We start from the raw sequence: 57,671 nt of genomic DNA, 5'->3' as shown, positions 1-57,671 counted from the left end.
GGCGATCACCAGCTCGCGGCCCTGACCCAGCGCGGTGGCCACCAGTGCCAGCGCGGCGGCGCAGTTGTTCACCACGAGCGCGGCCTCGGCCGCGGGGACTGCCTCGAGGAGGGCGTCGAGGGCCGCCTCCCCGCGCGGGCCGCGCCGCCCGGTGCGCAGGTCGAGCTCCACGTCGGTCGTCCCGGCCGCTGCGGCGATCGCCTCGACCGCGGCCGGGGACAGCGGCGCCCGGCCGAGGTTGGTGTGCACGAGCACGCCGGTGGCGTTGAGGACCGGGCGGAGGCTGCCGGCCGTCGGCGGCAGGGCGTCCAGGACGGCGGCGACCGCATCGGGGGCGGCGAGCTCGCCGGAGCGGATGCGGCCCTGCACCCGCTGGACGGCGGCCTTGACCAGGTCGCGGCCCAGCCGCTGCTCAGCCGCATGCACCGCCGGTTCGGCGAGCAGGGCGTCGGTGCGCGGCACCGCGCGCCGCGGGTCGTCGCTGCTGCGCTGGTCGGACATCGCACCGCAGCGTAGGCGGGCGAGGGGTATGGCGGAGGCGGACGGGAATCGAACCCGCCTGACCGAGGTACTCGGCCACGTCGGCTTTAGAGGCCGCGGGGGCCACCAGACACCCTGACGCCTCCGCCGCGCAGCCTACGTGCCGGCGTCCGCGGAAAAGTGTCGGAGGTCGCTGCCAGCATCCGTCCCGTGAAGCGCACCGAGTCCCGCTCCGCCGCCCTGCTCCCGCCGGTCACCCTCACGCCCGAGGAGGCGGCAGCCGTCGCCGTGGCGCTGGCCGCCCAGCCCGAGGGCCCCTACGCGGGCGCCGGCCGACACGCGCTGGAGAAGGTGCTCACCGCGCTCGAACCCGATCCCCGCCGCCGCGCGGAGCTGCAGGCGGCCGGCGAGCGCTCCCGGCACCCCGCCGGGCGGGCGCTCCGTCCGCGGCCGGAGGCCCAGCGACCGCCTCGGCTCGTCCTGCTGCCGGGCGGCCGCGCGAGCTAGGCCAGGACTTCACGGGCCGCTCGGTGCCCCGACTCGATCGCCCCGTCGACGTACCCCATCCACCGGGTGGCCGTCTCCGTCCCGGCCCAGTGCAGACGGCCGACCGGCTCGCGGAGGGCAGGGCCCAACTGCGTCCAGGCACCCGGGGGGAAGTGGGCCCCGTAGCAGCCACGTGTCCACGGCTCGGCCGACCAGTCACGATCGACGTAGGACGTCGGGTGCCGCGCGTCGTCCCCGAACGCCCGGACCAGCACCTCGATCACCCGGATGCCGCGCTCCTGCTGGCCGAGTCGTCCGAAGGCGACGCCGTCGGCCCCCTCGACGAAGCCGGTCAGGACGCCCGGCCCACGGCCCGGCGTCGTGGCGTCGTAGGTGACGGACACCGGGCCGTCCAGGCAGAACGCCGACCCGTTCAGTCCCTGGTCGCGCCACCACGGCCGGTCGTAGACGACGTGGAACTTGATGACCGATCCGCCGGGCAGCCGCTGCGTGAGCTGGTCGCGCGCCGGCGGGAGGGCAGGCACGTAGTCCAGGCGTGCGGCGAGCGTCGGGGGGACGGCGACCACCGCCCACCGGGCACGGACCGATCCCCCGTCGAACTCGGCGCGGACGCCGTGCGCATCGTGGGCCAGCCGGCGGACCGGGGTGCGCAGCCGGACGGCGTCCCCGAGGTCGGCGGCGAGCCGGAGCGCGATCTCCTGGAGCCCGCCCTCGAAGCGGTCCTGCTGGGCGCCACCCTCGGTACCCACGAGCGACATCCAGCCGCCGCCCGCGGCGACGTAGAACAACGCATGGAGCAGCGAGAGGTTCGCCGGGTCCGTGGCGAAGATCCCGCGCACCGTGATCCGCAGTGCCGTCCGGGCGTCCGACGACGCGATGTGGGCCTGCATCCAGCTCTCCAGCGTCGAGCCGTCCAGCGCTTCCGCGTCCGGGGTCTGCCAGGGGGCGGCCACGTCGACGGTGCCCGCGAGGGCGTCGAGGGCCGCCATGGCCTCCGTCAGCTCCTCGAAGGCTGCCGTGTCGAGCGCGTCGACCAGTCCCGCCGGCGTCCGCACCGCTGTCCCGTCCGGCCGGATCACCACCTCGTCGCCGGCCGCCGGCTGCGGGAACGTCGGGACGCCGAGACGGCTCGCCAGCCGCGCCAGCTCGTCCTGTCCGGGGCCGGTCCACTGCCCACCGGCCTCCAGCTCCGCGCCGGCCAGCCGGACCGTCTCGGTCCGGCCACCCACCCGGTCGCGGGCTTCCAGAACCACCACGCTCCGCCCGGCGGACAGCACGTCGGTGGCGGCGACGAGCCCCGCGAACCCCGCTCCCACGACGACCACGTCGACCTCGTCCACGGCCCCTCCTCGATGCGGCAACTGGCCCCGGCCCAGCATGGCCTTCCCCGCTGCAGGTCGAGGTCCTCTCCCGCGCGGTGGTCGGCGACGGTGCGCCCTACATTCGGGACCGTGACGATCGCGCCCGCAATCCGGCTCACCCAGTACGCGCACGGCGGCGGGTGCGCCTGCAAGATCCCGCCGGGCGAGCTGGAGGCGGTCGTCGCGGGGCTGACCGCCGGCGGGCCCGCGGATCCCGCCGCCGAGCTGATCGTCGGGCTGGACGACGGCGACGACGCCGCCGTGGTGCGTCTCGCCGGCGGCCAGGGCCTGGTGCTGACCACCGACTTCTTCACCCCGGTCGTCGACGACGCGTACACCTTCGGGCGGATCGCGGCGGCCAACGCGCTCTCCGACGTGTACGCGATGGGCGGCACCCCGGTGGTGGCGGTCAACCTGCTGGGATGGCCGCGCGACGTGCTGCCCGCGGAGCTCGCGGCGGAGGTGCTGCGCGGCGGCCTCGAGGTGGCGCACGAGGCGGGCTGCCACGTCGGCGGCGGGCACTCCATCGACGACCCGGAGCCGAAGTACGGCATGGCCGTCACCGGGATCGTCGACGTCGACCGGATCATCACCAACTCCGGCGCGGTCGCCGGCACACCGCTGAGCCTCACCAAGCCGCTGGGCGTGGGCGTGCTCAACAGCCGGATGAAGGCCACCGGCGAGGTGTCCGAGGAGGCGGTCGCCTCGATGACCGCGCTCAACCGTGCGGCCGGCCAGGCGGCGGTGGACGCCGGCATCCGGGCGGGCACCGACGTGACCGGCTTCGGCCTGCTCGGGCACCTGTACAAGATGGCCCGCGCCAGCGGCGTCACCGCCGTGGTCGACGCCGCCGCGGTGCCCTACCTGACCGGTGCGCGCGAGGCGCTGGCCGGCGGGTTCGTCTCCGGCGGTACCCGGCGCAACCTCGACTGGGTGCGCCCGCACACCGACCTGTCAGCAGTGTCCGAGGACGAGGCACTGCTGCTGGCCGACGCGCAGACCTCCGGCGGGCTGCTGCTGGGCGGCGAGGTGCCCGGCGCACCGGTGATCGGCGAGTTCGTGCCCCGCGGGGAGCACGTCGTCATCGTCCGCTGACGATCCTCGCGGTCGTGCGGCGCGGAGCGTCAGCCCCAGAAGGCGCGGGCGGCCTCGATCGTCGCGGCGGCCTGGGCGCGGCCGGCGCGGGCCGAGGGCCCGCGGGTGGCCGGGTCGAGCACGTTGTTCCCGAAGGCGGCCAGCGCCGCCTCGTCGGCGGTCACCACGTGCACCTCGGCCTCCTTCTCCAGGATCTCGATCTCGCGGTCGAGCCCGGGTCCGAGCAGCCCCCCGGGCATGCCGCGCGTGGGCGTGACCACGAGCACCTTGTCGCAGCCGGCGGCGAGGTCGGCGTTGGTGACCGAGCGCATGCCGCCGTCCATCAGCCGCCGACCGTTCACGGTGACCGGCGGCCAGACGCCGGGGACGGCGCAGCTGGCGGTCACGGCGTCGAGCAGCCGCACACCGGATGAGGCGTCGAAGGGCAGGAACTCGCCGTCCGCGGTGTCCACGGCCGTGATCACGAGCTGCCCCGTCGGCCACTCCGGGTCGCCGATCCGGCCCTCGATGATGGCCCGGCGCTCGGCCTCCGGGACGGCGTCCACCGCCAGCGCGAGCGCACCCAGGCGGGCCCGCGCGTCCTGCTCGCCGGTGGCCCCCTTCATCGCGTCGGCGAAGGCGGTCATCGTCGACACCCCGTCGAACTCGACCTTCATCTCCCCCACCGGCGGGAGCAGCTGCCGCGCGTAGAGGGCCTGCAGGTCACCGTCGAGACGCAGCTGGGCACCCACCACGGAGCCGGCGGACGTGCCGACGACGAGGTCGGCCCCCGTGACGTCGACGCCCTCGGTGGCCCAGCCGCTGAGCAGGCCGAGCTCCCACGCGATGCCGGCGACGCCGCCTCCGCCGAGTACGAGTGCACGTGTCGTCATCTTCGGTGAGCTCCTCAGGTGGGACCGGGAAGAACCGGCTCAGGCTAGAGGGCGCCGTGGTCTCCGCCACACCTGAGGCCCCGACCGCCGGACGTTCATGATCACGGAACCGACCGGTCGCCCGGGCACCGGCACCTGTTCACCCCGGGCCGTCACGGTGCGTCCGTGGCCACTGACCTCGTCGCCGGCGCCCGCACCGGGCCCGCTCCGGCACCGCTTCCCCGGCCACCGGCCCGCCGCCGGGAGCGGCGCGGGCGCGGCCTGCTCGTCGCCGGCGCCTTCCTGGTGCCGAACCTGGTCCTGCTCGGCGTGTTCACCTACCGGCCGCTGATCGACAACGTCCGGTTGTCGTTCACCGACTGGAACATCTCCTCGCCCACGGCCACGTACATCGGCTTCGACAACTACGTCGAGTGGTTCACCAGCTCCGCCAGTCACGCCGTGCTGTGGAACACCGTCGTCTTCACCGCGGCCGCCGTGGTCGGCTCGATGGCGCTGGGCCTGGCGCTGGCGCTCCTGCTGGACCGCCGGCTGTTCGGGCGGGACGCGGTGCGGTCGCTGGTCTTCGCGCCCTTCGTCGTCGCCGGCGCCGCCGTCGGGGTCGCCTTCCAGTTCGTCTTCGACCCCACCTTCGGCCTCGTGCAGGACCTGCTGGGGCGGATCGGGGTCGAGTCGCCGGCGTTCTACCAGGACCCGGACTGGGCGCTGTTCATGGTCACGGTGACCTACATCTGGAAGAACCTCGGCTACACCTTCGTCATCTACCTGGCGGCACTGCAGGGGCGACGGGCGGACCTCGACGAGGCGGCCGAGATCGACGCCGCCTCCACGTGGACGAGGTTCCGCAAGGTCACCTGGCCGCAGTTGCGCCCGGCGACGTTCTTCCTGCTCATCACGGTGCTGCTCAACAGCTTCCAGGTCTTCGACATCATCGACACGATGACCAGGGGCGGCCCCCTGGGCAACGGCACGACGACGATGGTCTACCAGGTCTACCAGGAGACCTTCGTGAACCAGCGGGCCGGATTCGGCGCCACCGTCGCCACGGTCATGTTCCTCATCCTGCTCGTCGTCACCCTCGTCCAGGTCCGCGTCATGGAGCGGGGGCAGCAGCGGTGACCGCCGTCCAGGCCCCTGCCGAGCGCAGCAGCCGGCTCAGCCGCGCGGGCGGGTACGCCGGGCTCCTGCTCGTCGTGCTCGTCGTCGCGCTCCCGCTGTACTGGATCCTGATCTCCTCGCTCAAGGAGCGGCCGGACATCTACACCGTTCCGGTCGGCTGGTTCCCCGACCCGCTCACCGTCGACAACTACTCCGCCGTCGGCAGCGGGGTCGCCTTCACCGACTACCTGCGCAACTCGATCATCATCACCGCGTCGCTGACCGTCATCCAGGTGGTCCTCGGGGTGCTGTCCGCCTACGCCCTCGCGTTCCTGCGGTTCCCCGGCCGCAGCCTGGTGCTGCTGTTCGTGATCGGCAGCCTGATGGTGCCCAACCAGATCACCGTGATCAGCAACTACGCACTGGTCGCGCAGCTGGGCTGGCGCAACACCTTCACCGGGATCATCGTGCCGCTGGCCGGCGTCGCCTTCGGCACCTTCCTGATGCGCAACCACTTCCTCTCGCTCCCCCGGGAGATCATCGAGGCCGCCGAGATGGACGCCGCGGGGCCGCTGCGGATGCTCTGGCGCGTGGTGCTGCCGATGTCGTGGCCGACCCTCATCGCCTTCACGCTGATCACGATCGTCAACGAGTGGAACCAGTACCTCTGGCCACTCCTCATGGCCGACGACGCCTCCGTCGCGCCGCTGCCCGTCGGCCTCGCGCAGCTCCAGGACACCCAGGGACTGACCAACTGGGGCCCCGTGCTCGCCGGCACCGTGCTGACCATGCTGCCGATCCTGCTGATCTTCCTGGCCCTCCAGCGCCACATGATCAAGGGCCTGACGGCCGGCGCGGTCAAGGGCTGACCCCGACTCCGGGCGCCTCAGCCCGGCGATCCCACCGCACCACCCACGACAGGAGCTCCTTTCCCATGACCGCATCGGGACGCCGTCCCCTGCTCCGCCTCACCGGCGCGGCGGCCATCGCCGCGCTCACCCTGACCGGCTGCGCCGGGACAGGCTCTGCCGACGACGCCGGCGCGAGCGGCGACGGCCCGGTCGAGACGTTGACCTTCTGGTCGAACCACCCCGGCGAGTCCAAAGAGGTCGAGACCGAACTGCTCGAGGCCTTCGAGGCCGAGACGGGCATCGAGGTGAACCTGGTGACCGCCGGGAAGAGCTACGAGGAGGTGGCGCAGAAGTTCAACGCCGCCCTGTCCGGCGGCGAGCTGCCCGACGTCGTCGTGGCCTCCGACGTCACCTGGTTCAACTTCGCGCTCACCGACGCGATCACCCCCATGGACGAGCTGTGGGAGGCCGGGGACGTGGACAGCGAGGGCTACGTCGACTCGCTGCGCGAGGACTACGCCTTCGAGGGCGAGCACTACGCCCTGCCCTACGCCCGGTCGACGCCGCTCTTCTACTACAACAAGGCGATGTGGAGCGCCGCCGGCCTTCCCGACCGCGGGCCCGCCACGTGGGACGAGTGGGCCGAGTGGGCGCCGAAGCTCGCGGCGGCCAACGCCGGGATCGCCCCCATGGTCCTGCCCGACGGGAGCAACTACCTCGACTGGTACTTCCAGGGCATGGTCTGGACGTTCGGTGGCTCGTACTCCGACGAGTGGGACATGACCTTCACCTCGGACGAGACGATCGAGGCCGGGACGTTCCTGCAGGACCAGTACCGGCAGGAGCACATCGCGGTCTCCAACGACGCCAACAACCAGTTCGGCGCCGGCCAGGCCGCCGCGCTGATGCAGTCGACCGGTTCGCTCAAGGGGCTCACCAGCGCCGCCCAGTTCGACATCGGCACCGCCTTCCTCCCCGGCCCTCCGCCGGGCTGCCCGACCGGCGGCGCCGGCCTGGCCATCCCCGAGCGGATCTCCGACGAGCGCAAGGAGGCCGCCCTGCAGCTCATCGAGTTCCTCACCAGCACGGACAACACCGTGACGTTCAGCCAGGCGACCGGCTACATGCCGGTGCAGAAGGACGCCGTCGACCACCCGGACATGAAGCCGTTCCTCGACTCGAACCCGAACTTCCGCACCGCGCTCGAGCAGCTCGACGTCACCTCGTCCCAGGACTACGCCCGCGTGCTGCTGCCCGGCGGCGGTGCGCGCATCGGCGCCGGCCTGGACCGCATCACGATCGGCGGCGAGGACGTGGCGAAGGTGTTCGGCGAGCTCGACGAGGAGAGCCGGACCGTCTACGAGCGCGACATCGAGCCGAAGCTGTGAGCGCTGCACCTCGGCCCGAGGAGGGCCCGGCATGGCGGCGGTGACCTTCGAGGGGGCCACCCGGACCTTCCCGCAGAGCGACCGCCCCGCGGTCGACGCCCTCGACCTGGGGATCGGCGACGGGGAGTTCATGGTCGTCGTCGGGCCCTCGGGCTGCGGCAAGTCCACCAGCCTGCGGATGCTCGCGGGTCTGGAGCCGGTCAGCTCGGGGCGCGTGCTCATCGACGGCGTCGACGTCACCGGGCACCGCCCCCGGGACCGGGACGTCGCCATGGTCTTCCAGGGCTACGCCCTGTACCCGAGCATGACCGCGGGCGAGAACATGGCCTTCGCGCTCCGGAACCTGGGCGTCGGCGCCGACGAGATCAGGACCCGTGTGGCCGAGGCGGCCAGGATCCTGCAGCTGGAGGAGCTGCTCGACCGCAAGCCGGCCAAGCTGTCCGGCGGCCAGCGGCAGCGGGTGGCGATGGGGCGCGCCATCGTGCGCGACCCCAAGGTCTTCTGCATGGACGAGCCGCTGTCCAACCTGGACGCGAAGCTGCGCGTCTCGACGCGGGCGGAGATCGCCGCACTGCAGAAGCGGCTGGGCACCACCACGGTCTACGTCACGCACGACCAGACCGAGGCGATGACGATGGGCGACCGCGTCGTCGTGCTGCGGGACGGTCGGCTGCAGCAGATCGGCACCCCGGCCGAGCTCTACGAGCGGCCGGTCAACACGTTCGTGGCCGGGTTCATCGGGTCGCCGTCGATCAACCTGCTCGACCGGGTCCCCGTCCGCGACGGCCGCGCCGTCGTCGCCGGCTCCCTGCGGATCGCCCTGCCGGCAGCCGGCGCCGGGCTCGCCTCGGTCACGGTCGGGGTCCGCCCGGAGGGCGTGGACGTCGCCGGGAGCGATCCCGGCGCCGGCGACCGCCTGACGGCCCGGGTCCTCCGCGTCGAGCGGACCGGCGCGGAGCTCTTCGCGCTGGTCGAGCCGCTCGGCCTGACGGACGGCGTCGGCCACCGCGGTGACCACCTCGTCGTCCGGCTCGACAAGCGCCTCGGCGTCCACGAGGGCATGGAGCTCACGCTGCGCGTCCACCTCGACGAGGCACTGGTGTTCGACCCGGAGGGCATCGCGGTCCGGTGAGTCGGCGCGGGTGGCCGGGGCGGGCCCCGACCACCCGCGTCGCCACGCCACCGGTCCTCGGTTAGCTTTCGAGCATGCTCGCTGCCTTCGTCTCCACGCCCGCCCCGAAGGACCCGCTCTCCGTCCTCGAGGTGGGTGAGCGTCCGGAGCCCGTGGTGCCCGACGGCTGGACGACGATCCAGGTCAGGGCCGTCTCCCTCAACCACCACGACCTGTTCAGCCTCCAGGGCATCGGCCTGCCCGAGGAGCGGATGCCGATGATCCTGGGCACGGACGCGGCCGGCATCGACGAGGACGGCAACGAGGTCGTCGTCCACGGCGTGATCGCCAGCCCCGGCTGGATGGGCGACGAGACGCTGGACCCGAAGCGCTCGCTGCTGTCCGAGGTGCACCAGGGCTCGATGGCCGAGCGGGTCGCCGTCCCCAAGCGCAACCTGCTGCCCAAGCCGGCCGACCTGTCCTTCGCCGAGGCCGCCTGCCTCCCCACCGCGTGGCTGACCGCCTACCGGATGCTCTTCGTCCGCTCGGGTCTGCGGCCGGGGCAGACCGTGCTCGTCCAGGGCGCCAGCGGCGGCGTCGCGACGGCGCTGATCGTGCTCGGGCGCGCCGCCGGCTACCGGATCTGGGTGACCGGCCGCAGCGAGGAGAAGCGCGCGGCTGCCCTCGCCCTGGGCGCCGAGCAGGCGTTCGAGAGCGGGGCCCGGCTGCCCGAGCGGGTGGACGGCGTCATGGAGACCGTGGGTGCGGCGACCTGGAGCCACAGCATCAAGTCGCTCAAGCCCGGCGGCGTGCTGGTGACCTCCGGTGCGACAACCGGCTTCAACCCCGGCGCCGAGCTCAACCGGGTCTTCTTCACGCAGCTGTCGGTGATCGGCTCGACCATGGGCACCAAGGACGAGCTGGAGGCGCTGATCCAGATGTGCGCCGTCACCGGCATCCGGCCGCAGATCGACGTCGAGCTGCCCCTGACCGAGGCCCGGGAGGGCTTCGCCCGGATGTCCGAGGGCCGCACCAACGGGAAGATCGTCTTCACGCTCTGACGGTCGCCGTCGTCGGTCTCAGTGCACGACCTTGAGGCCGACGACGCAGCCGATCAGCCCCAGGATCAGCAGCACCTTCGCCGCTGACACCGGCTCGGTGCCGCTGGCCATCGCGTAGACGACGGTGAGCGACGCGCCGATGCCCACCCACACCGCGTAGGACGTGCCCACCGGCAGCTCGCGCATCGCGTAGGCGAGCCCGACCATGCTCAGCACGAGGGCGACCGCGAAGACGATCGACGGGGCGAGCCGGGTGAACCCGGCCGACCGGCCCAGGGCCGTGGCCCACACCGCCTCGAACACCCCGGACACGACGAGCACGAGCCAGGCCATGGGAGAACTCCTCTGGCGCCGTCTTGTCGCACACCGGGTACGGCACCGCTCGTCCGGGAGCCAGAGGTGCGGCTCTCCCCCACCTTCTCACGCACGTCGAGTCAACCAAGGTTGACAGTCCAAGAGATGCAACCTAGGTTGACAGGCATGGCGGACACGGCACAGGTCGCTTCGGCGGCCAGCAGCAAGGACCCCACCGTGGGGCTGGCGGCCGTCCGCTCGCTGCGCGTCCTCGTCGAGCGCCTGGAGGAACTCCAGGTCGGCAACGCGCGCGAGCAGGGCTGGACGTGGGAGCAGATCGCCGAGCGCCTCGGCGTCAGCCGGCAGGCGGTCCACAAGAAGCACGCACGCGGCCGAGGGCCGCTCCGACGGAAGGACTGACGATGTTCGAGCGCTTCACACCCGAGGCCCGGCAGGTGGTCGAGGGCGCCCAGCAACAGGCCCGCGAGCTGCGCTCCGACCGGGTCGGCACCGAGCACCTGCTGCTCGCCCTGCTGACCCGGCAGGGGACCACCGCGTCCACGGCGCTCGGCCGGCACGGCCTGACCCGCGAGGCGGTGGCGGCCGACATCGTCCGCCTGACCGGAGGCGAGGAGCTCGACGCCGCGGCGCTGACCTCCCTCGGCATCGACCTGGACGCCGTGCGCAGCTCGGTCGAGGCCTCGTTCGGGGTCGGCGCGCTGGACGGCCCGGGCGCGCGCTCGGCGCGGACCGGCCACATCCCGTTCACGCCGGGCGCCAAGAAGGTGCTCGAGCTCTCCCTGCGCGAGGCCATCGCCGGCAAGTCGCGGAGCATCACCGACGGGCACGTCCTGCTCGGGCTGATCCGGGAGGGCCAGGGGCTGGCGAGCACGGTGCTGCACGATCGCGGCGTCGACCTCCCGGCCCTGCGCGAGGACGTGCGGCTGGCGTCGAAGCCCTGAGCGGGGCCGCCGTGCTCAGGAGTTCGCAGCGCCCAGGGCGACGAGCTTCGCGGCGATCTTCGGCTGGTCCTTCAGCGGCAGGTACGCCAGGGCGGGGGCGAGTTCGGGCAGCCGGCGCTTCTGCGTCATGACGATGCGGAAGGCAGTGCCGACGGTGACACCGTGCTCGGGGCGGGACACGATCTCCACCGCGTCGCCGGCCCCGATCTCGCCGGTCTGCAGCACCCGCAGGTACGCACCCGTCGCACCGTGCGCGGCGAACCGCTTCACCAGGTCGGGGATGCCCCAGAACCGGGCGAAGTTCGCGCACGGGGTCCGCCAGGCGGTGACCTCGAACAGCGCACTCCCGATCCGCCACCGCTCGCCGAGGACGGCGTTGCGCAGGTCGAGCCCGGAGGTGCGGAGGTTCTCGCCGAACCGGCCGGCGGGGAGCTCCCGCTCCAGCTCGGCCACCCAGTGGTCGGCGTCCTCCTGCGCGTAGGCGTAGACCGCCTGGCCCTCGCCGCCGTGGTGCTTCCGGTTGACCTGGACGTCGCCCTCGAGCCCCAGCTCGTGGACGGCGACGCGGCCGGGAACCGGTCGCTTGTCGATGCCGGTGCGGACCGGCTTGCGGTCGGGTACCGCCGGGAGGTCGGTGCCCGAGACGCAGACCGCCTCGACCCGGGCAGTCACTTCTTGGAGGCGGTCGACTCGTTGGTGGAGAGCGCGGCCACGAAGGCCTCCTGGGGGACCTCGACGCGGCCGACCATCTTCATCCGCTTCTTGCCCTCCTTCTGCTTCTCCAGCAGCTTCCGCTTGCGGGTGATGTCACCGCCGTAGCACTTGGCCAGCACGTCCTTGCGGATCGCGCGGACCGTCTCGCGGGCGATGACCCGGGAGCCGACGGCGGCCTGGATCGGCACCTCGAACTGCTGGCGCGGGATCAGCTCGCGCAGCTTGCCGGCCATCATGACGCCGTAGGAGTAGGCCTTGTCCTTGTGCACGATCGCGCTGAACGCGTCGACGGCCTCGCCCTGCAGCAGGATGTCCACCTTCACCAGCGAGGACTCCTGCTCGCCACCCTCCTGGTAGTCCAGGCTGGCGTAGCCGCGGGTCTTGGACTTCAGGGCGTCGAAGAAGTCGAAGATGATCTCGCCGAGGGGCAGCGTGTAGCGCAGCTCGACCCGGGACTCGCTGAGGTAGTCCATCCCGCCCAGCTGGCCACGGCGGCTCTGGCAGAGCTCCATGATCGCGCCGGTGTAGTCGCTCGGGGCGATGATCGTGGCGTTGACGATGGGCTCGAAGACCTTGTCGATCTTGCCCTCGGGCCAGTCGCTCGGGTTGGTGACCGTGAGCTCGCTGCGGTCCTCCATCACGACCCGGTAGACCACGTTCGGCGCGGTCGAGATGAGGCTGATGCCGGCCTCGCGCTCGAGCCGCTCGCGGACGATCTCCAGGTGCAGGAGGCCCAGGAAGCCGACGCGGAACCCGAAGCCCAGAGCTGCGGAGGTCTCCGGCTCGTAGGTCAGCGCGGCATCGTTGAGCAGCAGCTTGTCCAGCGCCTCGCGCAGCAGCGGGTAGTCGCTGCCGTCGATCGGGTAGAGGCCGGAGTAGACCATCGGCTTCGGGTCGCGGTAGCCACCGATCGACTCCGCGGCCGGCTTGTGCTGGAGGGTGACGGTGTCACCGACGCGGGACTGGCGGACGTCCTTCACACCGGTGATGAAGTAGCCGACCTCGCCGACGCCGAGGCTCTCGACCGGCTTGGGCTCCGGCGAGATCACGCCGATCTCGAGCAGCTCGTGCGTCGCGCCGGTCGACATCATCTTGATCTTGTCGCGCGAGGAGATCCGGCCGTCCACCACGCGCACGTAGGTGATGACGCCGCGGTAGATGTCGTAGACGGAGTCGAAGATCATCGCGCGAGCGGGGCCCGCGGCCTCACCGGTGGGCGCCGGGATGCGCTCGACGATCAGGTCGAGCAGCTCGGGGACGCCGACGCCGGTCTTGCCGCTGACCCGCAGCACGTCGTCGGGCTCGCACCCGATGATGTGCGCGATCTCCTCGGCGTACCGCTCGGGCTGGGCGGCCGGCAGGTCGATCTTGTTGAGCACCGGGATGATCGTGAGGTCGTTCTCCAGCGCCAGGTACAGGTTGGCCAGCGTCTGGGCCTCGATGCCCTGGGCGGCGTCGACCAGCAGCACGGCGCCCTCGCAGGCGGCCAGCGAGCGGGACACCTCGTAGGTGAAGTCCACGTGGCCCGGCGTGTCGATCATGTCCAGCACGAACTCGGTGTCGGTGTGCGCACCGGAGCGCGGCGTCCACGGCAGCCGCACGTTCTGGGCCTTGATCGTGATGCCGCGTTCGCGCTCGATGTCCATGCGGTCGAGGTACTGGGCACGCATGTGCCGCCCCTCGACGAGGCCGGTGACCTCGAGCATCCGGTCGGCCAGCGTCGACTTGCCATGGTCGATGTGGGCGATGATGCAGAAGTTCCGGATGAGGGCCGGATCGGTGGCAGCAGGAGTCGTCACAGTGGGGCCATCGTCCCACGCCGGGACGACGGATAAGGCATTGCCCGAGGACGACGTCGTGGCGGACCGTGGCGCGGTGTCCTTGCCCGGCAGTCCACGCCTCCCCTACGACCGGCTCCCGTCAGCCCTTCGAGCGCAGATCGACCAGGTCCTGGGCTCTCCCGTCGTCCGGGTGTCGCCGCGGAAGGGCGGCTTCTCCCCCGGACCGGCCACCGTCGTGACGTGCGCGGACGGCCGCTCCGCCTTCGTGAAGGCGGCCGGGACGCCGTTGAACCCGGAGACGCCGACGCTGATGCGAGCGGAGGCGGAGGTGGCCGCCGGGCTGCCGGCGAGCCTGCCGGTTCCTGCCCTGCGCGCACACCTGGAATGGGCCGACGGTGCCGACGAGTGGGTCGCGCTCGTGTTCGACGTGTTCGACGGCGACGCGGCGCCGCTGCCGTGGACGCCTCGGACCGCCGCCGTGGCGGTTGCCGGACTGGCCGAGCTGGCCCGGTCCGGCACCCCCTGCCCCGTCGCCGGACTGCCCACCCTGGCCGAGCGGGTCGACAAGCCGCTGTCCTCGTGGTCGGGGCTGGCGGCCGATCCGCCGGCGGATCTGGACCCATGGGAGGTCCAGCGGCTGGACTGGCTGGGTCGCGTGCCCGACCGTCTCGCCGCCGGCGGATGGCTGGGCGGTGACACCCTCGTCCACGGCGATCTCCGGGCGGACAACCTCCTGATCGGTCCCGGCGGCGCGGTGGCGTTCGTCGACTGGGCCTGGGCCGTCCGTGGTGCGGACTGGATCGACACGGTGCTGTTCAGCCTGGACGCAGCAGCGCAGGGCGGTGTGGATCCCGAGTGGCTGGTGGGCCGCTCGGCCCTGGTCGCCGCCGCGGACCCGCGCCAGGTGACCGATCTGGTCCTCGCGATGGCCGGGATGTGGGCGACGAGCATGCGGCGGCCGGCACCGCCGGGGCTGCCCACCATCCGGGCCTTCCAGCGGCACTTCCACGACGCCGCGCTCGCCTGGGGGATGCGCCGCGTCGCTGCCGGGCTCTGTTGACCGGGCCAGTTGGGGTCGACTCGACCGGCTGGTATCTTGTGAGGCCGGTTCGTGTGCGCGCCGTCCCCGCACGGCACAGCGCCCGAACGCAGGTCTTTCACGAACGATTGTCAGAAGTACTCCCTCCTGTCGAGACACCGAGGCTCACGCGTGGCGAACATCAAGTCCCAGATCAAGCGGATCAAGACCAACGAGAAGGCGCGTCAGCGCAACGTGGCCGTCAAGTCCGCCCTGAAGACCGCCGTCCGGCGCGTCCGCACGGCCGCCGAGTCCGGCGACGCCGCCGCCGCGGCCACCGCCTTCGCGGTCGCCGCGAAGCAGCTCGACAAGGCCGCCAGCAAGGGCGTCATCCACAAGAACCAGGCCGCCAACCGCAAGTCGGGTCTGGCGAAGCTCACCACCGGTCTCTGATCCGGCCCGCGTCGCTCGCGACGCGGATCGAACGAGCCCCCTCCCCTCGCGGGATGGGGGCTCGTTCGCGTTCCGGGGGTTCGCGGTCGACGGCGGCGGGTGCCGTCAGCGGCCGGTGGGCAACCGGCCCCGGCCGGTGGTGGCCCGGATCTCGACGATCCTGCGGACCGCGCGCTCCAGCGCGTAGTCGGCGCTGGCGGCGACGCCCTTGACGTCGGCGTTGAGTCCAGCCACGACCCCGATCGCCTGCTGCAGACCGTCGATGCTCCAGCCCCGAGCCTGGGCCTGCGCCTTCTTGACCTTCCACGGCGGCATCTTGAGCGTGCGGGCGAGCTCGCCGGGGTTGGTCGAGCTCAACGACGCGACCCGGGCAGCGGTGCGCACGCCGTCGGCCAGCGCATCGGCGATGAGGACGTGCGCCACCCCGCGCTGCAGCGCCCAGCGCAGCATCTCGATCGAACCCTGCCGGTCCCCGATGAGCACCCGCTCGGCGACGGTGAAGCCGGTGACCTCGGCCTGCCCCCGGTGGAACCGCGCGACGGCGTCGCCGTCGACGGTGCCGCCGAAGTCCGAGACCAGCTGGCTGGCCGCGGCCGAGAGTGCCCGCAGGTCGTTGCCGACCGCGTCGACCAGTGCGGTGAGGGCGTCGCCGCTGATCCGGCCGCCGAAGGTGCGGACCTCGTTGCGCACGAAGGCCGCGCGATCACCGGCCGAGCTGATCTTGGGGCACTCGTCGACGGCGGCGCCGGCCGCCACGAACGCCTTGACCAGCGCCTCGTTGCGCTTCCCGCCGGAGTGGACGATCACCAGGGTGATCTCGGGGTCGGGGTCCTTTGCGTAGGCGGTGAGCGCCTCGGCCAGCACGGCGGCGGACTCGTGCACGCCGGTCACCACGACCAGGCGGTGCCCACCGAACAGCGAGGGCGCCAGCACGTCGGCCAGCTGACCGGGCGGGAGGCCCAGGGCGGCGAGCTCGTGCAGCTCGGCGTCGGGGTGCCGCTCGACGACCGCCGTCCGCACCGCGGCGACCGCGCGGGAGCGGAGCAGCTCCTCCTCGCCGGTCACGACCCGCAGCCGCGAGGTGGGAGGCACGGGATCGGCAGGCACGGGTGCATGGTGCCACGCGGGACCCACGGGCCCGTCGTCCTCCTGACCTCAGGTGGCCCGTGCGGCGTAGTGCACGAAGAGGTTGCCCGTCGGCGACGGGCGCACGGCCACGAGGTCCAGGCGACGGCACTGCGGCCCTTCCGGGAAGAGCCGCCGTCCGCGGTGCGCGATGGTGGGGACGATGACCAGGCGCAGCTCGTCGACCAGCCCGGCCTGCAGCAGCGACTGGGCCAGCGTGATGCTGCCGTGCACCCCGATGTCGCCGCCGTGGCCGGCCTTCAGGCTCGCGACATGGTCCTCGGCGCGCTCGGTGACCGCCTCCGCACCCGACCACCGCAGCCCGAGCGGCGTCGACGTGACGACGTGCTTGGGGACGGTGTTGATGAAGCCGGCGAAGGGCTCGACGTGCGACGTCGGCCAGTAGCCGGCCCAGTAGTCGAAGGTGCCTCGGCCCAGCAGCACATCGGTCTGCGAGGAGATGACCGCGGCCAGGTTGTCGAAGACTTCGTCGTCGACCTCGAACATCCAGTCGCCGGGTTCTTCGGCGACCCCGTCGAGCGTCATCAGTTCGTACAGGACGACCTTGCGCACCGTGTTCTCCTCCTCGCCGGACCCGTGCCACTGAAGACGTCGGCCGGCGGTGAAACCCATCGCCGGGCCGGCCGATGGCCTCATGGGCTCTGCCGTCGCGCTGCCACACCCCACTCGTCGACCGAGCCCACCACCGCGACGTCGCCGTCCTGATCGGTCCGGTGGACGGTCATGCCCCCACGGGCCAGCTCCTCCAGCAGGGTGCGGGCGGGGTGCCCGTAGGTGTTGTCCGCGCCGACCGAGATCAGCGCCACCCGGGCACCGGTCGCGACCAGGAACCCCGGATCGGCGTCGGCGCTCCCGTGGTGGGGAACCTTGAGCACCTCGGCCTCCAGGTCGACCCCGCTGCTCCGCAGCCGCCGCTCCGCCTCGGCCCCGAGATCCCCGGTGAGCAGGATCCGGATACCGCGGACCGTGGCCCGCACGACCAGCGACAGGTCGTTGGCCTCCGCGGCCGCCGTGGCCCGTTCGGGAGCCGGTGCGAGGACCTCCAGCGCCACCGCACCCACGTCCCGCCGCTCCCCCGGCAGCAGCCGGATCCGCTCCGCACCGGCGTGCCCGACCAGCGACTCGACGGCAGCGAGCCGGTCGTCGGCCGGTGACAGCACACCTGTCGCCACGACCCCCACCTGCCGGTCGGCGACGGCGCCGGCGAGACCGCCCACGTGGTCGGCGTCCAGGTGCGAGAGCAGGACCAGCGGCAGGCGCTCGATGCCCAGGTCGTCCAGGCACCGGTCCACCGCCGCGACGTCCGGGCCGGCGTCGACCAGCACCGCCTCGCCCGGCCCCGTCGGCAGCACCAGCGCATCGCCCTGGCCGACGTCGCAGGCGACGAGCACGGTGTCCGGCGGCGGCCATCCGCGCACCGCCTGCCGCACCGGCCAACCGACCAGCACCAGCCCGGCGAGGGCGGCCAGCGCCAGCGGGCGGAGCCGCCGGAACCGCCACAGCGCCCAGCCGCTCCCCGCCAGGAGCGCGGCCAGCAGGGCCGCGCCGAGCACGCCGGCGGGCCAGCCGGGCGCGGCATCGGGCAGTTGCGCCGCGCGCTCGGCCACCAGCACCAGCCACCGGGTGGGCCAGCCCGCGCCCCAGACCAGGAGATCGCCCGCGGGCGGCAGGAGGGCGCCCACGACGGTGGCGAGGATGCCGAGGATCGTGGCCGGAGCCACCGCCGGAGCCGCCAGCAGGTTGGCCGGCAACGACACCAGGCTGACCGTGCCGGACAGCGCCGCGACCAGTGGCGCCGTCGCCGCTCCGGCGGCGAGGCTGACCGCCAGTGCATCGGCGACCGCCGGAGGCCAGCCGCGCCGCCGGAGGTGCCGCGACCAGTCCGGGGCCAGCAGGACGATCGCCCCCGTGGCGACCACGGAGAGCGCGAAACCGAGGTCACGCGCCAGGCCGGGATCGGCGAGGAGCAGGACGCACACCGCGGCCGCGAGGGCCGGCACGGCCACCCGGGCCCGACCGGACGCCAGCGCCAGCAGCGTGACCGCCCCCATGGCGGCCGCCCGGACCACGCTCGGCTCGGGACGGGCCAGCACGACGAAGCACACGAGCGCTGCGCCACCCACGGCCGCCTGCACACGCCGGTCGACCGCCCGCCGGCGCAGCGGCCAGAGCACCGCGGTGATCGTGATCGCCACGTTCGCCCCCGACACGGCCGTCAGGTGGGCGAGCCCGGCCCGTCGGAAGTCCTCGTCGAGCACCGGGTCCATCTGCCGGGTGTCCCCGACCACCAGCCCGGGCAGCAGCCCGGCCGGCCGGGGATCGAGCACCCGGGCCGACGAGTCGGCCAGCCCGTCGCGCATCGCTCCGGCGAGCCGCTGCCATCCCTCGGCGCTCCCGACGGCCGTGGGCGGCCCACGAGCCGACAGCACCGCGACGACGTCGTCGCCGTGGCGAGGCGGCGACGTGCTCGCGTTCGCCCGCAGCTGCTGCCCGGGCAGCAGGTTCCGCCAGCCCTCCGCCGGCGCGAAGAGCAGCACTGCGGCCTCCAGGCGCCTGGTCGACGCACCCTCGTGCAGCGCGGTCACCGTCGCGTCGACGACCACCCGGGGATGCCCGCCCCCGGAGAGCAGGTGCGGGTCACCGTCCAGTTCGAGGTCCACCGTGACGGCGCGCTGCTCCTCGGCGAGCAGCCGCAGCGGCGAGGCCTCCCGGGCCATCCCGCGGACCGCAGAGGTCGCGCTGGTGACGGCGAGCGCGGCGAGGACGGACAGGAGCACCGTGGCCCCGGCGCTCCTGCGACGGCGGGCACACCACGCCAGGCCCGCCGCGCCGGCCGACACCACGGCCACGAGCACGGGCGCGAGGAACGGCGCCGCCAGGCTGACCGCCCACACGACGCCGGCCACCGGGACCAGCCGCAGATCCGTCCACCGCCAGCGGCCGTCCGCGACCTCCGGCGCCGGCCGTCGGACCGGCGTCACACCGTCACCAGCTCGGCCAGCTCGGCGGCGATCGCCGGGCCGATGCCGGGGACGTCGTCGAGCTGCTCGACGCTGCGGAACCGGCCCTGCTCACTGCGGTGGTCGACGATCCGCTGGGCGAGCACCGGGCCGATGCCCGGGAGCGCATCGAGGTCCTGGGCGGTCGCGGTGTTGAGGTTCACCGGCCCGCCGGCGCCCGCCCCAGCCGGCGACGGGCTGCCGCTGACCGGGGAGGGCGCCCCGACCGCGATCTGCTGGCCGTCGGAGACCACCGCGGCGAGGTTGACCGTGGCCGGATCGGTGCCCGGTAGGAACCCGCCGGCCGCCTCGACGGCGTCGGCGACCCGGGAGCCGGTCGGCACGGTCACCAGTCCGGGCCGCCCGACCAGGCCCACCACGGCGACGACGACGGTGGTCGCGGTCTCGGCCGCCTCCCCCACGCGAGGGCCGGCCGTCGGGAGCGCCGCCGCCGAGTTGCCGGTCGACTCCGGCGTCACCGGTTCGACCTGGGGGCGGTCCCACCACGTCCCGCCGATGACCAGCAGCGCGGCCAGCAGTCCCGCGATCCAGAGAGCGCGGGCACCGGGCCGGCCTGGATTCCACCGCACCACCCGGTCGGGCGCCCGGTGCCGTCCGAGCCCCGGGGGGCGGTCCGCGCCCGGCTCCGCCCCGGCGCCGTCGCCCTCGAGGGCGTGGTGTTCCTCGGCTCGTCCGGAGGGCGACCGCCCCTGGGTCACCGGCGTCCGCGCCTCCTCGCCTTCCTCCTCGCCTTCGTCCTCGTCCTCGGGCACCCAGCCGCCGCGGAATCCCTCGTCGAGCAGCGCACGCAACCGGGCGCGGATGACGTCGGCGTCGTCGGAGCGGCGAGGGCTGGTGCGCACCCCGCGGACGCTAGGAACCCCCGGTCACCCACGACGGCCTCGAACCGGATCTGTGGACGGAGGGCCGGGCTGTGGATGCCGGGGAGCGCTCCGGCACCCGCAGCGGTCAGGGTGCCCTCATGCCCCTGCGTGCAGCCCTCGTTGCCCGGCCGCGGTCAGTCGTCCGTCGTGGACTGGTGCGGGCTCTCCGGCGGTGGTGTCTCCGCGGCGACGCCGTCCTCCGCCTCGCTCGTGTCGTCCGGCGCCACGACGACGCCGACCGCACCGGGGCCCACGTGCGCCCCGATGGCGGCGCCGAGCTCGCTCACGTAGATCTCGCGCGCGGTCGGCACCCGCTCGCGCAGCTCGGCGGCCAGCCGTTCGGCCTTCTCCGGGGCGGCGAGGTGGTGCACCGCGAGGAACACCGGGGCGTCCGCCACCTCCTCGACGACCCGCTGGACCAGCCGGTTCAGGGCGCGGGCGGAGGTGCGGACCTTCTCCAGCGGCAGCACCCGTCCGTCGAGCACGTGCAGCACGGGCTTGACCGCCAGCGCCGAGCCCAGGAGGGCGGCCGCCGGCCCGATGCGGCCTCCGCGACGGAGGTGGTCCAGCGTGTCCACGACGAAGAACGTGCGGGTGGCCGCCGCCGTGCGGCGGGCCGCGTGGGCGACCTCGGCGGCGTCCGCTCCGGCGGCGGCCGCCCGAGCGGCCGCCAGCACGGCGAAGCCGTTCCCCATCGCCGCCGATCGGCTGTCGACGACCGTGACGATGTGCTCGCCGACCTGCGAGGCAGCCAGCCGGGCCGCGTCCCAGGTGCCCGACAGCTCGGCGGAGAGATGGATGGACACCAGCCGGTCCGCTCCGGCGTCCAGGAGCCGCCGGTAGGCCGCGACGAAGTCGCCCGGCGTGGGGCGGGACGTGGAGACCCGCCCGCCGCGCGTGCCCAGCACCCTGGCTACGTCGTCGGGGCCGACGGACTCGCCCTCGGTCCCGGAACGGCCGGCCAGCACCACGTACAGCGGGACGACCTCGATGCGGTAGCGCTCGAGGAGTTCCGGCGGGAGGTACGCCGTCGAATCGGTGACGACGGCAACGGGCACCCGGCGAGGCTAACTGCCGGGCCCCGGGATCCAGGAGCCACGGTCAGCCGTCCACCGTTCGGGTTGCGTCGGGAGTTCGCTCCCTACACCGCGTCGGCGTCCCCGACGGGTCCGGCGCCGCCCTCCTCGGGGTTCGCACCCGACCGCACCGGCGCACCCTCGCGCGCGGCGACACCGTCGTGGCCGACGCCGTTGCCGGCGGCGGTCACCGTCGCGGGCACCGACGCGTTGTGGCGCATGACGCGCCAGGCCCCCGACTGCTCCCGGAGCTCGCTCCAGCCGCAGTTCCCCAGCGGTCCGAACAGCCGTCGTTGCCCGGGCCCGAGCCCGATCAGGCGCTCGATCAGGCGACCGCTCGTGCCGCCGTGCGTGACGACGACCGCCACCGGAGCCGGTGGCAGGTCGGCGAGCGCGGCGAGTGCCCGTTCGGCGACCGCCCCGGGCTCCTCGCCACCGCGCCCCAGCACCGGGCGTCCGGCCAGCCAGTCTGCGTACTGGTCGGGGTACCGGTCGGCCACCTCGTCGCGGGTGAGGCCCTCCCACGAGCCCATGCCGTGCTCCTGCAGCCGCGGATCGAGCCGAAGCGGCACGCCGAGGAGCCCGGTCAGGGCAGCGGCGGTGTGCGCGGCGCGGTCGAGGTCGCTGGAGACCACGACCGTGTCGTCCCCGAGCGAGCCCGCCGTCACGAGGTGCGGCGCGGCCTCGAGGGCCTGCCGGCGGCCCACCTCGTCCAGGGGCGGATCCATCCGGCCCTGGAAGCGTCCGACGGCGTTCCACTCCGTGCGCCCGTGCCGCCAGAGGATCAGCCGCCGGACGGGCAGGGCGAGCGCCGCGTCGGAGCTCACCGCTCGGGCATGTCCTGCGACGGCTCCACGGCCTCCGCCGCGTCCCCGTCGTCCGGCGTCGACGGGTCGGCCGCCGTCTCCGCCGGCAGGGCGCTGTCGACGAACGGGATCGTCGGGCAGTCCTTCCACAGGCGCTCGAGTGCGTAGTAGGCCCGCTCCTCGGCGTGCTGGACGTGGACGACGACGTCCACGAAGTCCAGCAGCACCCAGCGGGCCTCGTTCATGCCCTCGCGGCGCACCGGCTTGATGCCGTGCTCGCGCAGGCGCTCCTCGACCGCGTCCACGATCGCCTGCACCTGGCGCTCGTTCGGCGCCGATGCGAGGACGAACGCATCGGTGATCGCCAGCCGGTCGCTGACGTCCACGATCGAGACGTCGGTGGCGAGCTTGTCGGCGGCCGCCTGAGCGGCGAGTTGCGCGGTGTCCCGCGCCTCGGCCGAGGCGGTCATCTGGGTACCTCCTGGAAGTGGGATGGGGTGTCGGTGTCGTGTCCGGGATCAGGCTCCGCCGGGGGGACGTCCTCGCCGCCGCTGACGGCCGACGGCGCACGCCGGCGTGGGCCCTCCCGGTAGAGGCCCCGCTTCTCGATGTACTGGACGACGCCGTCGGGCACCAGGTACCAGACCGGCATACCCCGGGCGACGCGTCCACGGCAGTCACTGGAACTGATGGCCAGCGCGGGGATCTCGACCAGGCTGACCCGCCCGGGAGGCAGATCGAGGTCGGCCAGCGTGTACCCGGGCCGGGTCACGCCGATGAAGTGCGCCAGGTCGAAGCACCGGTCCCCGTCGCGCCAGGTCATGATCTGGGCCAGGGCGTCCGCGCCGGTGATGAAGAAGAGTTCGGCGTCCGGCCTCTGGGCGCGCAGGTCGACCAGGGTGTCGATCGTGTAGGTGGGGCCGCCCCGGTCGATGTCGACCCGGCTGACGGAGAACCGCGGATTGGACGCCGTGGCGATGACCGTCATGAGGTAGCGGTCCTCGGCGGGGCTCACCTGCCGGTCGCTCTTCTGCCACGGCTGGCCGGTCGGCACGAAGACGACCTCGTCGAGCCCGAAGAGCCCGGCGACCTCGCTCGCGGCCACGAGGTGTCCGTGGTGGATGGGGTCGAACGTCCCGCCCATCACACCGATTCGCCCGCCTGTCACCGACCGAGCGTAGCCGGGCGCACCGGAACGAGGCCTGGCCGCACCACCGGGGTGCGCGTGAGAGGGCCACCGCCCCCCGCTCACGAGGTGCCCCGAGCCGCGGCGACCGGCTCCCCCGTGCAGCCGGTCGCGGGCGTCTCCGCCCTGTCGCGGTCGGACGGTGCCGACGCCCGGGAGCATCGGCACCGCGCTGCCCAACGGCTCGCCGGCCCCTGGGTTACGCCTTGGTACCGGAATTCATCGTGTTCGCGCGCACACCCGCCCGCCGGGGCGGACGCGGAGGCGATTCGGCGACATGTCGACCGGTCGCCACGTCGACGAGCCGACTCCGCGACTCGACGACGAACCGGGTGCCCGACGGCAGCTCTCGGCCCGGAGCCGGCGCGGGACCGGACGCCGGGGTGGATCGAGGCAGCGCCCGGACCCACCCCCGACGTCAGAGCGTGGTGATGAAGTCGGCCAGCTGGGAGGCGTTGCGGCACTCCACCATGTCGATGACCTCGCCGTACCGGTCGGCGGCGGAGTCCCCGCTCCCCCACTGCCGGCGCGGCTCGGGGTTCAGCCAGTGCGCCGACCGGGACCGGCGCACCATGCTGGCCAACAGCGGCACCGCGGCCGGCCGGTAGTTCGTCCGGCCGTCGCCCAGTACCAGCAGCGAGGTCTTCGGCCCGATCGCGGATGCGTACTTGTCCGCGAACACCTCGAACGCGGTGCCGTAGTCGCTGTGCCCGTCGAAGGCGACCACCTGCGCCTCCCGACCGATGCGGGTCACGGCGTCGGCGACGTCGGCGCCCGGTCGGAAGAACCGGGTCACCTCGTCGGTCGAGTCGACGAAGGCGAAGGCCCGCACGCCGGTGAAGTGCTCGCGCAGGGCCTGGGTCAGCATCAGCGTGAAGTGGCTGAAGCCGGCCACCGAGCCGCTGACGTCGCAGAGCACGACCAGCTCGGGCTTGTGCACCTTCCGCGGCCGGTGGTGGGTGACCACCGGCACGCCGCCGGTCCCCAGCGAGGCCCGGACGGTCTTGCGGAAGTCCAGCCGGCCCTGGCGGCCGATCTTCCGTCGCGCGGAGAGCCGGACGGCCAGACGCCGCGCCAGCGGCGCCACCGTGCGGCGGAGCTCCGCGAGGTCGGTCGACTGCGCACGGAGGAAGTCGATCTGGTCGGCCAGCGGGCGGACGGCGTTCTTCGCGACCCGCTCCCGGCCCTTCTCGTCGGCCGTCCGGCGGCGCACCTCGGTCTCGACGGCGTTCTTGAACGCGTCCACCCGCTCGCGCACCGTCTGGCGGGCGACCTGCTCGTTGAGCCCACCGCGGTCGCCCTCGGCCAGCAGCCCGGCCAGCAGCTGGGCGACCAGCGTGTCCGGCGAGAGGGCGCGCATGACCCGGTAGCTGAAGTACGACTGCCCGGTGGGGCTGGGCTGGCCGCTGCCGAGCCGGTCCACGGCCCGCCGGGCGAACCGGCGGATCTCGTCCTCGTCGCCCTCGAGCAGCAGCTGGAACAGCTGCTCGCGCATCGCCTTGGCCAGGGCGGCGTCGTCCTGCCGCGGACCGCCCTGCCCGGGCTCGCCGCCCTCGCCGCCCTCGTCGCCGTCCTCGGACCCCTCGGAGTCCGAGGACGTCCTCGGTCGGTCGCTCAGCGGCCACCAGAGATCGAACAGCACGTCGTAGGCGGGCCGCTGGGCCGCGCGCTGCAGCAGCACGGCCGCGAGACCGTGCCGCAACTGCTCGCGCTCGAGCAGGTCTACGACGGTGAGGATCTCGGCGGCGTCGACGGCCTGGGTGATGCCCACCGGGATGCCGGCCGCGCGCACCGCGCGGACGAACCCGTCGAGGTGCCCGGCCAGCCCCCCGAGCTCCTCGGAGCGGCTCAGCGGCGCGGTCATCAGTTGAGCCGGAGCTCGGCGGCGGCACGCTCCTGGTCGCTGGCGTGCTTGAGCACCACCCCGAGGGTGGAGGCCATCGCACCCTCGTCCAGGGTGTCCAGGCCCAGCTCGAGCAGCGTCTGCGCCCAGTCGAGCGTCTCGGAGATCGACGGCGACTTCTTCAGCTCCATCGCCCGCAGCGCGCGCACCGTCTTGACCAGCTGGTCGGCCAGGCCCGGGGCCAGGTCCGGCACCCGCGACAGCACGATCTCGCGCTCGCGGTCGGCCGAGGGGTAGTCCAGCGCCAGGTAGAGGCAGCGGCGCTTGAGCGCCTCGGACAGCTCACGCGTGGCGTTGGAGGTGAGGATGACCATGGGTCGGCGGGTGGCGGTGATGGTGCCGAGCTCGGGGATGGTCACCTGGAAGTCCGACAGCACCTCCAGCAGCAGGCCCTCGACCTCGACATCGGCCTTGTCGGTCTCGTCGATGAGCAGCACGGTCGGGTCGGTGCGCCGGATGGCGGTCAGCAGCGGGCGGGACAGCAGGAACTCGTCGCCGAAGATGTCGTCGTGCACGCTGTCCCAGTCGGCGCCGTCACCGGCCTGCGAGGCCTGGATGCGCAGCAGCTGCTTCTTGTAGTTCCACTCGTACAGCGCACGGGCCTCGTCCAGGCCCTCGTAGCACTGCAGGCGGATGAGGTCCGAGCCGGTGGCGGTGGCCAGCGCCTTGGCGAGCTCGGTCTTCCCGGTGCCCGCGGGCCCCTCGACCAGCAGCGGCTTGCCCAGCCGGTCGGCGAGGAAGACCGTCGTCGCGATCTGGGCGTCGGGCAGGTAACCCGCCTCGCTCAGCCGCTTGCTGACATCGCTGACGGACGAGAAGTGCGGGGACTGCGACAGCGGACGGGGCAAGACGACTCCTGAGAGAGGGGGGCGGGCCGGACGGACCGCTCAGCGGACGTGGCCACGACCGGTGACGACGTAGGTGGTCGAGGTCAGCTCGGGCAGTCCGAGCGGGCCACGGGCGTGCAACTTCTGCGTCGAGATGCCGATCTCGGCGCCGAAACCGAACTCTCCCCCGTCGGTGAAGCGGGTGGAGGCGTTGACCAGCACGGCGGCGGCGTCGACCCCCGCGGTGAAGGCGGCGATGGCGGTGGCGGAGTCCGCGACGATGGCCTCCGTGTGCCCGGTGGTCCAGCGCGCGATGTGGTCCAGCGCCTCGGGCAGGTCGTCGACCACGCGCACGGCCATGTCCATCGACAGGTACTCCGCCGCCCAGTCCTCGTCGGTCGCGGGGAGGACCGCGGGCGCGCCGGCTCCGGCGGCCTCGAGCACGGCGGGATCGCCGTGGACGGTCACGCCGGCGTCGGTCAGTGCGCGCAGCAGGCGCGGCAGGAACGGGACGTCGCGGTGCACGAGCAGCGTCTCCGCGGAGTTGCAGACGCTCACCCGGTGGGTCTTGGAGTTGAGCACGACCGCCTCGGCGATGGCGGGGTCCGCGGAGGCGTCGACGTACACGTGGCAGTTGCCCTCACCGGTCTCGATGACCGGCACCCGAGACTCGCGCACCACGCGCTGGATCAGCGAGGCGCCGCCACGCGGGATGACCACGTCGACCAGGCCGCGGGCGTTCAGCAGCTCCCCCACCGACGCCCGGTCGGCCGGCAGCAGCTCCACGAAGCCGGCGGGCAGGCCGGCCTTCTCCCCCGCCTCGGTGAGCACCTCGATCAGGGCCGTGTTCGTCTCGAAGGCCGACGCCGAGCCGCGCAGCAGGGCGGCGTTCCCGCTCTTGAGGCAGAGGCCGGCCGCGTCGACGGTGACGTTCGGCCGCGCCTCGTAGACGATGCCGACGACGCCGAGGGGTACCCGGACCTGGCGCAGCTCCAGGCCGTTGGGCAACCGCGAGCCGCGGACGACGTCGCCCACCGGGTCCGGCAGGGCGACCAGCTGGCGCAGCGCGGCGGCCACGCCCTCGATCCGGTCGGCGTCCAGGCGCAGCCGGTCGACGGTCGACTCGGGGGTTCCGTCGGCCCGGGCGGCGGCCACGTCGACGGCGTTGGCGGCCAGGATCGAGTCGGTGTGCTCGACCAGCGCCTCGGCCATCGCCGTCAGCGCGCCGTCCTTGGCGTCGGTGGGCAGGGTGCGCAGCACGCGGGCGGCCGACCGGGCGCGCAGCGCGGCGGCGCCGATCAGCGGCAGCTCCGTGACGTCGAACACGTCGGGGAGACTACGCGTGCCCGTACGGCGAACCGTGCGAGCGGCACGGGCCGACCGTATGTGAGAATGGTTCTCATGATCAGTACAGCCTCCCGCCGGGTCGGCGTCAGCCTGACCGCCGCCGCGCTCGTGCTCACCGCCGGCTGCGGGAGCGACGGCGCCGGAGGGGGTGGCGACGGGGGCGAGGGCCTGCAGGTGATCGCCGGCTTCTACCCCCTGGAGTGGGCGGCCGAGCGGGTCGGCGGGGACCGGATCTCGGTCGAGGCGCTCACCCCTCCGGGCGGCGAGCCGCACGACCTCGAGCTCACCCCGCGCGACGTCGCATCCGTCGAGGACGCCGACCTGCTGGTCTACCTCGCCGGTTTCCAGCCGGCCCTCGACGAGGCGGCGGACGCCACCGGCGGCGACTCCGCGTGGGATGCCGGAAGCGCCGCCGACCTCCTGGCAGGCGAGTCCCACGACCAGGCCGACGAGGGCACCGACGACGACCACGGGCACGAGGACGACGTCGACGACCCGCACTTCTGGCTGGACCCCGTCCGGCTGGCGGACGTCGGTGACGCGCTGGCCGACCAGCTGACCGAGCTCGACCCCGAGGGCGCCGACACCTTCGCCGCCAACGCCGCGGACCTGCGGGCCGACCTCGAAGCCCTCGACGCCGAGCTGCGCGCCGGGCTGGCGGACTGCGCCGTCGACACCCTCGTCACCGCGCACGACGCCTTCGGCTACCTCGCCGAGCGCTACGGTCTCGAGGTGGTCGGGATCAACGGGCTGAGCCCCTCCCAGGAGCCGACGTCGGCCCAGCTGGCCGCGATCTCCCGCCTGGTCGCCGAGCGCGGCGTCACCACCGTCTACACCGAGGCGCTGGTCGACCCGGCCGTGGCTGAGACCGTCGCCTCGGAGGCCGGGGTGCGCACCGCCGTCCTCGACCCGGTCGAGGGGCTGACCGACGAGTCTCCCGGCGAGGACTACCTCGAGGTCATGCGGGCGAACCTGGCCACGCTGCAGGCGGGCCAGTCCTGCTCATGACGCCGACGACGGGTGAGGGCGCCATCGGCCTGCGCGGGGCGAGCATCGGCTACGGCGACGTGCCGATCGTCCGGGAGGTCGACCTGGCCGTCGCACCCGGCGAGGCGGTCGCCGTGCTGGGCTCCAACGGCTCGGGCAAGACCACCCTCGCCCGCGGCCTGCTCGGACTGGCCACCGTCCTCGCCGGCGAGGTGACCGTGCTCGGCGCCCCGGTCGGCCGGCTGCGCGAGCGCGGCCGGGTGGGCTACGTGCCGCAGCGGCACACCGTCAGCGGTGCGGCGCCGGCGACGGTCCGCGAGGTCGTGTCGGTGGGCCGGCTGGCGCGCCTGGGGCTGTTCCGCCGGCTGGGTGCGGCCGACCGCCGCGCCGTCGCCGACGCGGTGGCCGCCGTCGGCATGGGCGACCGCATGGAGGACCCGGTGGCCTCGCTGTCCGGCGGCCAGCAGCGGCGCGTGCTCGTCGCCCGCGCGCTCGCCGCCGAGCCCGAGCTGCTGATCATGGACGAGCCGACCGCCGGCGTGGACGCCGCCAGCCAGGAGGCCCTCGCCGGCGTCCTCGCCCGCGTCTCGGCCGCCGGGACGACGCTGCTGGTCGTCACCCACGAGGCCGGGCCGCTCGCGGGCGTGCTGCACCGCGCGGTCGTCGTCGAGTCCGGCCTGATCACCTACGACGGTCCGCTGGCCGGCGCGCAGGCCGAGCCCGGTGGCGGTCACCACCACCACGAGGACGCCGGGCAGCCCCCGGGCCGGCCGGGCTACCGGCTCGACCAGCCCACGGTCACCCCACCCTCGGCCCGACCCCGCACCGCAGGAGCCTGACGTGGACATCCTCGACTACGCGTTCATGCAGCGGGCCCTGCTGGCCTCGCTCATGGTCGGCCTGGTCGCGCCCGCCGTGGGGATCTTCCTGGTCCAGCGCCGGCTCTCGCTGCTCGGCGACGGCCTCGGCCACGTCGCGCTCACCGGTGTGGCCGTCGGCATCCTCACCTCGACCGCCCCGGTGGGCACCGCACTCGTCGCGGCCGTCCTCGGCGCGGTGCTGATCGAGCTGGTCCGCGCCCGCGGGCGGACCAGCGGCGACGTCGCCCTCGCCGTCCTGTTCTACGGCGGCATCGCCGGGGGCGTGGTGCTGCTGAGCCTGGCGCCCCAGGGACAGGCCACCAATCTCGACGCCTACCTGTTCGGCGCGATCACCACCACGAGCGGCTCCGACGTCGCCGTCTTCGCCGTGATCGCCGTCGTGGTGCTGGTCGTCGTCGGCCTGCTGGGGCAGCGGCTGTACGCCGTGAGCGACGACGAGGAGTACGCCCGCGCCGTCGGGCTCCCGGTGCTCCGGCTCAACATCGTGCTGGCGGCCCTGGTCGCCTCGACCGTGGTGCTCTCCATGCGCGTGGTCGGCCTGCTGCTCATCAGCGCCCTGATGATCGTGCCGTGCGCGGTGGCGCAGCTGGTCGCCCGCAGCTTCCGCCAGACGGTGCTCCTGGGATGCGCGATCGGCCTCGTGGTCAGCCTGTCCGGGACGGCGACGTCGTACTACACCGGCACTCCGTCGGGCGGGACGATCGTGCTGCTCGCGATCGCACTGTTCCTCGTGGTCTCCCTCGCCGTGGCCGTGCACGAGACGACCGCCCGCCGCCGGCACCGGCGCCGGGCCGACGTGCACGGCGCCCATCCGCACGAGCACGGCCAGGACTGCGGGCACCCGCCGGTGCCGCACGGCGACCACGTCGACTACGACCACGACGGCCACCGGCACGCGCCGCACCGGACCGGCTCGGGCGTGCACTACGACGAGCACGGCGAGCACGCCGTCCCCGCGCCGCCCCGGAGCACCCCGTGAGCGCACCCTCCTCCCCCGCTCCCCGGCCGGCGACCCGCCAGCGCAGCGCGCTCCTGGGCCTGCTCGAGGAGCTCGACGGCTTCCGCACGGCGCAGGAGCTGCACGGCCTCCTGGGCCGGCGGGGCGAGCGGGTGGGGCTGGCGACGGTCTACCGCGGCCTGCAGTGCCTGGTCGAGGACGGCCGCGTCGACGTGCTCCGGGGCGAGGACGGCGAGGCGTCCTACCGCCGCTGCTCCACGGTGCACCACCACCACCTGGTGTGCCGCGAGTGCGGTCGCGCCGTCGAGATCAGCGACCCGCCGGTGGAGCGGTGGGCCCGCCGGGTCGCCGCCGAGCACGGGTTCGCCGACGTCGGCCACCGGATGGAGCTGTTCGGCACCTGCGCCGACTGCGCGGCCTGACGCCGCGCCCGGACTCAGCGCTCGCGGAGCGCCCGGAACGCGGCCTTGCGGGCATCCCCGCTGAGCCGGTCGAGGAAGAGCTTCCCGTCGAGGTGGTCGACCTCGTGCTGCAGGCAGCGGGCCATCAGGCCCTCGCCCTCGATGCGCAGCGGCGCGCCGGTGACGTCGAAGCCCTCGGCGACGCAGCGCAGCGACCGCACCGTCGGCGCCCAGATCCCGGGAACGGACAGGCACCCCTCGTCGCCGTCCTGGATCTCCTCGGAGCGCTCGACGATCACGGGGTTGACCATGTGCCCGATCACGCCGTCGATGTTGTAGGAGAACGCGCGGACGTTGACACCGATCTGCGGTGCGGCCACCCCGGCCCGCCCGGGGTGGTCCACGGTCTCCTCGAGGTCGCGCACCAGCGCGGCCAGCCAGCCGTCGAAGGCGGTCACCTCGTCGGAGGGGGTGCGCAGGACCGGGTCGCCGAGCTCGCGGATGGGGCGGATCGTCACGGTCCCAGTCTCTCAGCCGACCTCCGCCGCCTCGTCCGGCCCCCGCTCAGGTGCGGCGGCGGACGAGCACCATCTCGTCGCGGTGCACCACCTCGCGGCGGTACTCCGGCGGCAGGTCGCCGGTCTTGTGCCCGAGCAGCCGGGGCAGCTCGGAGGCGTCGTAGGCGACCAGCCCGCGGGCGACCACCGTGCCGTCGAGCCCGACCAGCTCGACCGGGTCGTCGGCGACGAACTCGCCCGACACCGCGGTGATGCCGGCGGCCAGCAGCGAGGCGTGCCGCTCGCGGACCGCCTCCACCGCACCGTCGTCCAGGACCAGCCGGCCGCGCGGACGGCTGGCGTAGCGCAGCCAGAACTGGCGGGCGCTGGGCCGCCGGCCCATCGGCTGGAACAGGGTGCCCACCCGCTCCCCGGCCAGCGCGGCGGCGGCCTGCGCGGTCGACGTGACGACGACGGGGACGCCCGCGTGCGCGGCGATGAAGGCGGCCTCGACCTTGGTCGCCATGCCGCCTGTGCCGACGCCGTTGCGCGTGGCGGTGCCGAGGGTGACGGCAGCGAGGTCGGCGGGCTCGCGGACGGTGTCGACCAGCGACGCCGGGCCCGAGCGGGGATCGCCGTCGTAGACGCCGTCGACATCGGAGAGCAGGACGAGCGCGTCGGCCTGCGCCACGTGTGCGACGAGGGCGGCGAGCCGGTCGTTGTCGCCGAAGCGGATCTCCTCGGTGGCCACCGTGTCGTTCTCGTTGACGACCGGCAGCACCCCGAGGGCGAGCAGCCGCTCGACGGTCCGGTGCGCGTTCCGGTAGTGGCCGCGCCGGGTGAGGTCGTCGGCGGTCAGGAGCACCTGGCCGACGGTCACCCCGTGCCGCGCGAACGCATCGGCGTAGGTCTGCACGAGCCGGAGCTGCCCGACGCTGGCCGCGGCCTGCGCCGTCGCCAGGTCGCGGGGGCGGCCCTGCAGCCCGAGCGGGGCGAGCCCGGCCGCGATGGCGCCCGAGGAGACCAGCACGACCTCGCGGCCCGCGGCGCGCACGGCACCCAGGACGTCGACCAGCGCCGTCAGCTTCTCGGTGTCCAGCCCGCCGGGCAGCGTGGTGAGCGAGGAGGAGCCGACCTTGACCACGACGCGCCGAGCGCCCCCGATCTCCGGGCGCGCGCTCACCGCGCGTCCTCCGGCAGGTCGTCCTCGGTCCACCCCGGCTCGCTGAGCTCGTAGGGCATGCGGCGGGCCTTCTTGGCCGCGAGCCGTTCCTCGGCGCGCACGCGGTGCGGCGCGTCGATGCGGCGGTCGGTGCCGCGCCCGCCCAGGCCGGCGGACTCCTCGGCGGTGAGCGTGCCGGCCGGCAGCTGGGGCTCCCAGTCGAAGGTGACCCCGCCGATGGTGACCGCGTCGCCGCGGACGGCGCCCGCCTTGGCCAGCGCCTCCTCCACACCGAGCCGGTTGAGCCGGTCGGCGAGGAAGCCGACGGCCTCGTCGTTGTTGAAGTCGGTCTGGCGGACCCAGCGCTCGGGCCGGACGCCGTGCACGAGGAAGCCGCCGGTGTCGAACTCGGTGTCGCGCTCCACGGTGAACCCGGAGTCGTCGACCGCCTTGGGCGTGACGGTGACGCGGGCCGGCTCCATGGGCGGCAGGCTCGCGCGGTGCTCCTCGACCGCCGCGGCGAGGGCGAAGCCGAACTCCTTGAAGCCCTCCCCCGTGGCCGCACTCACCGGGTAGACGGCCAGGCCGCGCGCCTCGAGCGTGGCGCGCACCAGGTCGACCAGCTCCCGGGCGTCCGGCACGTCGATCTTGTTGAGGACGGCGATCCGCAGCCGCCCGACGAGGTCGAGCTCGTCACCGCCGTACTCGGCCAGCTCGTGCTCGAGGGCCTCGATGTCGCTCTCCGGGTCGCGCCCGGGCTCCATCGTGGCCATGTCGACGACGTGCACGAGCACGGCGCAGCGCTCGACGTGGCGGAGGAACTGCACGCCGAGGCCCTTGCCGGTGGAGGCGCCCGGGATCAGGCCCGGGACGTCGGCCATCGTGTAGACGGTGTCGCCGGAGCGGATCACGCCGAGGTTGGGCACCAGCGTGGTGAAGGGGTAGTCGGCGATCTTCGGGCGGGCCGACGACATCGCCGCGATCAGCGAGGACTTGCCCGCCGACGGGAACCCGACCAGGCCGACGTCGGCGATGCTCTTGAGCTCGATGACGGCGTCGAACGTCTCGCCGGGCTCACCGAGCAGCGCGAAGCCGGGAGCCTTGCGGCGGGCGTTGGCCAGCGCGGCGTTGCCGAGCCCACCCCGGCCGCCCTTGGCGAGCACGACGCGGGTGCCGGCGCCGACGAGGTCGGCGACGACCCGGCCGTCGGGCGTGCTGACGACCGTGCCGGCCGGCACCTTGAGGACCCGGTCCTCGCCCTTGCCGCCGTGGCGGTTGCTGCCCTCGCCCGGCTTGCCGTTGCCGGCCTTCTGGTGCGGGTGGTGGTGGAAGTCCAGCAGCGTGTGCACGTTGGGGTCGACCTCGAGGACGACGTCCCCGCCGTCGCCGCCGTTGCCGCCGTCGGGTCCGCCGAGGGGCTTGAACTTCTCCCGATGGACCGAGGAGACGCCGTGGCCACCGTTGCCGGCCGCCACGTACAGGACCACTCGATCGACGAAAGCGGCCAAGAGCGGTCGCCTCCTACCTGCTAAGCGCCACGAGCGCACGGGCAGGTCGCCCGTGCGCTCGTCGCGACACGAATGTGCTGCGGCCCCGGAAGGGCCGGCCCCCTGCCGGAGCAGGGGATGGTGCTCAGGCCTCGACGGCGCTGATGGAGATGGTCTTCCGCCCGCGGCGCGTGCCGAAGGTGACCGAGCCGGGAGCCAGCGCGAACAGCGTGTCGTCGCTGCCCCGGCCGACACCGAGACCCGGGTGGAAGTGGGTGCCGCGCTGACGGACGATGATCTCGCCGGCCTTGACGACCTGGCCGCCGAAGCGCTTCACGCCGAGTCGCTGGGCGTTCGAGTCGCGACCGTTGCGGGACGACGATGCGCCCTTCTTGTGTGCCATGTCGAGGTCAGCCCTTCGAGATGTCGCGGACCACGACGCTGGTCAGGGGCTGACGGTGCCCCTGCCGCTTGTGGTAACCGGTCTTGTTCTTGAACTTGTGGATGCGGATCTTGGGACCCTTGCCGTGCTCGACGATCTCGCCGGTCACGGTCACCTTGGCCAGGGCCGCGGCGTCGCTGGTCACGGTCTCCCCGTCGACCAGGAGGATCGCCGGCAGGGCGACGCTGTCGCCGGTCGCACCCGCCAGGCGGTTGATCGTGAACGTGTCGCCCACGGCCACCTTGTGCTGGCTGCCACCGGCCTTCACCACTGCGTACACCACTGACTCCTCGTTAGCTTCTTCGTATCCAGCTGTCTGTCCGGCGCGCACGACCGATCGGGCGCCGGGTGCTGGACGGGCTGCGGACGCCTGACCCGGCGGCACCCGAAGGCGCCCGCGCGGTGGCGATGCAACCCGACCAGCGTACCTGAGCCCGGGAGCCGGGTCGACGTGACCTCGGCGGCTCCTCCGCCCACGTCCCGCGGGGGCGGGCGGAGGAGCCCTCCGCTCAGGCGACCGGCGGTCCGGCCGGTCGGCTGGCCGCCCGGCGACGGCGCGGACGCCCCGCCGGTGCGGCCTCGGGTGCCGGTGCGATCTCGGGAACGGCCGCCTCCAGGGCGACCACCTCCGGCACCGTGATCTCGGGAGCCGGCTCGGGCTCGTCGTCCGGGGTCTCCCCCGCGACGGGCTCGTCCTGCTGGTCCTGCACGGGCTCGTCCTGCGCCGACTGGTCCCGCACCGGCTCGGCCACGGCGAGCGGCGGCACGACGACCACGTCGTCGGACGCGCGCGGCGGCGTGGCGGGCTGCGCGTCGGAGCCGGCGTTCACCGGCGCAACGTCCTCGACCGCGACGACCTCGGCCTCGGGGGTCTCGGCCTCGGGGGTCGCGGCCTCCGGGGTCTCGGCCCCGTCCTCGGGGGTGTCCTCCCCGCGAGCGCCGGCCAGGACGGCGGCGTCCGCTGCGGCCCGGTCCTCACCCGACTGCCCGCGGTTGCGGCGGCCGCGGTTGCGCCGTCCGCCGCTGCGGGTGCCCTCGCCGGCCTCGGCGTCTCCGTCGGCGGCCGGCTCGGCCCCCGGGGTGCTCTCCGTCGCGGCCTGCTCGGCCGGCGGCGCGTCGTCCCTGGCGCCGGTGTTCTCGCCCTTGCCCGAGCGGTCCCGGCGGTTGCCGCCGCCGTTGCCCCCGCCGCCGTTGCCGCCACCGGAGCTGCCCGAGCCACCGCTGCCGCCGCGGTTCTTGTCGTCCACGGGGTCGGTCCGGACGATGATCCCGCGGCCGCGGCAGTGCTCGCAGCTCTCGGAGAACACCTCGAGCAGGCCCTGCCCGACGCGCTTGCGGGTCATCTGGACCAGGCCCAGGGAGGTGACCTCGGCGACCTGGTGCTTGGTGCGGTCGCGGCCGAGGCACTCGGTGAGCCGGCGGAGCACCAGGTCACGGTTGCTCTCGAGCACCATGTCGATGAAGTCGATGACGATGATGCCGCCGATGTCGCGGAGCCGGAGCTGGCGGACGATCTCCTCCGCGGCCTCCATGTTGTTGCGCGTGACGGTCTGCTCGAGGTTGCCGCCCGAGCCGACGAACTTGCCGGTGTTGACGTCGACGACGGTCATCGCCTCGGTGCGGTCGATCACCAGCGAGCCACCCGAGGGCAGCCAGACCTTGCGGTCGAGCGCCTTGGCCAGCTGCTCGTCGATCCGGAGGTCGTGGAAGACGTCGCCCTGGCCGGTGTAGCGGGACAGCCGGGCGCTGAGCTCGGGCGAGACATGGCTGACGTAGGCCTCGACGGTGTCCCACGCGTCGTCACCCTGGACGACGAGCTCCTTGAAGTCCTCGTTGAAGACGTCGCGGATGACGCGGATCGCCAGGTCGGGCTCGCCGTAGAGCAGGGTCGGCGCGCTGGAGGTCGAGCCCGCCTTCTGCGTGATGACCTCCCACTGCGCCTTGAGCCGGTTCACGTCGCGGGTGAGCTCCTCCTCGGAGGCGCCCTCCGCCGCGGTCCGGATGATCACGCCGGCGTCCTCGGGGACGATCCGCTTGAGGATGTCCTTGAGCCGCTGGCGCTCGGTGTCGGGGAGCTTCCGGCTGATCCCGGTCATGGAGCCGCCGGGCACGTAGACGAGGAAGCGGCCGGGCAGGTTGATCTGCTGGGTGAGCCGGGCGCCCTTGTGGCCGATCGGGTCCTTGGTGACCTGCACCAGCACCTTGTCGCCGGACTTCATGGCGGTCTCGATCGAGCGCTGCTTGCCGGACAGGCCCGCGGCGTCCCAGTTGACCTCACCGGCGTAGAGGACGGCGTTGCGTCCCTTGCCGACGTCGACGAAGGCGGCCTCCATGCTGGGCAGCACGTTCTGCACCCGGCCGAGGTAGACGTTGCCGGCGAACGAGGTGGCCTGCGCCTGGGTCACGTAGTGCTCGACCATCACGTCGTCCTCGAGGACGGCGATCTGCGTGCGCTCGCCCCGCTGGCGGATGACCATCTTGCGGTCGACCGCCTCGCGGCGGGCCAGGAACTCGCTCTCGGTCAGGATCGGCGCGCGGCGGCGGCCGGTGTCGCGGCCGTCCCGGCGGCGCTGGCGCTTGGCCTCGAGGCGGGTGGAGCCGGCGACCCCGCGGACGTCGTCGTCGCTGGTGGTGCGGCCGTTGCGGCCCGCCCGCTCCGGGCGGTCGTCGTCCTCGGTGTCGTCGGAGGCCTCCTCGCCCCCGCCCCCGGTGCGACGACGCCGGCGCCGGCGCCGGCGGGTGCTGGAGCCGCCCGAAGCCTCGTCGGAGTCGCCGTCGGTGTCGTCGTCGTTCTCGTCGGTCGCGTCGTCGTCGGAGTCCTGCTCGGTGGCGGCGACCGGCTGCTGCTCGCCGGAGTCGTCGTCACCGTCGCCGGAGTCCTCGCCGGTGCGGCCACGTCCGCGGCCACGGCGGCCACGACGCCGCCGGCGGCTGCCGGTGCCGTCGCCCGCGTCGCCGTCGTCCTCGGAGCTGCTCTCGTCGTCGGTGTCGTCGTCCTCGGTGGGCTCGACGTCCTCGACCGGCTGCTCCGCCGCGGGACGGCGGCGGGAGCGCTGCCGTCCCGACCGGGTCGGCTCCGCCTCCTCCTCGACCACCTCGGGGGCCTCGGCGTCGCCGGGCTCCACGTCGGGCGACTCGGCCGGCCGGCGGCTGCGGCGGCGCGGTGCCGGTGGCGCGTCGACCGGCGGGGCCATGAAGCTGACGAACGCCGGGACCGGGGCGGCGGGCGCCGCCGGGGTCACCGGCTCCACGGCGTCGGGGTCGGGCGCCGCGACCGGGCGGGTGGCCCGGCGGCGAGGACGGGCGACCACCGCGGTCGGCTCCGGAGAGCTGAACTGGGCGCCGAAGCGGGAGCCGGCCGGCTCGGTGTCCGCCTCAGGCTCAGGCTCAGGCTCAGGCTCAGGCGCGGACGGGGCGTCGTCGGCCGGGGCCTCGGACTCCTCCTCCGGGTCCTCGGGGACCGAGGAGTCCTCGGACACCGCGGGAACCTCGGTCACCTCGTCGGGCGCGGGACCGGTGGGGGTCTCGTCGGCGTTGCTGGTGTTGTCGGTATCGGCCACGAGGGCTCGTCTCCTCATGTGCTCCCGGGCGCCGATCGGATGACCGGCGGCCGCGCAGGAGCACGGAATCGGGCGGGGCGAGGCGTCGCACGGGGTACGGCGGCAAGCTCGTCCTGCGAAGTCTGTGGGCGGCTCTCGCGCGACGGTTGCCGCGGCGGGGAGCCGAACTGCGGAGGGTGGTGCCCGCACCCGCTGGGGCTGGGTGCGGTGGTGCCGGGTGGATCTCGGTGGTGCGGTGGTTCCGCTGGTGCTGTGGTCTCGGTGGCGCTGGTCTGCGGGTGCGGCACGTCTGGCAGCCGTGTCGCGGCGACGGTGCGCGAGCCCCGTGGGCCTCCGCTGGTCAGACCGTCGCGTGCGCCTCCTGGTCGGGGGCTCCCGCAGTGCGGTCCGGGCCGAGCGGATCGGCCACTGTCCCGGTGCCGTCGAGCCGGCCCTGCGCCTCACGCACGGCCCGGGGGGGCAACGGCGGGTGCAGGTCGGCGACGGCAGCCAGAGCGGCCAACACGTCGTCCGGTCGTACGACGGGCGTTCCCTGCCGGACGACCATGTGCAGTATGGCACAACCTGCCCCGGTCGAGGCCGACGCGCTGGCCACCGACGGGCGGGCATCGATGTCCCTGAGGCCGTTCTTGGTGCGCTTCGCGACGGTCACCACGTCGGCGGCCAGGAACGCCTCGACCGCCCGCGCCAGCTCGTCCGGGTCGAGCCCGGGCAGCTCCACCCGCCAGACCGAGGTGTCGATCCGGTCGGCCAGCGAGCCCGTCCCCGCCCCTGCCTCCACGCACTCGAGGACGGCGATGTCCTCGGGCAGGGAATCGTCCAGGGCGACCCGGACGGCCTCGGGGTCGCAGCGGACCGAGAGGCCGATCTCGACGTACTCCGCCTCGCTGGCCGCGCCGGTCGGCGCGGCCCCGAGGTAGGAGATCTTCGGGTGCGGACTGAAGCCGGCGGAGAACGCCATCGGCACCCGGGCCCGGCGCAGCGCCCGCTCCAGGGCCCGGGCCAGGTCGCGGTGCGAGGCGAACCGCAGCCGCCCGCGCTTGGCGTAGCGGATGCGCAGCTTCTGGACCGTGGGCGGCGGCGGCGGACCGTCGGGCTGGCGGCCCATCAGACGACCGTGAGCGGCAGCAGGCTGCGGCCGGTGGGGCCGATCTGGATCTCCGTGCCGTTGGTCGGGCAGACGCCGCAGTCGTAGCAGGGGGTCCAGCGGCAGTCGGCCACCTCGTCCTCGGAGATCGCGGCCTGCCAGTCCTCCCAGAGCCACTCCTTGTCCAGCCCGGAGTCCAGGTGGTCCCAGGGCAGGATCTCGTGCTCGGTGCGCTCGCGGGTGGTGTACCAGTCGAGGTCGACGCCGAAGGGCGCCAGCTCCTCGGTGGCGGCGGCGACCCAGCGGTCGTAGGAGAAGTGCTCGCTCCAGCCGTCGAACCGGCCACCCTCGCGCCACACGCGCTCGATGACCCGGCCGACGCGGCGGTCGCCGCGGGAGAGCAGGCCCTCGATCGCTCCCGGCTTGCCGTCGTGGTAGCGCAGCCCGATGGAACGGCCGATCTTGCGGTCCTCGTTGATCTTCGCGCGGAGCAGCCGGAGCCGGCTGTCGATCGTCTCGGGGCTGGCCTGGCTCGCCCACTGGAACGGGGTGTGCGGCTTGGGCACGAAGCCACCGATGGAGACGGTGCAGCGGATGTCCTTGCGGCCGCTGGCCTCGCGGCCGGCGCGGATGACCTCGACCGCCAGGTCGGCGATCTCCAGGACGTCCTCGTCGGTCTCGGTCGGCAGACCGCACATGAAGTAGAGCTTCACCTGCGTCCAGCCGTTCGCGTACGCCGTCGTCACCGTGCGGACGAGGTCCTCCTTGGACACCGTCTTGTTGATGACCCGGCGGATCCGCTCGCTGCCCCCCTCGGGGGCGAAGGTCAGGCCGCTGCGCCGGCCGTTGCGGGACAGCTCGTTGGCCAGCGTCACGTTGAAGGCGTCGACGCGGGTCGACGGGAGGCTCAGGCCGGTGTTGGTGCCCTCGTAGCGGTCGGCGAGCTCCTTGGCCAGCTGCCCGATCTCCGAGTGGTCGGCGCTGGAGAGGCTGAGCAGCCCGACCTCCTCGTAGCCGGTCGCCTTGAGGCCGGCGTCGACCATCGAGCCGATGCCGGTGATCGTCCGCTCGCGCACCGGGCGGGTGATCATCCCGGCCTGGCAGAACCGGCAGCCCCGGGTGCAGCCGCGGAAGATCTCCACGCTCATGCGCTCGTGGACGCTCTCGGCCAGCGGCACCAGCGGCTGCTTCGGGTAGGGCCACTCGTCGAGGTCCATGACGGTGCGCTTGCCGACCTTCTCCGGCACGTCGTCACGGGTGGGGGTGACGGCCGCGATGGCGCCGTCGTCGCCGTAGGACATCGCGTAGAAGCGGGGGACGTAGACGCCGTCCACCCGGGCCAGCCGGGCGAGCAGCTCCTCGCGGCCGCCGGGGCGGTCCTCGGCCTTCCACGCCTTGACGACGTCGGTGATGTCGCCGACGACCTGCTCGCCGTCGCCGAGGACGGCGCAGTCGACGAAGTCGGCGACCGGCTCGGGGTTGAAGGCGGCGTGCCCGCCGGCGACGACGACCGGGTGGCTCTCGTCGCGGTCGACCGCGTGCAGCGGGACGCCGGCGAGGTCGAGCGCCTCGAGCAGGTTCGTGTAGCCGAGCTCGGTGGCGAAGCTGACGCCGAGCACGTCGAAGTCGGCGACGGCACGGTGCCCGTCGACGGTGAACTGCGGGACGCCGTGCTCGCGCATCAGGGCGGCGAGGTCGGGCCAGACGGCGTAGGTGCGCTCGGCCAGGGCGTCGGCGCGCTCGTTGAGGACCTCGTAGAGGATCATCAGGCCCTGGTTGGGCAGCCCGACCTCGTAGGCGTCGGGGTACATCAGCGCCCAGTGGACGCTGGCTGCGTCCCAGTGCTTCACCTGGGCGTTGAGCTCACCGCCCACGTACTGGATGGGCTTCTGGATCTGGGCCAGCAGCGGCTCGAGTCGCGGGTACAGCGACTCGCCGGCGGTCGTGCGGAGCTCTGCAGTCATGACCGGTCCAGGGTAGCCGCCGCGGCGGACGGCCACCCCGGACCGGAGGACGTCAGCCCAGGTTCGGGAAGAACAGGCCGATCTCGCGGGCGGCGGACTCGGGCGAGTCCGAGCCGTGCACGATGTTGTTCTGCACCTCGAGGGCGAAGTCGCCGCGGATGGTGCCGGGGCCGGCCTTCACCGGGTCGGTGGCGCCGGCCAGGGCACGGAACGCCTCGATGGCCCGGGGGCCCTCGACGACGAGCGCCATCAGCGGGCCGCTGGTGATGAACTCGACCAGCGAGCCGAAGAAGGGGCGCTCGCTGTGCTCGGCGTAGTGCGTCTCCGCGACGTCGGCGGTCAGGGTCCGCAGTTCGGCGGCGACCAGGCGCAGGCCCTTGCGCTCGAGGCGGGTGATCACCTCGCCGACGAGGCCACGGGCGACGCCGTCGGGCTTGACGAGGACAAGAGTGCGTTCGGTCACGGGGCCGGAGCCTACGACCTCCTCCGGAGCGGCCCCTCAGGCACCGGCGCCGGGCGCCGGCCAGCCGATGGACGGCGCGTGGCCGCGGAAGTTCTCCAGCCACCAGGCCCAGTCGCGAGGGACCAGCCCGAAGGGGGCGTCGTGGCCGAGCTCGCGGGCGGCCCAGACCGGCCAGTGGGGATTCGCCAGCGCCGCCCGCCCGAGCAGGACGACGTCGACGTCCCCCGCCCGCACCGCGGCGTCGGCATCCTGCGGGACACCGAGGTTCCAGCTCGTCGCGACGGCGATCCCGATCTCCCGCTTGATCCGGCCCGCGCGCTCCACCCAGGCGCCCGGCTGGTTCCAGAGCGGGTCGGTCATGTCGTCGGTGTTCCCGCCGAAGCTCAGGTCGGCGAGGTCCAGCCCGTGCTCCTTCATCCACCCGATCGCGACGACCGAGTCCTCGAAGCGGGTGCCCTCGGGATGGAAGTCGTCCGCTCCCAGCCGCATCGTCAGGGGCAGGTGCTCGGGCCAGACCGCCCGCACGGCGTCCAGGGCCTCGAGCAGGAAGCGGGCGCGGTTCTCCAGGCTGCCGCCGTACCGGTCGTCGCGCCGGTTGGCCAGCGGCGAGAAGAAGCTCGACCCGAGGTAGCCGTGCGCGAAGTGCAGCTCCAGCCACTCGTACCCGGCCTCGGCCGCCCGGACCGCCGCGGCGGCGTACTGCCGGTGGAGCTCCCCGATCTCCTCGACCGTGAGCGCGTGCACGGGATGGGGCCGTCGCGGCGCCCCGTAGGGGACGTCCGAGGGCCCGACCACCTGCCAGCCGTCCGGGGCGTCGGGGGCGATCTGGCCCCATCCCGCCCAGGGCGGTTCCTCGCTGCCGCTGCGCCCGGTGTGGCCCAGCTGGATGCCCGGCACCCCGCCCATCGACTTGATCATGGCGGTGACCCGGGCGTGGCCCTCGATCTGGGCGTCGTCGTAGATGCCGGCGCAGTGGACGCTCGTACGCCCCTCGGGGGCGATCGCGATCTGCTCGGGGAAGACCAGCCCGAAGCCGCCGGCGGCACGGGCTCCGAGGTACATGAGGTGGTAGTCGCCCAGGCGCCCGTCGGTCGACCGGTACATCGTCATCGGGCTCATCCCGATGCGGTTGCGCAGGGTGACGCCCTTGAGCGTGAACTCGCTGAACAGGTGGGTCATGGATTCCTCCGGGACGGGGGTCAGCCGGCTGCGCCGGCGTCGCCGTCGTCCGTGGGGCGGGTGACCGGGACCGGGCCGAACGGCGACCCGATCAGCTCCTTGCGCACCTGCAGCAGGTACAGCCAGATCAGCACGAACGCGCCGGCGACGAACCACATCGCGCTGTTCATCAGGCCGGTGGCGAGCAGCGGCACCTGCAGCGCCGTGCCGATGACCAGCCCGCGCTCCCGCCGCTGGATGCCGCTGGCCAGGATCAGCAGCAGGGCGAGGACCAGCAGGATGGTGAGCCGGACGGCGCCGAGCCCCTCCTCGGTCTGCGCGATGCCGCGGGGCACGAACAGCACGGCGATGCCCTCGAGCACCAGGATCGCGGCGGCGGCCCCGCCCAGCGCCCGGCCGGCCCGGACCGGATCGGGCGCCGTCACGAACGCCGTCCCGACAGCAGGGTGCGGGCCTCCCCCGCGGTGATCACGCTGCCGGTGACCAGCACGCCGGAGCCGCCGAGCGCGTCGTCCGGACCCGCCTCGGCGAGCTCCATCGCCTCGCCGATCGCCTCGCCGAGCCGCGGAGAGACGCTGACCCGGTCGGCACCGAAGACGTCGACCGCCAGCGCGCCCAGCTCGTCGGCGGGCAGCGCCCGCTCCGAGGAGTTCTGCGTGACGACGACCTCGGCGCAGATCTCCTCGAGCGCGGCCAGCATCCCGGCGACATCCTTGCCGCGGACGGCGCCCACCACCCCGATCAGCCGGGTGAAGTCGAAGGACTCGCGGATCGCCTCCACCGTCGCCGTCATGCCGGCCGGGTTGTGCGCCGCGTCGATCAGCACGCTGGGGCTCGTGCGCACCCGCTCCAGGCGACCGGGCGAGCGGACGGCGGCGAACGCGGCGCGGACGGTCTCCTGCTCGACGGGGCCGGTGGCGGCGCCCGCGCCCAGGAACGCCTCGACGGCGGCCAGGGCGGTGGCCGCGTTCTGCGCCTGGTGCGCGCCGAACAGCGGCAGGTAGACCTCGTCGTACTCGCCGCCCAGGCCCTGCAGGCGCACCTGCTGCCCGCCGAGGGCGACCCGGCGCTCCAGCACGCCGAACTCCGTGCCCTCGCGGGCGACGACGACGTCCACCTCGATGGCCCGGCGCACGAGGGCGTCCAGCGCCCCCGGCTGCTGGTGGGCCAGCACCGCGATCGAGTCGGCCTTGATGATCCCCGCCTTCTCACCGGCGATCGTCGCGACGTCCGGCCCGAGGTACTCGGCGTGATCCATCGCCACCGGGGTGACGACGGCGACCCGCGCGTCGGCGACGTTGGTGGCGTCCCACGTCCCGCCCATGCCGACCTCGATGACGGCGACGTCGACCGGCGCGTCGGCGAACAGCGCGTACGCCATGCCGACCATCACCTCGAAGAAGCTCATCGGGTGCTCGCCGGCGGCGTCGACCATCTGCACGTAGGGCGCGATGTCGGCGTAGGTCTCGACGAACCGCTCGGGGCTCACCGGCTCACCGTCGAGCACGATCCGCTCCCGCATCGACTCCAGGTGCGGGCTGGTGAACCGGCCCACGCGCAGGCCGAAGCCGCGGAGCAGCTCGTCGATCATCCGCGCCGTCGTCGTCTTGCCGTTGGTACCGGCCACCTGGATCACCGGCATCGCGCGGTGCGGGTTCCCGAGGAGGTCGACCAGGGCGGAGATCCGCGTGAGGGAGGGCTCGAGCCGGCTCTCCGGCCAACGGGCCAGCAGCTCCTGCTCGACCCGGGCCAGTTCACCGGTGCTGCCGTTGCTCATCCTGCTCAGGATGCCAGGGGACCGGTTCCTAGACTGAGGCACATGGCTCCCGACAGCGCGACCCCGGCCACTCCTGCCCCGGCAGCGTCCGTCGACGTACCCGAGAAGCCGACGATCGACGGGCTCGAGGAGAAGTGGGTCGAGCGCTGGGCGGCCGAGGACACCTACGCCTTCGACCGGGACGCCGCGCTCCAGGCGCCCCGCGAGCAGATCTACTCGATCGACACCCCCCCGCCGACCGCGTCGGGCTCGCTGCACGTCGGGCACGTGTTCAGCTACACGCACACCGACTTCGTCGCCCGCTACCAGCGCATGCGGGGCAAGCACGTCTACTACCCGATGGGCTGGGACGACAACGGCCTGCCGACCGAGCGCCGGGTGCAGAACTACTACGGGGTCCGCTGCGACCCCGCGCTCCCCTACGACCCGTCCTTCGAGCCCCCCGCCAAGCCGGGCAAGGACCAGGTGCCGGTCTCCCGTCGCAACTTCGTCGAGCTCTGCATGCAGCTCACCGAGGCCGACGAGGCCGAGTTCGAGAAGCTCTGGCGCCGCGTCGGGCTCTCGGTGGACTGGTCGAACGTCTACCGGACGATCTCCGAGCGCTCCCGCGCCACCGCGCAGAAGATGTTCCTCGGCAACCTGGCCCGCGGCGAGGCCTACGCCCAGGAGGCGCCGACCCTCTGGGACGTGAGCTTCCGGACCGCCGTCGCGCAGGCCGAGCTCGAGGACCGCGAGCGCCCCGGCGCCTACCACCGGGTCTCCTTCGCCGGCCCGGACGGCCCGGTCGTCATCGAGACCACCCGCCCCGAGCTGCTGCCCGCCTGCGTCGCCCTGGTGGCCCACCCGGACGACGAGCGCTACCAGCCGCTGTTCGGGAAGACCGTGCGGACGCCGCTGTTCGACGTCGAGGTGCCCGTGATGGCGCACCGCCTGGCCGAGAAGGACAAGGGCTCGGGCATCGCGATGATCTGCACCTTCGGCGACCTGACCGACGTCATCTGGTGGCGCGAGCTGCAGCTGCCGACCCGCGCCGTCATCGGCTGGGACGGCCGCTTCCTCGCCGAGCCGCCGGCGGGCGTCCCCGACCGGCCCTACGACGAGCTGGCCGGCAAGACGTCCTTCAGCGCCCAGCAGCGGATCGTGGAGCTGCTGCGGGAGTCCGGCGACCTGCTCGACGAGCCGCGGCCGATCACCCACCCGGTCAAGTTCTACGAGAAGGGCGACCGCCCGCTCGAGATCGTCACCACCCGCCAGTGGTACATCCGCAACGGTGGCCGGGACGGCGACCTCCGCGACGCGCTGGTCGCCCGCGGCCGGGAGATCCAGTGGGTGCCCGACCACATGCGGCACCGCTACGAGAACTGGGTCGAGGGCCTCAACGGTGACTGGCTGATCAGCCGCCAGCGGTTCTTCGGCGTCCCGTTCCCCGTCTGGTACCGCCTCGACGCCGAGGGCGAGCCGATCCACGACGAGCCGATCCTGGCCGACGAGGCCTCGCTGCCGGTCGACCCGTCGTCCGACGTGCCGCCGGGCTTCGACGAGTCGCAGCGCGGCGTGCCCGGCGGGTTCATGGCCGACCCCGACGTCATGGACACCTGGGCGACGTCGTCCCTCTCGCCGCAGGTCGCCTCGGGCTGGGACACCGACCCGGAGCTGTTCGCCGCCGTCTTCCCGATGGATCTGCGCCCGCAGGCGCACGACATCATCCGTACCTGGCTGTTCTCGACCGTGGTGCGCTCGCACTACGAGTTCGGCACGGTGCCGTGGTCGCACGCGGCGATCTCCGGGTTCGTCGTCGACCCCGACCGCAAGAAGATGTCGAAGTCCAAGGGCAACGCGACGACGCCGATCGACGTCCTGGAGCGGTACGGCACCGACGCGGTGCGCTGGCGGGCCGCGGGTGCGCGCCCGGGTGCGGACTCGCCGTTCGACGAGACGCAGATGAAGGTCGGCCGCCGGCTGGCGATGAAGATCCTCAACGTCGGCAAGTTCGTGCTGGGTCTGGGCGCCTCGGCGTCCTCGACCGTCGAGCAGGTCACCGAGCCGATCGACCTCGGCCTGCTCACCGCCCTCGGCCGGGTGGTGGACGAGGCGACCGCGGCGATGGAGGCCTACAACTACACCCGCGCGCTCGAGGTCAGCGAGACGTTCTTCTGGTCGTTCTGCGACGACTACGTGGAGCTGGTGAAGTCCCGCGCCTACGGGACCGGCCCCGCGGCGGCCTCCGCGCAGGCGGCGCTGGCGGTGGCCCTCGAGGTGCAGCTGCGGCTGTTCGCCCCGGTGCTGCCGTTCGTGACCGAGGAGGTCTGGTCCTGGTGGCAGGCCGGCTCCGTGCACCGCTCCGCCTGGCCGGTGGCCTCCGCGCTGCCCGCCGACGGCGACCCCGCCGTGGTGACCGCGACCGCCGCGGCGCTGGCCGGCGTGCGCAAGGCCAAGTCCGACGCGAAGGTCTCCATGCGGGCCGACGTCGCGACGGCGACGGTGCGCGCGCCCGCCGCTCAGGTGCCGCTGATCGAGGCCGCCCGCGCCGACCTGGTCGACGCCGGCCGGATCGCGACGCTCGCCGTCCAGCCCGGTGAGGGCGAGCTGACCGTCGAGGTCGTCCTCGCCGAGGTCGCCGACGCCTGACTCCACCGCAGTCCGACCGCTGAACCCGGGCGACCCACGTCCGACCCCTGGATGGGTCGTCCGGGTTCAGCGGTCCGAGGCCAGCTCGGCGAGCTTGCGCACCGTGTTCCAGTTGCGCGCGGTTCCGGCCACTCCCAGCAGCCGGTCCCACTTCCAGCGGCCCATCGGGCTCTGCTGGAGGCCGTCCGGCAGCCACAGGTAGAGCTCGCGGCCCTGGACCCCGTAGCGGCCGCCGTCAGCCGGGGGCAGCGCAGCGACCCGCTCCGCGTCCGGCGCGGTCGGGAAGAAGGTCACCGAGTAGCGGGACGGGTCGGCCGCCACGTCGCCGAGGGGATCGGCCGCGACCACGTCGGCGACCTCCTCCCCGCTCCGCACCACCACCGGGACGTCGAGACCGAACTCTTCCGCGATGGCGACGGCGAGGTCGGCCGCCAGGTCCGTCTCGCCGAGGGGGCTGTCGAGGACGACGTTGCCGCTGGCCAGGTGGGTGCGCACCGTGCCGTATCCCCGTGCGCCGAGCGCCTCGCGGAGCTGCGGCATGGACACCCGGCGGGTGGAGCCGAGGTTGATCGCCCGCAGCAGCGCGACGTACCGCGTGGTCACCCGCCGACCCTAGCGCCGGGCCCGGCGCGTCTCACCGATCGTCGAACCCGGACGACCCACGACTGGCGCTCCCCTGGGCCGTGCGGGTTCACCGGTCGCGTCGTCCACAGGGCGTCTGCGGGGGAGGTCGCAGATCGGCGAGCCTTTCGGCGTGCCCCGGCCGGTCGACCTCCTCCCTCACGGCGTCGCCCGCCGCGCGGACGTCACCGCGGTCACCAGCACCAGCACCGTCGGCCGCTGGCTGGCACAGGGCCGCCTGCTGGTCGTGGCGCCGGGCGTGGTCGCGCTGCCCGACCGGACCGTGAGGTGGGCGGACCGTGCACGGGCCGCGACGCTGTACGCGGACGCGCCGCTCAGCCACCTCTCGGCACTCACGGCGGCCGGCCTCGTACGCCCGACGGCGGGGCCCCTGCACGTGACGGTGGAGCTCGCCCGCTGCCTTCGGGACGCCTCGGACGTGCTGGTGCACCGCTCCGGACGACGCCTCACCACGATCCGCTGCGACGGCCTCGAGGTGATCGAGCCGGCGCGGAGCCTGGTCGATGCGTGGTGGTGGGCCTGGTCACCGACGCGTAATCGGCGCGCGCCGGCCGAGCGACCCCTGGTGCGGCAGGCGGTCATCGAGGCGGTGCGGACACGCGCGGTCCGTGCCTCCGCGGTACGGCGCCAGTCCGACCGGACGCCGCGCCACGCCGGACGAGTGGAACTCGTCGCGCTGCTGGAACTCGTGGAGCGCGGGTGCCAGAGCGAGCTCGAGATCTTCGGCGTGCAGCACGTGCTCCCCGGCCCACCGACGGTGCCGGCGTTCGTCCAGCAGCACCGGGTCGTCCTGCCCGACGGGCGGGCCGCCGAGCTGGACGCGGCGTGGCCGGAGGCCGGGGTCGCCGTGGAGCTGGACGGCGCGGCGTTCCACGGCAGCCGCGAGGCCCGGGAGCGGGATCTGCGCCGCGACAATGCGCTGGCCACGCTGGGGTGGGTGGTGCTGCGCTTCAGCTATGAACGCCTGGTGAGCGACCCTGCGGGGTGCCGGCGGGAGATCGAGGCCGTCGTGCGCCGGCGGCTGGCCGACCGGTGAACCCGGGTGCCCCAGGACGCCGGACCTGGTGGGCCATCCGGGTTCAACGGTCCCGAGCGGCGGGGCACAGGAACGCGAACGGCCCGCCCCCGCAGTGGGGACGGGCCGTCGACGCGGTTGCTCGGGTCAGGCGGACTTCTCGCGACGCTCGCGGGTGGGCTTGCGCGGCACGATGGTGGGGTTGACGTGCTCCAGCACGACCTCCTTGGTGATCACCACGGAGGCGACGTCCTCCCGGCTGGGGATGTCGTACATGACCGACTGGAGCACCTCCTCCATGATCGCGCGGAGCCCGCGGGCGCCGGTGCCGCGGAGGATCGCCTGGTCGGCGATGGCCTCGAGCGCGTCGTCGGTGAACTCCAGCTCCACGCCGTCGAGCTCGAAGAGCTTCCGGTACTGGCGCACCAGGGCGTTCTTCGGCTCGGTGAGGATGTTGATCAGCGCCTCGCGGTCCAGCTTCTGCACGCTGGTGATCACCGGGAGACGGCCGATGAACTCGGGGATCATGCCGAACTTCAGCAGGTCCTCGGGCATGACCTCGGCGAAGGCGTTGGCCTCCGCGATCTCGGCCTTGCCCCGCACCTCGGCGCCGAAGCCGATGCCCTGCTTGCTGGTGCGCGCCTCGATGACCTTCTCCAGGCCGGCGAACGCGCCACCCACGATGAACAGCACGTTCGTCGTGTCGATCTGGATGAACTCCTGGTGCGGGTGCTTGCGCCCACCCTGCGGGGGCACCGACGCCGTCGTCCCCTCGAGGATCTTCAGCAGCGCCTGCTGCACGCCCTCACCGGAGACGTCGCGGGTGATCGACGGGTTCTCGCTCTTGCGGGCGATCTTGTCGACCTCGTCGATGTAGATGATGCCGGTCTCGGCGCGCTTGACGTCGTAGTCGGCGGCCTGGATCAGCTTCAGCAGGATGTTCTCGACGTCCTCGCCGACGTAGCCCGCCTCGGTCAGCGCCGTGGCGTCGGCGATCGCGAAGGGCACGTTCAGCATCCGCGCGAGGGTCTGCGCCAGGTGCGTCTTGCCGCAGCCGGTCGGGCCCATCAGCAGGATGTTGGACTTGGCGAGCTCCACGCCCTCGTCGCGGCGGTCACCGCCGGCCTGGATCCGCTTGTAGTGGTTGTAGACGGCCACCGAGAGCGTGCGCTTGGCCTTGTCCTGACCGATGACGTACTGCTCGAGGAAGTCGTGGATCTCCTTCGGCTTCGGCAGTTCGTCGAACTTGAGGTCCGAGGACTCCGACAGCTCTTCCTCGATGATCTCGTTGCAGAGGTCGATGCACTCGTCGCAGATGTAGACCCCGGGGCCCGCGATGAGCTTCTTGACCTGCTTCTGGCTCTTCCCGCAGAAGGAGCACTTGAGCAGGTCACCGCTCTCACCGATTCGTGCCACCTGCTGACCTCCGGTTCGGATTCGCAGCCCTGGAACCAGGTGCCTGCGTCGTCGTCGCTGCTGATCTTCGCCCGTGCAGTCCCCACTCGGCGGGGCTCTCGTCCCGGCCCTCGAGGCCGGGGTTCAGGCGTCCGCCGAACGTACCTGCCGTCACCGACGCCGCCGGGCAATGACTCACCCGGTTGACGCCGGCCCGTCCCACTTCCGTACCGCTCGCCTCGCGGCCCAGCCCTGGCCCGGGAGTGCCCTCCCGAACCGCTGGACCCTTCGACGGTACGAGCCGGGGACGCGACACGCGCGGCCCCGGCTCGCGCCGGGAAGGATCAGACCGCGGGAAGGGCGTTGAGCTTCCGGCTCTGGATCACCTGGTCGACGATGCCGTAGTCCTTCGCCTCCTGAGCGGTGAGGATCTTGTCCCGGTCGATGTCCTTGCGGATCTGCTCGGTCGAACGACCGGTGTGCCGCGCCAGGATCTCCTCCATCTGCACCCGCACCCGCTGGATCTCCGCGGCGTGGATCTCGAGGTCGGAGACCTGACCGCCCGCCTCACCCGAGGGCTGGTGGATCAGCACGCGGGAGTAGGGCAGGGCCAGGCGCTTGCCCGGCGTCCCGGCCGCCAGCAGGACCGCGGCCGCCGAGGCGGCCTGGCCCATGCACACGGTCTGGATGTCGGGGCGGACGAACATCATGGTGTCGTAGATCGCCATGAGCGAGGTGAACGAGCCACCGGGAGAGTTGATGTAGATCGTGATGTCGCGGTCCGGGTCGGTGGACTCCAGCGTGATCAGCTGGGCCATGACGTCGTTGGCCGAGGCGTCGTCGATCTGCACCCCGAGGAAGATGATGCGTTCCTCGAAGAGCTTGTTGTAGGGGTTGGACTCCTTCATGCCGTAGCTCGTGCGCTCCACGAAGGAGGGCAGGATGTAGCGGCTGGAGGGCATCTGGAAGCTCATGTCAGTCCCTCCGGACTCAGTTGTCGGTGACCGGGTTGGTGCTGTCGGTCATGGTCGCCTTGCTCACCACGTGGTCGACGAAGCCGTACTCGAGGGCCTCCGGCGCGGTGAACCAGCGGTCGCGGTCCGAGTCGGTCTCGATCTGCTCGATGCTCTGCCCCGTGTGCAGCGCCTGGAGCTCGTTGAGCTCCTTCTTGGTGCGGCGGAACAGGTCGGCCTGGATGGCGATGTCGGCCGCGGTTCCGCCGACGCCGGCCGAGGGCTGGTGCATCATGATCCGCGCGTGCGGCAGCGCGTAGCGCTTGCCCGCAGTGCCCGCGGTGAGCAGGAACTGGCCCATCGAGGCGGCCAGGCCCATGCCGTACGTGGCGACGTCGCAGTCGATGAACTGCATCGTGTCGTAGATCGCCATGCCGGCGCTGACCGAGCCGCCGGGCGAGTTGATGTAGAGGTGGATGTCGCTCTTGGGGTCCTCGGCGGACAGCAGCAGCATCTGGGCGGCGAGCTGGTTGGCGATGACGTCGTCCACCTGCGTGCCGAGGAAGATGATGCGCTCGCGCAGCAGGCGCTCGTAGACGGAGTCTCCGAGGTTCATCATTCCGCCGGCGCCGCGCATCATGGGTGCGCTCGCGAGGTTCGGGTGGGTAGTGCTCACGGGTGCGGTGACCTCCGTAGGACTGTCCAGCAGTCGGTCTCGGTGGACTGGTTGTTCGTGTGCGGGGCGATGGTGCGGGCTTCGACGGCCCTCCGGGGAACGGTGCTCCCCGGCGATTCGCCTGAGTCCTGTCGACCCTAACGCGCACCTCCGACGGTGCAGTCCCGCAACGGGTGGTGTTCGCCGACGGCGCAGCGACCAGGCAGGAAATCGGCCCGGAAACGACGGACGCCGCCCCACCCGGTGTCGGGTGGAGCGGCGTTCCGAGCGCTGGCGCGGAGGCGATCAGGCCTTGTCGACGGCCTCGGTGTCGTCGACGGCGCCCTCGATCGCCTCGACGGCGGCGGCCTCCGCGGAGAACTCGGCGTCGATCTGCTCCTCGTCGGCGTCGTCCCCGGCCGGGGCCTGGACGGTCTGCGGGCGCAGCGCCTCGAGGTCGACGGTGTTGCCCGACGCGTCGGTGATCGTCGTCTGCTCGAGCAGCTGGGCCAGCGTCTTCGTCCGGCGCACGTCGGCGACGAACTCGGCGATGTTGTTGCCCTGCTGCAGCTGCTGCGCGTACTGCTCCGGGCTCATCCGGTTGCGCTGGGCCTGCGCCATGATCTGCGCGGAGAGGTCGTCGTTGTCGACGGTGACCTCACGGGCGTCGGCGATCGCGTCCAGGATGAACTGCGTCCGGACGGCCTCCTCGACGTTCTTGCGCTGGTCGGCGTCGTAGGCCTCGCGGCTCTCGACGCCGGACATCTTGAGGAAGCTGTCCCAGTCCATGCCGGCCTGCTGCAGCTCGCCCTCGAAGGCGCGGTTGCGCCACTCGATCTCGCGCTCGACCAGGTTGTCGGGCATCGGCACCTCGACGGCCTCGAGCAGGTGCTCGACGAGCTTGTCGCGGGCCTGCGCGCCCTGCTGGATCACCTTGGTGCGGGACAGGCGGGTGCGGACGTCCTCGCGCAGCTCGGCCAGGGTGTCGAACTCGCTGGCGGTGGAGGCGAAGTCGTCGTCGAGCTCGGGGAGCTCCTTCTCCTTCACCGAGCGGACGGTGACGGTGACGTCGGCCGACTCGCCGGCGTTCGGGCCGGAGAGCAGGGCGGTCTGGAAGGTCTTCGACTCCTCGGCGGAGAGCCCGCGGACGGCGTCGTCGAGGCCCTCCATCAGGTTGCCGGAGCCGACCTCGTAGGACATGCCGGTGGTCGAGCCGTCCTCGAGGACCTCGTCGCCGAGCTTGGCCTCGAGGTCGATGGAGACGAAGTCGCCGTCCTGGGCGGCGCGCTCGACGGACTGCAGCATCCCGAAGCGCTCGCGCATGACGGTGATCTGCTGGTCGATCTCCTCGTCGGTGACCTCGACGTCGTCGACGGTGACCGCGAGGGCGTCCAGGGCGGGCAGCTCGAGCTGCGGGGCGACGTCGACCTCGGCGGTGAACTCGAGGGTCTGGTTGTCCTCGAGCTTGGTCACCTCGATCTCGGGCTGGCCCAGGACGCGGACCTGGTTCTCGCGGACGACCTCGGAGTAGACCTCCGGGATCGCGTGCTGGACGACCTGCTCCAGGACGACGGGCCGGCCGATGCGCTGGTCGAGCACGCGGTTCGGGACCTTGCCGGGACGGAAGCCGGGGACGCGGACCTGCTTGCCCAGCTCCTTGTAGACCTCACCGAAGGCGTGGTCCAGGTCCCCCCAAGCCACCTCGATCGCCATCCGGACCCGCGTGGGGCCCAGTTCCTCGATGGTGCTCTTCACAGCGGCAGTGCTCCTCGGTAAGACAGCGGGTGGGGCGCTCGGTGCTCGACGGCGCCGCGTCGACCCACGAGTCTACGGACGTCGTGGCTCGGCCGGGCTGACGGGATGTGAACCCGTGCAGGACGACCTGGTCGGGGCGACAGGATGTGAGCCTGCAGCACGACCTGGTCGGGGTGACAGGATTTGAACCTGCGGCCCCCTGCTCCCAAAGCAGGTGCGCTACCAAGCTGCGCCACACCCCGTGGCTGCCCGAGTCTAGGCGGGTCGGCCACCGGCTCCCGCCGGCACGGAGCTCAGGCGCTCACCGGCGGCCGGCGGCCCGCCCACGGAGCAGCCTCCTCCAGCGCGGCCGCGACCCGGACGAGCACGTCCTCCCGGCCGAACGCCGCGACGATCTGGACCCCGACCGGCAGGCCGTCGTCGCTCCAGTGCAGCGGCAGGCTGATGGCCGGCTGACCGGTGACGTTGAACTGCGCGGTGTAGGGCAGGAAGCTGCCGATCCGGCGGCCCTCCTCCTCCGGACCGGCCCCGGTGAACCAGCCCAGCTCGGGCGGCGGCGCCGCCACGGTCGGGGTGACCAGCAGGTCGAACCCTCGGCCGCCGTGCTCCTCCGGCGTCCAGAAGGCCGCCATGCGGCGGACCCAGCCGCCCAGGTACGCCCGTGCGGCGAGGTAGTCGGTGGCCGGCATCTCCCGCCCGACGGCGCGGTACATCGCGTTGCGCGGCTCCAGCTCGTCGTCGGCGATCGCCCGGCCCAGCGCGAACTGCTCGAGCGCGGAGAGGGTCACGGCAGTGTCGGCCGCGATGGTCGCGGTAAAGAAGCGCGAGAACAGCTCGTCGAACATGGCGTCCGGCGTCCCGGGTTCGACGACGCAGCCCAGCTCCTCGAGCAGCCGGCCGGCGTCCGCGACCGCGGCGCGGCAGTCGGGGTGGTCCAGGTACTGCTCCCCCGGCGCGGCGTCCAGGAGGCCGACGCGCAGCCGGCCGACGGGGGCACCCACCTCGGCGGCCAGCGGCCGGACGAAGGCCGGCGCCGGGTACGGGTCGCCCGGCATGAAGGCGCTGATCGCATCGAGGACGGCGGCGGCGTCGCGGACCGTCCGGGTGACGGCGCCGTCGATGGTGGCGCCGGCCCAGCCCTCGCCGACGTCGGGCCCCTGGCTGACGCGGGCGCGGGTGGGCTTGAGGCCGACCAGGCCGCACTCGCTAGCGGGGATGCGGATGGAGCCGCCGCCGTCGTTGGCGTGCGCGATCGGCACCAGCCCCGCGGCCACGGCCGCCGCCGAGCCGCCGCTCGAACCGCCGGTGGAATGGCCGGGGTTCCACGGGTTGCGGGCCGGGGCGTTGCACACCGGCTCGGTGGTGATGGTGGTGCCGAACTCCGGCACGTTGGTGCGGCCGAGGAAGACGAACCCGGCGGCGCGGAACTGCTGCGCGAGGTAGCTGTCGGCCGGCCAGCGCACGTCGCCGAGGAAGGACGTGCCGTACTGGGTGGTCTCGCCGGCGACGTGGCAGCCGAGGTCCTTGAGCAGCATCGGGACGCCGCGGAACGGACCGTCGGGGAGCTCTCCGGCCGCCTCCTTGCGGGCTTCGGCGAACCGGTCGCGGATGACCGCGTCGAGCTGCGGGTTCACCCGCTCGATCCGCTCGATGGCGTCCTCGACGAGTTCGACAGGGCTGGCCTGGCCGCTGCGTACGAGCTCGGCCTGGGCGGTCGCGTCCATCCACGTGGTCTGCGTCACGCGGAGCACCGTAGCGGCGTCGCGCCCGGGTTGGCGCAGCTGCGAGCGCCCCGGCCGTTAGGCTGTCCGGGCACCTCGCGGGTGTAGCTCAATGGTAGAGCCCCAGCCTTCCAAGCTGGCCATGCCGGTTCGATCCCGGTCACCCGCTCCACGCACTGACCAGCAGATTTGCTCGTCTGTGCAGCTCAGCGCGGCGTTGGGGCCGCTCCCGTGCCTTATGGGTGCTGACCCCTGCTACCCCCTGACCACCGGCTTTGGCCGGTGCTTAAGGCACGCGAAAGGCACGCCGAAGGCACGGCCCGGCCGCGGATGACCTCGACGTCGTGCAGCTTCCGAGCACGGGCCGCCGGCCCACGAGCGGCGGCAGGCACGGACCCGCTCGGTGTCGTCTCGTGGTTGGTCGCTGCCCCCCGCGGTAGTGGCCGGCGGACCGTGATCGCGGCCTGGCCGTCCGGTGCCGTTCACCCGTCGTGGCGGATATCGAGCGGGGGCAGGGAGTCCACCACCTTGACCGTCTCCAAGGAGACTGTGACGATGCGTGCCAGCAGGTCGAGGATGTAGCGCGGATCGCCGACTTCGCGGGACCAGTCGTTGGGGTCGTTGACGATGCCCGACGCCTTGTCGGTCTTCACCCAGTAGCGGTCGATGATCCACTCGATGGCCGAGCGGCTTCCCAACGTGTACCGGTACGCCTCCTCTGGGACGCCGCGCAGGGTAATCCGGTCGTTGTATCGGATCATCGACCGGTCGTGTCGAAGCCCGGCGGCCTTCTGCTCGGCGGTCGGCTTGCCGAAGGTCATCTTCTTGTCTCCGACGGCGAAGAACTCGTAGTCCGCCTCGCCACCGGGACCGGAGACGTCAAGCCCCTCCAGCGGGCACGGCTCGACGGTCTCGTAGCTCAGGTGCAGCGCGGCCAACTGCTTACCTGCGTCGGCGAAGGCGCGGAAGTCCTTGGCGAACGGGATTCGCGGCAGCATCTTCTTCAGGTCCGCCGCGTAGGTCTCCCGATACTCCGGCGAGTGCAGCAGCCCGTAAACGTAGTCGAAGATGTCGTCCTTGCTGATCGACTCTCCGGGGTAGGCCGCGGTGAACGCTGCGAGCGCCTCGTCGGTGATGTTGTCGATCCGCCGGTAGCCGTCGACCACTTCGCCCGCGTGGACCTCGAACATCCCCGAGTCGTTGACCTTCTCGTATCGCCACCTCGGGAAGTACTGGGCCGTATCAAGAGTGTGCAGGTCCGGCAGGTCGTTGATCATCAGCAGCGAAAACGGAGCGTGTGACGCCGCATCTGTGAGCGAGAAGCCAACATTCTCGAGGCCGTTAGGGAAGAGGTACGGCGTGGAGTAGAGCTGATCGTTAAGGTGGCGGTCCCAGTAGACCCACTGCGTAGTGAACGGGCGAAAGGCTGCCCTGCGCAGGTTTTGAGGATCGAACTGCATCGTCACGCCGCGGCGCACGGCCGACTCCAGCGTCCGGCTCCACTTGATCTGCCGCTCGTCTGCATTTAGCAGTGTCGACGAATCCGCCGCGAGAGCTTGGCGGTCCCGTTCGTACGCGAGGATGAGTTGCTCGATGTTCCGTTGGAGCGCCACCCGCGAGGAGCCGTAGGCCCAGTTCGATCGAGCGGTATTGATCCCCTTCGAGTACAGCCCGAAGACAGCGAGACCCTTCGCCTTGGCCCCGATGGACATGTAGGCCGCAAAATCCTGGCCACGCTGATGGAGCCAGTCACCGTGCTCGTTGGGGGTGATCGCCAGCGAGCTTAGGCCGCTTATGCTGCCCGCAGAAACGACCTCAGCAACCTTTTCGGTTGCTGTGGTGAAATCACCGACCTGTGAATAGTAGATGGTCGCCGGCTTTGTGGCGTGCGGTCGCTTGACCAGCACAACGATGGCGATGGTCGCGATCGAACCGCCAGAGCCCTTGGCGAATGCTTCCCAAATTGGCCGACCCTCGGCGCCGCCTTGTCGCCGGTTCCCCCGCAGGTTAAAGACGTGGATGGCAGCAAATTCCTCCGCGAGCGCCTGGCGCATGCCGTCGGCAGCGTTGGAGTCTAGGAAGCCCCCGTTGGTAACGAAGGCGACGATGCCGCGGTCGCCGAGGCGGAGGGTGGCCCATTTGATGGCCCGTATGTAGGAGTCGTACAGCGTGCGCTTCGACGTGGCGGTTGACCGCGCGACGTAGGTGCGTTCGATCTCGCCGTCCAGAGTCGGATATTTCTCGTTGGCGTTGTCGTCATTGGCGGAATCCTGCCCCACTGAGTACGGCGGATTGCCGACGATGACCTGGATGGGCAACTGCTTCTGCCGCTCTAGCCGTTCATTGTTCTCCGGCATGACGTCGATGTCCTGCTGGTCGTTGTCCTCCCACGACTGGAAGCTGTCGGTGAGCACGAGCCCGGGGAATGGCAGCGGCGTCCCCTCCAGCTCCTCGAACGTGGTCTCGATGTTCGCCGCGGCGATGTAGTACGCCAGCAGCAGAATCTCGTTGGCGTGCAGCTCGTTGGCGTACTTGCGCGCCAGGTCGTGCGGTTCGATGAGGCCGCTCTGCAGCAGCCGCACCAGGAAAGTGCCAGTGCCGGTGAACGGGTCGAGCACGTGCACGCCCTCGTCGGTCAGCCCCTGGCCGAACTCCGCGCGCAGCACCTCGTCGGCCGAGCGCAGGATGAAGTCGACGATCTCCACCGGTGTATAGACGATCCCCAGCTTCGACACCGTCTTCGGGAAGGGACTGCTGCACGAGTAGGTGACATCTGATCTGTGGTGCCAAGGGGTGCCGCTGGAAGGATGTTCACCGTGCCCAAGCCCTACCCCCAGGAGTT

At 72.9% G+C, this 57,671-nt stretch carries 53 protein-coding genes, 3 tRNA genes and 1 riboswitch (1 of these 57 running past the window's edge); of the genes, 18 read left to right on the top strand and 38 right to left on the bottom strand.

Annotated features, from left to right (window positions below; translation table 11 throughout):
* Positions 1-501 carry the 5' portion of an L-seryl-tRNA(Sec) selenium transferase gene (gene selA, locus CRP29_RS20245; protein WP_097196877.1) on the bottom strand. The gene continues 831 nt to the left of window position 1, outside the view, so the window shows 501 of its 1,332 coding nt (coding positions 1-501); the start codon lies at positions 499-501; its stop codon lies off the left edge, out of view.
* A gap of 29 nt (positions 502-530) precedes the next feature.
* Positions 531-626 (bottom strand) — tRNA-OTHER (locus CRP29_RS22930).
* 64 nt (positions 627-690) lie between these two features.
* On the opposite strand from CRP29_RS22930, the gene CRP29_RS20240 reads away from it, so the two are divergent.
* Complete coding sequence (locus CRP29_RS20240) at positions 691-987, top strand: hypothetical protein (RefSeq protein ID WP_141437182.1); 297 nt, start codon at positions 691-693, stop codon at positions 985-987.
* Here the strand turns inward: CRP29_RS20240 and CRP29_RS20235 are convergent.
* Positions 984-2,327 (bottom strand): flavin monoamine oxidase family protein, encoded by a 1,344-nt coding sequence (locus CRP29_RS20235; RefSeq protein WP_281256823.1) that lies wholly within the window; start codon positions 2,325-2,327, stop codon positions 984-986. The two genes, CRP29_RS20240 and CRP29_RS20235, sit on opposite strands and share 4 nt — an antisense overlap.
* A 111-nt stretch (positions 2,328-2,438) precedes the next feature.
* Between CRP29_RS20235 and selD the strand changes: the two genes are divergently transcribed.
* Positions 2,439-3,443, top strand: a complete 1,005-nt coding sequence (gene selD, locus CRP29_RS20230; protein ID WP_217991688.1) for a selenide, water dikinase SelD — start codon at positions 2,439-2,441, stop codon at positions 3,441-3,443.
* 29 nt (positions 3,444-3,472) lie between these two features.
* Here the strand turns inward: selD and CRP29_RS20225 are convergent, their stop codons facing one another.
* Entirely contained in the window at positions 3,473-4,315 is an 843-nt protein-coding gene (locus CRP29_RS20225; RefSeq protein ID WP_097196874.1) for a patatin-like phospholipase family protein, read from the bottom strand.
* 165 nt (positions 4,316-4,480) lie between these two features.
* Between CRP29_RS20225 and CRP29_RS20220 the strand changes: the two genes are divergently transcribed.
* From CRP29_RS20220 to CRP29_RS20200, 5 genes are all read left to right on the top strand, one after another.
* Positions 4,481-5,434 carry a carbohydrate ABC transporter permease gene (locus CRP29_RS20220; RefSeq protein WP_217991687.1) on the top strand — a complete coding sequence of 318 codons (954 nt, stop codon included), beginning with the start codon at positions 4,481-4,483 and terminating at the stop codon, positions 5,432-5,434.
* Positions 5,431-6,282: a carbohydrate ABC transporter permease gene (locus CRP29_RS20215; RefSeq protein WP_097196873.1), complete on the top strand. Its 852-nt coding sequence runs from the start codon at positions 5,431-5,433 to the stop codon at positions 6,280-6,282. The genes CRP29_RS20220 and CRP29_RS20215 overlap by 4 nt, the downstream gene beginning before the upstream one ends.
* 65 nt (positions 6,283-6,347) lie before the next feature.
* The gene (locus CRP29_RS20210; RefSeq protein ID WP_097196872.1) at positions 6,348-7,652 is read left to right on the top strand and encodes an ABC transporter substrate-binding protein; all 1,305 of its coding nucleotides are present in this window, start codon (positions 6,348-6,350) and stop codon (positions 7,650-7,652) included.
* A gap of 31 nt (positions 7,653-7,683) precedes the next feature.
* The gene (locus CRP29_RS20205) at positions 7,684-8,784 is read left to right on the top strand and encodes an ABC transporter ATP-binding protein (protein ID WP_097196871.1); all 1,101 of its coding nucleotides are present in this window, start codon (positions 7,684-7,686) and stop codon (positions 8,782-8,784) included.
* 74 nt (positions 8,785-8,858) lie between these two features.
* Positions 8,859-9,824, top strand: coding sequence for a zinc-binding dehydrogenase (locus CRP29_RS20200; RefSeq protein ID WP_097196870.1), 966 nt, complete (start codon positions 8,859-8,861; stop codon positions 9,822-9,824).
* An 18-nt stretch (positions 9,825-9,842) separates the two neighbouring features.
* Here the strand turns inward: CRP29_RS20200 and CRP29_RS20195 are convergent, their stop codons facing one another.
* Positions 9,843-10,157: a DMT family transporter gene (locus CRP29_RS20195; protein WP_097196869.1), complete on the bottom strand. Its 315-nt coding sequence runs from the start codon at positions 10,155-10,157 to the stop codon at positions 9,843-9,845.
* A 12-nt stretch (positions 10,158-10,169) separates the two neighbouring features.
* A riboswitch (guanidine-III (ykkC-III) riboswitch) is annotated at positions 10,170-10,235 on the bottom strand.
* Positions 10,236-10,304: 69 nt separating this feature from the next.
* Between CRP29_RS20195 and CRP29_RS20190 the strand changes: the two genes are divergently transcribed.
* Both CRP29_RS20190 and CRP29_RS20185 read left to right on the top strand, forming a co-directional pair.
* On the top strand, positions 10,305-10,538 hold the full coding sequence (locus CRP29_RS20190; protein WP_097196868.1) for a helix-turn-helix domain-containing protein: 234 nt from the start codon (positions 10,305-10,307) through the stop codon (positions 10,536-10,538).
* Between the two features lie 2 nt (positions 10,539-10,540).
* Complete coding sequence (locus CRP29_RS20185; protein WP_097196867.1) at positions 10,541-11,080, top strand: Clp protease N-terminal domain-containing protein; 540 nt, start codon at positions 10,541-10,543, stop codon at positions 11,078-11,080.
* Between the two features lie 15 nt (positions 11,081-11,095).
* Here the strand turns inward: CRP29_RS20185 and CRP29_RS20180 are convergent, their stop codons facing one another.
* Both CRP29_RS20180 and lepA read right to left on the bottom strand, forming a co-directional pair.
* Positions 11,096-11,752, bottom strand: a complete 657-nt coding sequence (locus CRP29_RS20180) for an MOSC domain-containing protein (RefSeq protein ID WP_097196866.1) — start codon at positions 11,750-11,752, stop codon at positions 11,096-11,098.
* Positions 11,749-13,593 carry a translation elongation factor 4 gene (lepA, locus tag CRP29_RS20175; protein WP_097196865.1) on the bottom strand — a complete coding sequence of 615 codons (1,845 nt, stop codon included), beginning with the start codon at positions 13,591-13,593 and terminating at the stop codon, positions 11,749-11,751. Before lepA ends, CRP29_RS20180 begins: the two co-directional genes overlap by 4 nt.
* A 58-nt stretch (positions 13,594-13,651) precedes the next feature.
* On the opposite strand from lepA, the gene CRP29_RS20170 reads away from it, so the two are divergent.
* Both CRP29_RS20170 and rpsT read left to right on the top strand, forming a co-directional pair.
* On the top strand, positions 13,652-14,635 hold the full coding sequence (locus tag CRP29_RS20170) for a phosphotransferase family protein (protein ID WP_176523068.1): 984 nt from the start codon (positions 13,652-13,654) through the stop codon (positions 14,633-14,635).
* A gap of 150 nt (positions 14,636-14,785) precedes the next feature.
* Positions 14,786-15,046 (top strand): 30S ribosomal protein S20, encoded by a 261-nt coding sequence (rpsT, locus tag CRP29_RS20165; protein ID WP_097196864.1) that lies wholly within the window; start codon positions 14,786-14,788, stop codon positions 15,044-15,046.
* Positions 15,047-15,151: 105 nt separating this feature from the next.
* Here the strand turns inward: rpsT and holA are convergent, their stop codons facing one another.
* The 11 genes from holA to CRP29_RS20110 form a co-directional block, all read right to left on the bottom strand.
* Positions 15,152-16,153, bottom strand: a complete 1,002-nt coding sequence (gene holA, locus CRP29_RS20160) for a DNA polymerase III subunit delta (RefSeq protein WP_245853130.1) — start codon at positions 16,151-16,153, stop codon at positions 15,152-15,154.
* Between the two features lie 48 nt (positions 16,154-16,201).
* On the bottom strand, positions 16,202-16,744 hold the full coding sequence (locus CRP29_RS20155; protein WP_097197049.1) for a dihydrofolate reductase family protein: 543 nt from the start codon (positions 16,742-16,744) through the stop codon (positions 16,202-16,204).
* An 80-nt stretch (positions 16,745-16,824) separates the two neighbouring features.
* Positions 16,825-19,173, bottom strand: a complete 2,349-nt coding sequence (locus tag CRP29_RS20150) for a ComEC/Rec2 family competence protein (protein WP_097196863.1) — start codon at positions 19,171-19,173, stop codon at positions 16,825-16,827.
* Positions 19,170-20,054: a ComEA family DNA-binding protein gene (locus CRP29_RS20145; protein WP_097196862.1), complete on the bottom strand. Its 885-nt coding sequence runs from the start codon at positions 20,052-20,054 to the stop codon at positions 19,170-19,172. The genes CRP29_RS20150 and CRP29_RS20145 overlap by 4 nt, the downstream gene beginning before the upstream one ends.
* A gap of 155 nt (positions 20,055-20,209) precedes the next feature.
* Positions 20,210-21,133: a DegV family protein gene (locus CRP29_RS20140; protein ID WP_097196861.1), complete on the bottom strand. Its 924-nt coding sequence runs from the start codon at positions 21,131-21,133 to the stop codon at positions 20,210-20,212.
* An 83-nt stretch (positions 21,134-21,216) separates the two neighbouring features.
* A complete protein-coding gene (locus CRP29_RS20135; protein WP_097196860.1) occupies positions 21,217-21,978 on the bottom strand; it encodes a histidine phosphatase family protein in 762 nt (253 codons plus the stop codon).
* Positions 21,975-22,427, bottom strand: a complete 453-nt coding sequence (rsfS, locus tag CRP29_RS20130; protein WP_097196859.1) for a ribosome silencing factor — start codon at positions 22,425-22,427, stop codon at positions 21,975-21,977. Before rsfS ends, CRP29_RS20135 begins: the two co-directional genes overlap by 4 nt.
* Positions 22,424-23,125, bottom strand: coding sequence for a nicotinate-nucleotide adenylyltransferase (gene nadD, locus CRP29_RS20125; RefSeq protein ID WP_245853128.1), 702 nt, complete (start codon positions 23,123-23,125; stop codon positions 22,424-22,426). Before nadD ends, rsfS begins: the two co-directional genes overlap by 4 nt.
* Before the next feature lie 436 nt (positions 23,126-23,561).
* Complete coding sequence (locus CRP29_RS20120; RefSeq protein ID WP_097196857.1) at positions 23,562-25,007, bottom strand: vWA domain-containing protein; 1,446 nt, start codon at positions 25,005-25,007, stop codon at positions 23,562-23,564.
* Entirely contained in the window at positions 25,007-25,894 is an 888-nt protein-coding gene (locus CRP29_RS20115; RefSeq protein ID WP_097196856.1) for an AAA family ATPase, read from the bottom strand. The genes CRP29_RS20120 and CRP29_RS20115 overlap by 1 nt, the downstream gene beginning before the upstream one ends.
* Before the next feature lie 39 nt (positions 25,895-25,933).
* A complete protein-coding gene (locus CRP29_RS20110) occupies positions 25,934-27,199 on the bottom strand; it encodes a glutamate-5-semialdehyde dehydrogenase (protein ID WP_097196855.1) in 1,266 nt (421 codons plus the stop codon).
* A gap of 75 nt (positions 27,200-27,274) precedes the next feature.
* On the opposite strand from CRP29_RS20110, the gene CRP29_RS20105 reads away from it, so the two are divergent.
* From CRP29_RS20105 to CRP29_RS22455, 4 genes are read left to right on the top strand one after another with little or no spacing between them, the layout of a single operon-like run.
* A complete protein-coding gene (locus CRP29_RS20105; protein ID WP_097196854.1) occupies positions 27,275-28,228 on the top strand; it encodes a metal ABC transporter substrate-binding protein in 954 nt (317 codons plus the stop codon).
* Positions 28,225-29,046, top strand: coding sequence for a metal ABC transporter ATP-binding protein (locus tag CRP29_RS20100; RefSeq protein WP_097196853.1), 822 nt, complete (start codon positions 28,225-28,227; stop codon positions 29,044-29,046). Before CRP29_RS20105 ends, CRP29_RS20100 begins: the two co-directional genes overlap by 4 nt.
* A 1-nt stretch (position 29,047) precedes the next feature.
* The gene (locus CRP29_RS20095; RefSeq protein WP_097196852.1) at positions 29,048-30,067 is read left to right on the top strand and encodes a metal ABC transporter permease; all 1,020 of its coding nucleotides are present in this window, start codon (positions 29,048-29,050) and stop codon (positions 30,065-30,067) included.
* Positions 30,064-30,468, top strand: coding sequence for a Fur family transcriptional regulator (locus tag CRP29_RS22455; RefSeq protein ID WP_141437181.1), 405 nt, complete (start codon positions 30,064-30,066; stop codon positions 30,466-30,468). Before CRP29_RS20095 ends, CRP29_RS22455 begins: the two co-directional genes overlap by 4 nt.
* Before the next feature lie 14 nt (positions 30,469-30,482).
* Here the strand turns inward: CRP29_RS22455 and CRP29_RS20085 are convergent, their stop codons facing one another.
* The 12 genes from CRP29_RS20085 to CRP29_RS20030 form a co-directional block, all read right to left on the bottom strand.
* Positions 30,483-30,965: a peptide deformylase gene (locus tag CRP29_RS20085; protein ID WP_097196851.1), complete on the bottom strand. Its 483-nt coding sequence runs from the start codon at positions 30,963-30,965 to the stop codon at positions 30,483-30,485.
* Between the two features lie 46 nt (positions 30,966-31,011).
* On the bottom strand, positions 31,012-32,127 hold the full coding sequence (proB, locus tag CRP29_RS20080) for a glutamate 5-kinase (RefSeq protein WP_097196850.1): 1,116 nt from the start codon (positions 32,125-32,127) through the stop codon (positions 31,012-31,014).
* A complete protein-coding gene (obgE, locus tag CRP29_RS20075) occupies positions 32,124-33,614 on the bottom strand; it encodes a GTPase ObgE (protein WP_097196849.1) in 1,491 nt (496 codons plus the stop codon). Before obgE ends, proB begins: the two co-directional genes overlap by 4 nt.
* 124 nt (positions 33,615-33,738) lie before the next feature.
* Entirely contained in the window at positions 33,739-33,996 is a 258-nt protein-coding gene (gene rpmA, locus CRP29_RS20070; RefSeq protein ID WP_097196848.1) for a 50S ribosomal protein L27, read from the bottom strand.
* Between the two features lie 7 nt (positions 33,997-34,003).
* Complete coding sequence (rplU, locus tag CRP29_RS20065; protein WP_091984956.1) at positions 34,004-34,315, bottom strand: 50S ribosomal protein L21; 312 nt, start codon at positions 34,313-34,315, stop codon at positions 34,004-34,006.
* A gap of 229 nt (positions 34,316-34,544) precedes the next feature.
* Entirely contained in the window at positions 34,545-37,595 is a 3,051-nt protein-coding gene (locus CRP29_RS20060; protein ID WP_245853126.1) for an Rne/Rng family ribonuclease, read from the bottom strand.
* 340 nt (positions 37,596-37,935) lie between these two features.
* On the bottom strand, positions 37,936-38,703 hold the full coding sequence (locus tag CRP29_RS20055; protein ID WP_097196846.1) for a TIGR03936 family radical SAM-associated protein: 768 nt from the start codon (positions 38,701-38,703) through the stop codon (positions 37,936-37,938).
* Positions 38,703-40,646, bottom strand: a complete 1,944-nt coding sequence (locus tag CRP29_RS20050) for a TIGR03960 family B12-binding radical SAM protein (RefSeq protein ID WP_097197047.1) — start codon at positions 40,644-40,646, stop codon at positions 38,703-38,705. Before CRP29_RS20050 ends, CRP29_RS20055 begins: the two co-directional genes overlap by 1 nt.
* 52 nt (positions 40,647-40,698) lie before the next feature.
* Positions 40,699-41,109, bottom strand: a complete 411-nt coding sequence (ndk, locus tag CRP29_RS20045) for a nucleoside-diphosphate kinase (RefSeq protein ID WP_097196845.1) — start codon at positions 41,107-41,109, stop codon at positions 40,699-40,701.
* 36 nt (positions 41,110-41,145) lie between these two features.
* Positions 41,146-42,288, bottom strand: a complete 1,143-nt coding sequence (locus CRP29_RS20040; protein WP_097196844.1) for an NADH:flavin oxidoreductase/NADH oxidase — start codon at positions 42,286-42,288, stop codon at positions 41,146-41,148.
* A 20-nt stretch (positions 42,289-42,308) separates the two neighbouring features.
* Complete coding sequence (locus CRP29_RS20035) at positions 42,309-42,713, bottom strand: DUF4233 domain-containing protein (RefSeq protein ID WP_097196843.1); 405 nt, start codon at positions 42,711-42,713, stop codon at positions 42,309-42,311.
* Positions 42,710-44,065: a bifunctional folylpolyglutamate synthase/dihydrofolate synthase gene (locus CRP29_RS20030; RefSeq protein WP_097196842.1), complete on the bottom strand. Its 1,356-nt coding sequence runs from the start codon at positions 44,063-44,065 to the stop codon at positions 42,710-42,712. Before CRP29_RS20030 ends, CRP29_RS20035 begins: the two co-directional genes overlap by 4 nt.
* A gap of 42 nt (positions 44,066-44,107) precedes the next feature.
* Between CRP29_RS20030 and valS the strand changes: the two genes are divergently transcribed.
* Positions 44,108-46,693: a valine--tRNA ligase gene (valS, locus tag CRP29_RS20025; protein WP_097196841.1), complete on the top strand. Its 2,586-nt coding sequence runs from the start codon at positions 44,108-44,110 to the stop codon at positions 46,691-46,693.
* 66 nt (positions 46,694-46,759) lie between these two features.
* Here valS and CRP29_RS20020 read toward each other — a convergent pair whose 3' ends face one another.
* The gene (locus tag CRP29_RS20020; protein ID WP_097196840.1) at positions 46,760-47,296 is read right to left on the bottom strand and encodes a DUF1697 domain-containing protein; all 537 of its coding nucleotides are present in this window, start codon (positions 47,294-47,296) and stop codon (positions 46,760-46,762) included.
* A gap of 151 nt (positions 47,297-47,447) precedes the next feature.
* On the opposite strand from CRP29_RS20020, the gene CRP29_RS20015 reads away from it, so the two are divergent.
* Complete coding sequence (locus CRP29_RS20015; protein WP_101541105.1) at positions 47,448-48,371, top strand: DUF559 domain-containing protein; 924 nt, start codon at positions 47,448-47,450, stop codon at positions 48,369-48,371.
* A 126-nt stretch (positions 48,372-48,497) separates the two neighbouring features.
* Here CRP29_RS20015 and clpX read toward each other — a convergent pair whose 3' ends face one another.
* The 6 genes from clpX to CRP29_RS19985 all read right to left on the bottom strand — a co-directional run bounded on the left by clpX (position 48,498) and on the right by CRP29_RS19985 (position 54,850).
* A complete protein-coding gene (gene clpX / locus CRP29_RS20010; protein ID WP_097196838.1) occupies positions 48,498-49,766 on the bottom strand; it encodes an ATP-dependent Clp protease ATP-binding subunit ClpX in 1,269 nt (422 codons plus the stop codon).
* A 323-nt stretch (positions 49,767-50,089) separates the two neighbouring features.
* Positions 50,090-50,719 carry an ATP-dependent Clp protease proteolytic subunit gene (locus tag CRP29_RS20005; RefSeq protein ID WP_097196837.1) on the bottom strand — a complete coding sequence of 210 codons (630 nt, stop codon included), beginning with the start codon at positions 50,717-50,719 and terminating at the stop codon, positions 50,090-50,092.
* A 16-nt stretch (positions 50,720-50,735) separates the two neighbouring features.
* Positions 50,736-51,374 carry an ATP-dependent Clp protease proteolytic subunit gene (locus CRP29_RS20000; protein ID WP_425427112.1) on the bottom strand — a complete coding sequence of 213 codons (639 nt, stop codon included), beginning with the start codon at positions 51,372-51,374 and terminating at the stop codon, positions 50,736-50,738.
* A gap of 285 nt (positions 51,375-51,659) precedes the next feature.
* Positions 51,660-53,108, bottom strand: a complete 1,449-nt coding sequence (gene tig / locus CRP29_RS19995; RefSeq protein WP_097196835.1) for a trigger factor — start codon at positions 53,106-53,108, stop codon at positions 51,660-51,662.
* A gap of 165 nt (positions 53,109-53,273) precedes the next feature.
* Positions 53,274-53,350: transfer RNA gene (locus CRP29_RS19990), tRNA-Pro, on the bottom strand.
* Positions 53,351-53,401: 51 nt separating this feature from the next.
* Positions 53,402-54,850 carry an amidase gene (locus CRP29_RS19985; protein ID WP_217991686.1) on the bottom strand — a complete coding sequence of 483 codons (1,449 nt, stop codon included), beginning with the start codon at positions 54,848-54,850 and terminating at the stop codon, positions 53,402-53,404.
* 77 nt (positions 54,851-54,927) lie between these two features.
* Here CRP29_RS19985 and CRP29_RS19980 point away from each other — a divergent pair.
* Positions 54,928-55,001: transfer RNA gene (locus tag CRP29_RS19980), tRNA-Gly, on the top strand.
* A 310-nt stretch (positions 55,002-55,311) separates the two neighbouring features.
* Here CRP29_RS19980 and CRP29_RS19975 read toward each other — a convergent pair.
* Positions 55,312-57,534 carry a type ISP restriction/modification enzyme gene (locus CRP29_RS19975; RefSeq protein WP_245853122.1) on the bottom strand — a complete coding sequence of 741 codons (2,223 nt, stop codon included), beginning with the start codon at positions 57,532-57,534 and terminating at the stop codon, positions 55,312-55,314.
* Positions 57,535-57,671 lie beyond the last annotated feature (137 nt).

Origin of the sequence: Blastococcus aggregatus (genome assembly GCF_900221005.1) — a bacterium.
GTDB lineage: Bacteria > Actinomycetota > Actinomycetes > Mycobacteriales > Geodermatophilaceae > Blastococcus > Blastococcus aggregatus.
Note: the sequence above shows the minus strand (reverse complement) of the source record. Positions and strands in the feature narration are given on the sequence as shown.

Coding starts and splice junctions, on each gene's coding strand:
- CRP29_RS20005 (WP_097196837.1), bottom strand. CDS start 50,719: ATGAGCTTCCAGATGCCCTCCAGCCGCTACATCCTGCCCTCCTTCGTG.
- CRP29_RS20105 (WP_097196854.1), top strand. CDS start 27,275: ATGATCAGTACAGCCTCCCGCCGGGTCGGCGTCAGCCTGACCGCCGCC.
- CRP29_RS20210 (WP_097196872.1), top strand. CDS start 6,348: ATGACCGCATCGGGACGCCGTCCCCTGCTCCGCCTCACCGGCGCGGCG.
- valS (WP_097196841.1), top strand. CDS start 44,108: ATGGCTCCCGACAGCGCGACCCCGGCCACTCCTGCCCCGGCAGCGTCC.
- CRP29_RS20050 (WP_097197047.1), bottom strand. CDS start 40,646: ATGACTGCAGAGCTCCGCACGACCGCCGGCGAGTCGCTGTACCCGCGA.
- CRP29_RS20200 (WP_097196870.1), top strand. CDS start 8,859: ATGCTCGCTGCCTTCGTCTCCACGCCCGCCCCGAAGGACCCGCTCTCC.
- rsfS (WP_097196859.1), bottom strand. CDS start 22,427: ATGACCGCCTCGGCCGAGGCGCGGGACACCGCGCAACTCGCCGCTCAG.
- CRP29_RS20225 (WP_097196874.1), bottom strand. CDS start 4,315: ATGACGACACGTGCACTCGTACTCGGCGGAGGCGGCGTCGCCGGCATC.
- CRP29_RS20190 (WP_097196868.1), top strand. CDS start 10,305: ATGGCGGACACGGCACAGGTCGCTTCGGCGGCCAGCAGCAAGGACCCC.
- rpmA (WP_097196848.1), bottom strand. CDS start 33,996: ATGGCACACAAGAAGGGCGCATCGTCGTCCCGCAACGGTCGCGACTCG.
- CRP29_RS20055 (WP_097196846.1), bottom strand. CDS start 38,703: ATGGGCCGCCAGCCCGACGGTCCGCCGCCGCCGCCCACGGTCCAGAAG.
- CRP29_RS20030 (WP_097196842.1), bottom strand. CDS start 44,065: ATGAGCAACGGCAGCACCGGTGAACTGGCCCGGGTCGAGCAGGAGCTG.
- CRP29_RS20120 (WP_097196857.1), bottom strand. CDS start 25,007: ATGACCGCGCCGCTGAGCCGCTCCGAGGAGCTCGGGGGGCTGGCCGGG.
- CRP29_RS20040 (WP_097196844.1), bottom strand. CDS start 42,288: ATGACCCACCTGTTCAGCGAGTTCACGCTCAAGGGCGTCACCCTGCGC.
- CRP29_RS20185 (WP_097196867.1), top strand. CDS start 10,541: ATGTTCGAGCGCTTCACACCCGAGGCCCGGCAGGTGGTCGAGGGCGCC.
- CRP29_RS20100 (WP_097196853.1), top strand. CDS start 28,225: ATGACGCCGACGACGGGTGAGGGCGCCATCGGCCTGCGCGGGGCGAGC.
- CRP29_RS20195 (WP_097196869.1), bottom strand. CDS start 10,157: ATGGCCTGGCTCGTGCTCGTCGTGTCCGGGGTGTTCGAGGCGGTGTGG.
- CRP29_RS20205 (WP_097196871.1), top strand. CDS start 7,684: ATGGCGGCGGTGACCTTCGAGGGGGCCACCCGGACCTTCCCGCAGAGC.